The organism is Micromonospora sp. NPDC051300 (assembly GCF_044455315.1).
GTDB classification, from domain to species: domain Bacteria; phylum Actinomycetota; class Actinomycetes; order Mycobacteriales; family Micromonosporaceae; genus Micromonospora; species Micromonospora robiginosa.
Genome location: NZ_JBITEP010000001.1, coordinates 1 through 56,445 on the forward strand (window position 1 = coordinate 1; position 56,445 = coordinate 56,445).

Genomic DNA, 56,445 nt, shown 5'->3' on the forward strand with positions numbered 1-56,445 from the left:
TCCGATGCCTCAAACGCTACGTCGCCCGCGAGCTCTACCAGATCATCACCTCAAACGATCTTAAACTCGCCGCTTGACATCCATAGGAGCATCCCACGCCGACCGCGCCGAGGCGGCGTCGATCATGAAGTTGGCGGCCGGATCGGAGATCCACATCGCCGCCAACTTCATGATCGACCTGGTTTCCCGTGGGGGAGATCTTGGTATGGGAGAGCCCTCCTGGGGGCCGTTTCGTACCAAGATCTCGAACTGCGGTCAGTCGGTCGACAGGTCGGGGCGGTGCTCCTTGACCCACTTCTCGACGTCTGTCTTCCGCCAGATCTGGCCCATCTTGAGCACCTGGTACGGGGCCGGAAAGTCGCGTCGGGAGGCCACCACCGACGCGCGGGCGCGCGAGACGCCGCCGAGCATGTCTCGGATCTCGGCGATACCCACGAACTCGACCACGTCTTGACGGTAGGTATCACCGATTGTCTGACGACCGATAACACCGATCGGGGTTGACGATCGATAACAACGTCAGCACTATCGGGGGATGACCGTTCAGCGTGCTTTCTCCGTACCCGATCCCGGCCGGCGGGCAGTGCGGCCGCATGTGCCGATGCGGCCGCTCTGGCTCTGCCGGGTGTGCGCGGCGCCCTGGCCGTGCTCGCCGGCCCGCCTGTTGCTGCTGATGGACTACCGGCGTGACCGCGTCGCGCTGTCGATCCACCTGGCCGGCTGCCTCTTCGACGCCACTGCCGACCTGCTGAAACTCAATCCGGACGGAGTGCCGAGCCCGAAGGACCTCTTCGACCGCTTCCTCGGGTGGGCCGCCCGCGCGTGATCAAGGAGCCGGATTCAGCGCCCGCGGTCGGCGTAGGACTCGAGGCGGGCCAGTTGGGTCGGGTCCAGGGAGGGGCGGACCCGGGTGCGGGCCGACTCGACGTGAGCGGCGGTGACCGTCGCGGCGGCCAGTGACTCGCGCATCGCGGCCAGGGCCGCCTCCCGGACCAGCGCCGTGCAGTCGGCGGCGGAGAAACCCGCCAGCTCGGCGCCGAGCGCGTCGAGGTCGACGTCCGGCGCGAGCGGAACGTGCCGGGCCGCGGCGCGGAGGATCTCCGTACGGGCCGGCCCGTCCGGCGGCGGCACGTAGACCGGGCGCTCCAACCGGCCGGGGCGCAGCAGCGCCGGGTCGACCAGTTCCGGCCGGTTCGTCGCGCCGACCACCACCACGTTGCGCAGCGCCTCCACCCCGTCCAGTTCGGTGAGCAGCGCGGCGACCACCCGGTCGGTGGTGCCCCCGTCGGTGGCCTGGCCGCGTACCGGCGCCAGCGCGTCCACCTCGTCCAGGAAGACGAGCGTGGGCGCCGCCTCACGGGCCCGGCGGAACAGCTCCCGGACCGCGCGTTCGCTCTCACCCACCCACTTGGAGAGCAGCTCGGCGCCCTTCACCGACAGCACGTTCGCCCGGCCCGAGCCGGCCAGCGCGGTGACCAGATAGGTCTTGCCGCAGCCGGGCGGCCCGTAGAGCAGCACGCCGCGCGGCGGCGTCACGCCCAGCCGGGCGAACGTGTCCGGATAGGTCAGCGGCCACAGCACCGACTCGGTGAGCGTCTGCTTCACCTCGTGCAGGCCGCCGACGTCGTCGAGCGTCACCGAGGCCAGCTCCAACGTGGAGGCCGCCATCGTGGTCGCCCGCACCACCTCCAGCGCGGCCGTGAAGTCGGCCATCGCGACGGTCGGGGTCTCCGCCGTCTTCTGCCGCAGCGCCGCCCGCACCCCGGCCTCCCGCACCAGCGCGGCCAGGTCCGCGGCGACGAAACCGGGGGTACGCGCCGCCACCTCGTCCAGCCGCACGTCACCGGCGAGCGGCACCTGCCGGGTGAGCACGGTCAACTGCTCCCGGCGCAGCGCCGGGTCGGGCAGCGGCACGGTGATCCGCAGCGCCAGCAGGTCCGGGCCGCGGAACGCCGGGTCCACCGCCTCCGGTCGCCCGGTGGTGCAGACCACCGCCACCCCGGCGCGGAGCAGCTCGTCGATCGTCTGCCGGAACACGGTGGCCAGCGGGCCCGGCTCGTCGGCCGGGGCGAGCGCCTCCACGTCGGTGACCAGCAGCACGGCGGGGCCGCCGGCGCGTACCGCCGAGGCGGCCTCGCGTAGCCGCCGGGCCGCCGCGTCGTCGGCCAGCGCGGCCAGCTCCGGCGCCCAGAGCGGGCGGACCGGCGCGCCCACCCGGGCGGCGACCGCGCGCACCAGCGACGACTTGCCCGAGCCGGCGGGACCCTCGACCAGCACGCCGAGCGAGACCGTGGTGCCCAGCCGGCCCAGCACCTCCCGGTGGTGGAAGCCCAGATCCAGCAGCTCGGTCAGCTCCTCGGCCTGGGTGCGCAACCCGGGCAGCTCGTCCACGTCGGGCGCGTCCTCCGGAGCCCCGGCCCGGGACTCTCCGTCGGCCGGGGGAGTCGTGCCGGTCAGCCGGGCGTCGGCCGCGCCCGTCGGGCCGGAGCCGTGGGTCGCGGGGCCGTGCTCCCAGCCCACCACCGTGTCCATGGTGACAAGCGCGCCGGTCGCCGGCTCGGCCGTCACCACGGTGAGCAGGGTGCTCGTCCAGGCGTACCCGACGGAACTGGCGAGACTGCGCCGCGCGGCCTCGACCAGGCCGCGCACGGCGGCGTCCGGGAGCACGTCCTGCGGCAGCAACGAGACGTCGTCGCCGGCGGTGACCACCTTGCCGAGCAGCGCCAGCCGCAGCATCTCCGGGGGAACCGCGGCGGTCACCGCCACCGGCCCGCTCAGCGTGACCCTGGTCGCCGCGACGCACGGCAGCGGGCTCACCGTGACCTGACCGCCGGCGCGCAGGCCGAGGTTGCCGAGCAACAGGTCGTCGGCGTGCAGCAGGAGGCTGCTCGTGCCCGGGTCGGCGGCCGCCGCGATCCCGGCGGTGACCCGCCGGCCGCTCAGCCGCACCGGGTCGCCGGGGCGCAGCCCCAACGCGGTGAGCACCTCGGGGTGCAGGCGTACGACGCCGCGGCGGGCGTCAAGCGCGGCCGGCCGCAGGTGCGCGGTCAGGGTCAGGTCGGGTGCGGCCACCCGCCGACAGTAGCCGCCGGGTCCACGCCTCGCCCGCGTCAGCGCGGGCCCAGGTCCTCCAGGAGCGACGGGTCGCTCCGGATCATCTCGGCGAGCCGGGCCGCCGGATCGTCCTCCACCGGGTCGACGCCGGGCGCGACCACCGTCTTCACCGACATCGGCCAGGCCGGCGGCGGCGTCGGCGCGGGCACCGGCCCCACCGTCACCGCCGGACCCGCCCAGGCGACCCGCAGCGGGTACCCCTGGTCGCCCCGCTCCACGCGCAGCGTCACGGCGAGCCCGGGGTGCTCGGCGACCACCCGCCGCACCGCCTCGGCGACCTCCTCGACCGGGTCCCGGCGCGGCGGCGCCCCACCACCGGACAGCGGCACGCCGCCCCGCAGCCGGTACGCGCCGTGCCCGGCCCGCCGCTCCGCCGGCTCGACCCGGTCCGGGCCGTCGACAGGCGCCTCCCGGCCGACCTCCCCGGCCGGTTCGCCGGGCAGCGGCACCCGGCGGCGCTGCGCCTCCTCGCGCCGCGCCAGCCGGGCCAGTGTCTCGTCCAGATCACCTCGCATCGCGTCCACCCCTTCGCAGATCACGGACCGAACCGACGGGCGGTTCAGCGTTCCCGGGCCCGGGTCGCCCGGTCCAGCGCCCGATCGAGGACGACCAGCAGGGCGTCCCGTACGGAGAGCCGGTCCCGGGCGTCGAACTGCACCAGCGGCACGTGCTCGGCGATCGCCAGCGCCCACCGGATCGACGGCAGGTCCAGGGCCAGCCGCCCGTCGAAGGCGTTGACGCCCACGGCGAACGGCAGCCCGGCCCGCTCGAAGAAGTCGATCGCCGGATAGCAGTCGTCGAGCCGGGCGCTGTCCACCACCACCAGCGCGCCGAGCGCGCCCCGGGCCAGGTCGTCCCACATGAAGCCGAAGCGGGCCTGGCCGGGCGTGCCGAAGAGGTAGAGCTTCAGGCTGCGGTCGATGGTGACGCAGCCGAAATCCATCGCCACCGTGGTGGTGGTCTTCCCGGCCACCCCGCCGGGGTCGTCGACGCCGATCCCGGCGGTGGTCATCTCCGCCTCGGTGGTCAGCGGCGCGATCTCGGAGATCGCGCCGACCGTGGTGGTCTTGCCGACGCCGAAGCCGCCGGCGATCAGGATCTTCACCGGGATCGGCGGGCGGGGCGCGGGCACCCGGCTGACGATCGGGGCGGGTTCCCCCGGCCCGCTCGGCGGCCGGTACGGCAGCGGTGGCCCGGCCGGCGGGGGCGGCGTGGCCCGGCCGATCAGCGGGGCCGGGTTGCCGTAGCGGGCGGGGGCGCTGTTGGCGGCCGGACCGGCCTGGCCGGCCGCCCGCCATTCAGGAGATCGCACGAAGTCCATCAATCACTCGCAGGATGAGGTCGGGATCGAGGGCGTCGTCGACGTCCGCGACGTGCACGTCGAGGTGGCCCGCGGCGCGCAGGTCGCCGACCAGCACCCGGGTCACCCCGAACTGCATCCGGGTCCGGGCGGAGATCTCGGCGACCGACACCGGCTCGGCGCAGATCGCGACGATCGTGGCCAGTTCCGGAGCCAGCCGCGCGGTCACCGCCCACGAGCCGCTGCCGGGACGGGCGGTCACCTGGGTCTCCAGGCCGATCGACGGGTCGCCCTCCACCCGTCCGGCGGTGAGCACGAACGGGCGTGGACCGGACGGCTCCCCGTCACCGTCGTCCGTCGCCGGGGCCGGGGCGGACGCGCGCAGGAAGGGGCGGATCCGGACGCCGGGTTCCGGCTCCGGGTCCCCACCGGCGGCCCCCGGGATCATTGCTGGACGGCGTTCTTCAGCTCGGCGATCAGGCGGGGGCTCAGCGCGCCGCCGGCGCGGCCGGCGAAGAGCGTCATCTCGTACGCCACGGTGCCCAGGTTGGCCGAGCGGTCGGCGACCACGCCGAGGACCGAGCCGCTGCTGATCGCGCTGATCAGCAGGTAGCCCTCGGCCATGTCGACGATCACCCGGTTGAGCCCGCCCAGCGCGTACCAGCTCGCCGCGCCACCGGCGAGGCTGGTCATGCCGGAGACCACGGCGGCGAGCCGTTCCGCGTTGGACCGGTCCTTGATCGCGGACATGGCCATCAGCAGCCCGTCGGAGGAGACCGCGATGGCCTCCATCACCCCGGCGGTGCTCGAGGTGAACGAGTCGAGCAGCCAGTTGAAGGTGCGCGCCTCGGGGCTGAGGTCGCCGGTGGGGCTCTGTTCGACGTTGTCGTGCAGGAACGGGCTGGTCACCGTGATGGATCCTCTTCGTAGCGGCGGTCGGGACTGACTTCGCGCAGCGCACGGGCGACGCCCGCCTCGAACTCGGTGATGAGGTTGCGAACCTCGACGGGGTCACCGGGGTCGGAGCTGGTGGGAGGCGCGGGCGGCACCGGGGAGACGGACAGGTTCGCGCCGGGCACCCGCCGGCTGAGCCGGGGCCGCTCCGGCGTCGGTTCGGCCGGGGTGGCGTCGTCCTCGGCCCGGCGTACCCCGTCCTGGAACGCCTCCACCAGCGCGCGGACCGTTGCCGGGTCGTCGGGGACGCCGATCAGCGGCCCGATCACCGGTCCGGCCGGCGCGGACGGGGGGCCGGCCGGCAGGTTCGCGCCGGGCACCCGCTTACGGATTGGCCGGGTCCCGGCCGGTCCGGGGGGTGCGCCGACCGGGCCGGGGGAGGCCGGCCGGGCGGCCGGCGGAAAGCCGGCGGGCGGCGTCGGCCGCGGCGGACCGGCCGGTGACGTCGGGCCGGTGGGTGTCGGGCGGGCCGGCGCGGCGGGCGTTGACGGGTGGGCCGGGCCGACGGGTGACACGGCCCGGCCCGGGCCGCCGGGTGGCGACGTGCGGCCCGGGGCGGCGGGCGGCGCCGGGTGGGCCGGGCCGGCGGGCGGCGCCGAGTGGGCGGGCGCCGAGTGGGCGGGCGTCGGGCGGGTGGGCGTCGGCCGGGTGGGCAGCGGGGCGACGGCGGGGCCGGGCGAGGGGGGGGCCCCCGGGGCGGGCGGCGGGGCGGGGGGGGCCGGGCGGGGGGGGGGGGGGGGGGGGGGGGGGGGGGGGGGGGGGGGGGGGGGGGGGGGGGGGGGGGGGGGGGGGGGCCGGGGGGGGGCGGGGGGGCCGGGCGGCGGGCCCGGCGGCCGGGGGAGCGGCCGGTGCCGGGCCGACGACCGGTGTCGGCGGGGTGGTGCCCGAGGGGCGTGCCGACGGGCCGGCGGGCGGCGTGGTGGACGAGCCGGCCGCGGGCGGCCAGGCGGGCGGCGGGCCGCCGGTCGGGAAGCGGAACTCCTCGGCCGGGGGCGCGTCGGCGACCGCCGCCGCGGCGGCCGGGACGTCCCCGGTGTCACCCGGGTCCGCCTCGTCGGCCTGGTTGCCGAAGGCGTTCCACGAGTCACCGCTGGAGATGCTGCGGGTGGCCCGGCTCAGCAACTCGGCGTCGAAGCCGGTGGGTTCGGCGGAGACCGGCGGAGCGGCCGGCGCGTGCTCCGTCGGCTCCGGTCGCCGCTCGACCGCCGGCACGGCGGCCCGCGCCAGGGGCGGCCCCACCGGTTCCGGCCGCCGGATCACCAGCGAGCCGGTCGGGATCTCCACGGCGGCGGTGACGCCGCCGCCGAGCGTCGCCGACAGCCGGACGTTCCAGCCGTGCCGGCGGGCCAGCCGGCCCACCACGAACAGGCCCAGCACCTCGGTCGGGGCGAGGTCGAGCCGCTCCCGCCGGGTCAGTCGGGAGTTCTCCTCGGCGAGCCGTTCCGCGGTCAGGCCGATGCCGTGGTCCACCACGCTCAGCCGGGCGCCGCCGTCGACCAGCTCGCCGGTCACCACCACCCGGGTGTGCGGCGGCGAGAACGAGGTGGCGTTCTCCATCAGCTCGGCCAACGCCAGCACCAGGTCGCCGGCGATCGCCGGCGCGGCCGAGACCCCGGGCGGGACCTGCACGTCGACCCGGGTGTAGTCCTCGATCTCGCCGAGCGCGAGCCGGACCACGTCGGCCAGCGGGACCGGTGCCACGTGCCCGTCCGAGCCGGTGGCGCCGGAGAGCACCACCAGGCTGCCGGCGTTGCGGCGCAGCCGGCTGGAGATGTGGTCCAGCCGGTAGAGGTGCTCCAGCCGGCCCGGGTCGGCCTCCTGCCGCTCCAGCCGGTCGATGAGCGCGATCTGGCGGCCGACCAGGTTCTGCGTACGCCGGCCGACGTGACCGAACATCTGCGCCACGTTGCGCCGGCCGGCCACCTGCCGTTCGACCAGCCGCCCGGCGGTGTGCTGCACCCGGTCGAAGGCGCGGGCCAGGTCGCCGATCTCGTCCCGGGCGCCGACGTCCACCGGGTCGAGGCGCACCGGCGGCACCGACTCGGTCTCGTCGTCGGCCACCCGGGTCAGCTCCGCCTCGGTGACCCGGGCGATGCGCTCGGCGGAACGGGTGAGCCGGCTCAGCGGCCGGGACACGGTCCGGGCCACCGTCATGCTGAGCAGCACGACCAGGAACAGGATCACGGCCGCCGAGCCGGCGACCAGCCAGGCCGCGACGAGCGCGCTCCGCTCCTCGGAGCGGGTCTCCTCGATCACGTCCGCGACGACCTTCTTCTCCACGAACTGGCCCAGCGTGATCATCGAGCGGACCGAGGGGAAGAGCGCGTCCAGTGGCATCGAGGCGGTCGCGCCGACCGGGTCCCGGACGCTGTCCTGAAGAAAGGTCGGGCTGGTCCGGGCCGCCACCGCCGCGTCGTCCAGCAGGGCCAGCTTGAGCTGCTCCGGCGTGATCAGCCGGCGGAACCGCCTGTTGTCCACGTTGAGCGCCGAGATGCAGGCGATGTACGAGCCGGCCACCCGCTGGTCGCCGGTCGCCCGGACCAGCACGATCTGGGTGGCGCACGAGCTCAACGCCTCGTCGGTCCGCAGCAGCGCGTCCAGCGCCAGCACCTGCCGACCGGCCGAGGTCTTCGTGTCCACCTGGAACGGCAGCCGCAGCGAGTCGATCAGGGCGGTGTCGACAGTGGCGAACGTGGTGAGGATCTGTTGTGGCGTGGCCTGCCCGGCGAGCGTCGCGGTGCGGACGTCGGCCAGCCGGAGTACCCCGTCGAGGGCCTCGCGCACCGGTGCGGGCAGCGGCTCCGCCCGCAGGTCGGCGATCCGGTCGTCGACGGTGGCGGACTTCTGGATCAGCTCGGTGCGGGTCACCCGACCGAGCAGCAGCCCGACGGAGAGCAGGCGTTCCTGCTGGAGGTCCTGGACCAGGCTGCCGAGCCGGCTGGCGACGCGGACGGTCTCGGCGGTGTCGGCGGCCCGCTGCGCGGCGGCCACCCGGTCGATGACCACCGGCACGGCCAAGCCGACCATGCTGAGCAGCGGAATGATGACCAGCAGGGCGAGTTTGCCCCGGATGCGCAGCCTAGCGAGCAGCATCGAACGGCCTCCACCGCTCGGCCTCGGCGCCCGCACCGACTCCGACGGGTTGACGGTCGGCGACGCGGGCGGTGGCCGGCGGGTCCGGGGGCAGCGCGGAGTCAGCGGTCGCCGGGTGAGTCCGGGCGGCCTGGCGCCGGAACAGCGTCACGGCCAACCCGACGAGCAGCGCGACCGCCACCCCGGCCGCGACCCGGGCCAGCAGCCGGTCCCGGTCGAACGAGTCCAGTCGGTCCTTCAGCAGCGTGTCGAGCTGGTCGAGGATGACGGTGCGGAGCTGCTTGGCGGCGGCCTGGGCGGCGAGCCCGGCGGGGGCGAGCTGGTTGGGGTTCGGCGCGGCCTGGCCGCCACCGGCGGCGGTGAACGCTTCGAGGGAGCGCTGGTAGGCGTCCAGCGGGGTGAGCACGTTTGCGCCCAGGTCGGTGCTCTCCGAGCTGTCCACCGCGGCGCGCAGGTCGGCGACCAGGTCGTTGGCCGGCCCGAACGCGGCGGCCCGCAGCTCGGCCAGTTCGAGGCCGGTCTTCGCGCGCTGCGCGGCGGGCCGGTTGGGGGCGAGCCGGACCAGGTCGGCGAGGCGGGCGGCCAGCACCGTGGCGGTGGGCAGGTCCCCGCCGATGCCGTCCTGAAGGAAGAACGAGTCGGGCTTCGGGTCGCGGATCAGGCCGGAACTCTCCCGTACCTTCCGGTAGAGCGCGAGCAGCAGGTCGTTGGCCTCGCCGTACGCCACGTAGGCGGCCTCCGGGTCGGCGAGCCCCCGGTCCGGCAGTCCTTCCAGCTTCGCCCGCAGCCCGGCCCAGCGGTCGTGGCTGCGCAGCTCGTCGCCGACCGCGTCGTCCACCTGTGCCACCTGTTCGATGGCGGCGTCGAGCGCGGTGCGGGAGACCGGCGCCCCGGCCACGGCGGTGGACTGGGCCATCACCAGCGCGTCGGTGACCGGCCCGAGGGCACGCAGGTAGCGGACACCGAGTCGTTCCCGGGTGGCCAGGTCGTGGTCGTCCGAGGTGTTCCCCTCGGCCAGCGCGAAGAGCAGGCCGAGCGGGGCGACCAGCGCCAGCGCCAGCAGCAGGGGCAGGACGCGGCCCGGTACGGAGGGCCGCCGACGGACCCGCGGCGCGGGAACGGTCATGGTCTGTCTCCTCCGGCGACGGCGGGGCGGTCGGTGCGCGGGGGGTCGCCGTCCGCAGTCCCGTGCACCGGACCGGAAAATTAGTCGAACGGGGCGCGGGTGGAGCCGTGGTCGTGGAGTCGGCTTCACGTCAGTTCGTCCGGGGTCACCGATAGTCGAGAAAGCGGACACTCAGCGTCCGATTGCACCGTCGAGACGCGGCATCGACGGTAATTTGCGGCTGTAGATGTGAATTCACGTGATCCGAATACATGTCGCTGGGATGCTCTGGACCTTCTGCGGACGACGGGCGGCGCACACCGAACGGCGCAACCGGACGGACGTACGGCGGATCTCAGGGAACGCTCAGCCGCCGCGCCGTACCGTGTGCCGCATGAGATCACCCGTCGCGCGGGTCCGGCGCGCCCTCGCCGGCCGCCCGCGCCGGATCGTCGCCGCCGCGGTGGTGGTCGTCCTGGTCGCCGCCGCGCTGCTCTGGGCGGTCCGACCGCAGGCCCCGGACTTCCGGACCGAGTCGGCGCTGGTGAGCGTCCGCTCCGGGCCGGGCGGCGACGAGCCGGTCGACCTGGACACCACGCTCTACCTGCCGGCCGGCGCGTCCGAGACGGACCGGGTGCCGGCGGTCCTGCTGGCACACGGCTTCGGCGGCACCAAGGAGTCGGTACGCGCCGACGCGGAGGACCTGGTCGCCCGCGGCTACGCGGTGCTCACCTGGACCGCGCGCGGCTTCGGCCGCAGCGGCGGCCAGATCCACCTGGACAGCCCCGACTACGAGGTGCGGGACGCGCAGCGCCTGCTGGACCGGCTCGCCGCCCGCCCGGACATCCGCCTCGACTCGGCCGGCGACCCGCGCGTCGGTGTGGTCGGCGGCTCGTACGGCGGCGGCCTGGCCCTGCTGCTGGCCGCGCAGGACCCCCGGGTCGACGCGATCGTCCCGATGATCACCTGGAACGACCTGTCCCGCGCGTTCCTGCCGGAGAGCACCGGCAAGCCGCCAACCGAGGGCGTGTTCAAGAAGGGATGGGCCGGGATCTTCTTCGGCGGCGGCGGCAACGCCGGCTCCGGCCCGGCCGGCCTGTCCGGCGCCACCGCCGCCGCGCCCGAGGGCGCACCCGCCTCGGCCGGCCCGGCCAGCCCGCAGCCGGGCGCCGGCCCGGGCAGCGGCTCCGGCCGGGCGCCCGGTGGCGCCGCCGACCCGTCCTGCGGCCGGTTCGCCGCCGACGTCTGTGCCGCGTACCTGCGCATCGCCACCACCGGTCGGGCCGCCGCCGCCGCTGTCGAGCTGCTCCGCCGCTCGTCACCGGCCGGCGTGCTCGACCGGATCAAGGCGCCCACCCTGCTGGTGCAGGGCGAGGCGGACACGCTCTTCCCGCTCACCGAGGCGGACGCCAACGCGCGCGGCATCGCCGCCGCCGGCACCCCCGTGCGGGTCGCCTGGTTCACCGGCGGCCACGACGGCGGGGCCGGGCCGACGTCCGACTCCGACCGGGTGAAGTTCCTGACCGCGCAGTGGCTCGACCACTACGTCAAGGGCGAGGGGGCGGCGCCGGGCGACACCTTCACGTTCTCCCGGATCGCCGGGTTCGACGCGCTCGACCGCGGCCTGGTGGCCACCGGCTACCGCACCGACGACTACCCGGGCGTGACCGGACAGCAGCGCCGCGACGTGGCGCTGACCGGCCCGGCCCAGCCGGTCGCGGTGCCACCGAACGGCAACCCGGCGGCGATCTCGGCGATCCCGTTCGCCGGCGCGCTCGGTTCGCTGCTGGACGGCGTGGCCGGTGACATCCCCGGCCAGCACGCCCGCTTCGAGTCGGCGCCGCTGGACGACCCGGTCGACGTGGTGGGGGCGCCGACCGTGCGGATCCGGGCCGCCTCGGCGACCGGCGAGGCGGTGCTCTTCGTCAAGCTCTACGACGTCGATCCGCAGGGCGCGGCCACGCTGCCCGACGGCCTGGTCGCGCCGGTGCGACTGACCGGCCTGCCGGCCAGCCTCGACGCCGCGGCACCGGTGACCGTCACGCTGCCGGCGATCGTCCGGCGGGTGGAGGCCGGGCACCGGTTGCGGCTCGTGGTGGCGACCTCGGACCAGGCGTACGCCACGCCCGCCGAGCCGGCGGTGCACACCGTGGCGCTCGGCGACGGGCCGCTGGTGCTGCCCACCGTGGACGCCGCGCCGATCCCCACCTCGGCCGCGATCTGGCGCTGGGTCCTGGCCGGCCTGCTGGCCGCGATCGTGGTCGGGCTCGTCGTGGTGGTGCTGCTCACCCGCCGCCGGCACCGCCGCCAGGACCGCTCCGTGCACCCGGAGTACGCGGGCGTCCCGCTCGCCGTGCGCAACCTGCGCAAGGAGTACGCGGACGGCTTCGTCGCCGTCTCCGACGTCGACTTCGAGGTGCACCCCGGGCAGGTGGTGGGCCTGCTCGGGCCGAACGGCGCCGGCAAGACCACCACGCTGCGGGTGCTGATGGGGTTGACCCAGCCCACCGCCGGGGAGATCTACGTGTTCGGTCACCGGCTGGTGCCCGGCTCGCCGGTGCTCTCCCGGATCGGCGCGCTTGTCGAGGGGCCCGGTTTCCTGCCGCACCTCTCCGGGCTGGACAACCTGAAGGCGTACTGGCGGGCCACCGGCCGGCCGTGGGAGGACGCCCACTTCGACGAGGCGCTGGAGATCGCCGGCCTGGGCGACTCGGTGCACCGGCGGACCAAGAAGTACAGCCACGGCATGCGGCAGCGGCTGGCCATCGCCCAGGCCATGCTCGGCCTGCCCCAACTGCTGGTGCTCGACGAGCCGACGGACGGGCTCGACCCGCCGCAGATCGCCGAGATGCGCCGGGTGCTCCAGCGCTACGCCACCGACGGCCGGGCGGTGCTGGTCTCCAGCCACCTGCTTGCCGAGGTGGAGCAGACCTGCACCCACGCGGTGGTGGTGAACAAGGGGCGGATCGTGGCGTCCGGCCCGGTCGAGGAGATCGTCGGCGAGTCGCCGAGCGTGCTGTTCGAGGTGAGCGACCCGGACGCGGCGCGGTCGGTGCTGGACCGGCTCGACGGCGTGCGGGTGCTGCCCGCCGAGGACGGGGCGCTGGTGGTCGACACCAACGGCACCGCCCGCAGCGAGGTGGTGGCCGAACTGGTCCGGGCCGGCATCGGAGTGGACCGGGTGGTGCCCCGGCGCCGCCTGGAGGACGCGTTCCTCGCCCTGGTCGGCGAGAACTCTCGGGGAAGCGGTGACCGGTGATGGCGGACTCTTCGGTGGCGTCGTCGAGCGCGTCGGGAGGGGCGGCGGCCGGCTACCGGCCGTCGGCCACCCTGCCGTTCGGCGCGGAGTTCCGGCGGCAGGCGTCGCGCCGGCGTACCCAGTTGGCGCTGGGGTTCATGGTGCTGCTGCCGTTGATCATCCTGGTGGCGTTCCAGTTCGACTCGAGGGACGACGACGGCGGCGGGCGGGGCGAGTTCGCCAGCCTGGCCGACCTGGCCACCTCGGGCGGCCTCAACTTCACCCTGTTCTCGATCCTGGTGTCGGCGTCGTTCCTGCTGGTCGTGGTGGTGGCGCTGTTCTGCGGTGACACGGTGGCGAGCGAGGCGAGCTGGGGGAGCCTGCGCTACCTGCTGGCCGTGCCGGCGCCCCGGGCCCGGCTGCTGGCGGTGAAGCTGGTGGTCGCGCTCGCGTACTCCGGTCTGGCGTTGCTGCTGCTGGCCGGCACCGCGCTGGTCGCCGGCACGCTGCGCTACGGCTGGAAGCCGCTGAGCAGCCAGGTCTCCGCCGAGCTGGCCCCGGTCGACGGGCTGCTCCGGCTGCTCGGGGTGCTGGGCTATCTGGCGGTGGTGCTGCTGGTGGTGGCCGGGTTGGCGTTCCTGCTGTCGGTGACCACTGACGCCGCGCTCGGCGCGGTCGGCGGTGCGGTGCTGCTCTGGATCCTGTCCAGCATCCTCGACCAGATCACCGCGCTGGGCGGGCTGCGCAACCTGCTGCCGACGCACTACAGCAGCGCCTGGCTGGGCCTGCTGTCGTCGCCGATACAGACCGACGACGTGGTCAAGGGCGCGATCTCGGCGGTCGTCTACGCCACGCTGTTCTGGTCGCTCGCCTTCTGGCGCTTCACGCGCAAGGACATCACCAGCTGAGCGTGAAAGGCGGGGCCCCCGCTCACGCCTCGCGCCCATATCATGGGAGCGTTCCCACGCAGTTGTCCCGCCAGCAAGGAATTGATTAAATTCAATCTCTTTGGCGGCCAGCTCGTCTGCGGCGCTCTGGTGCTCGTCGGCCTGTTCACCCGGCCGGCCGCGCTGCTCGCCTCCGGCTCGATGGCGTACGCGTACTTCGTGGTGCACCAGCCGCACGGCCTGCTGCCGATCGGCAACGGCGGTGAGCTGGCCGCCATCTTCTGCTGGTCGTTCCTGCTGGTCGCGGTGCTCGGGCCCGGCCCCTGGGCGCTCGACGCCCTGCTGGCCCGCCGCCGCCCCGCCGCCCCCGCCGGGGCCCCGTCGGCTCCCCGCGCGTCCGTCCCTGCCTGAGCCCGAGATCCCGGTACGGGACCGCCCTCCGAGGGCGGTCCCGGGGCCGGGATCTTCGGCTAATCCCCGGGCCTGGGCCCGTCACCGAACACCCACCTCTGCCGCGGGGACCAGAATCCCCAGTCACCTGGATCGGTTCCCGTGCCCTTCAGGTCGACGTGAGAGGACTCCTCCACCGCGTACATCAGCGCTTCCGCCGTGCCGCTCCCATGGATAAGATTGATGATCCGACAGAGTTCGTACGCGGCGAACGCCCATACCACCGTCTCCACCGGCGACACCTCGATCGGGATCTGCAGCCGGTGTCCGATGGCAGTCCCGTTCTGGGCGGCCCAGATGCTGCCCGCGACGACGGGCAAGCAGTCCAGGGGGAAATCCTGGATGTCCGGGTTGCCGTAGAGCCTCCTCACCAGAATGTTCGCGACGAGCTTGGTCTCGACCACTTCTCCGTTGTCATCCGTCACGCGCAACCTGCCTCCGTCAAGGATGGCGTGGGGCAACATGATGTCGACAAGCGTGATGAACGCTCCGGTCAGCTCGTGCCGCTCCGCGCGCAGTGAGCTGACGTCGGGCCGGCGTTGCTCGTCCTCCTCCAGAAGCATCTCGATCAGCGTGATGGCCCCGGCCAGGTCGCCGGGGATGGCCGGCCCGCCCTCGCCGACGACCATGAGGAGCTTCTGCGCGACATCGGGACTGACGATGGCCGCCACGCGTTCTCCGCGTCTGGTCACGTGGATCATTCGGTTTCCCGACGCGACGGAGCTCAGCAACTCGGGCAACATCTCCCGTGCTTGACGAACACCTGTGGTGCTCTCCGACACGGGCCTCAGGAAGCGGATCATCGCGCGAAGCTAGCACGATGATTCGTGGCCTTCACCATCCCATGTGTACACCTCGTTGCTTTTCCGTTCCGCACCATGCCGGCACCATCACGCAGCATCGTCGGAAAGGATTGTGATGTCGAAAGCAAAACGGTCGTCGGCTGACCGAACGCGAAAGTTTCGCAGTGGACCGGGCGTGCGGCTGGATCGATTGTCCGTCTGGATCGGAATGGTGGGACTGATCGTCGCCATATTGGCCTGGCTCTTTCCCGTCGCGTAGCCCGAACTGCCTACAGCGGGTTGTCCGGCGGCACGGCTGAGGACGGCGGGGCTTCCGGCGCGGTCGGTGCCGTGGTGGGGTCGGGGTCGCGGCGCTTCCAGGCGCTCACCCCGAGCCGGCCGGTGTTGCCGAGGTCGATCGGCCCGTCCAGCGTGACCGGCTGCGACGAGCGGCCGGTCACCGGTGCCACGTCGAGCTGCCGGCCCTCGGTCGCCACCACTGTCGGGTCGGTGACCGTGTTGCGCCAGAGCAGCGCCGCACCGGCCCGTTCGCCGGGGCGCAGCACCATCCGGGTGGGCGGGGCGTCGAAGCCGGAGGTGATCCCGGTGGCGCCCGGGACGGTGCGGACCGCGATCGGGTCCCCGTCGGCGTCCCGCAGACGCACCGCCGGGTAGCCGCGCAGCTCGTACGGCTGGTTGCCGCAGTTGACCAGGTCCAGGCCCATGGCCCGCAACCCCATCGCGGCGCTCACCCCGGTCTCGGTGATCCGGACGCCGTCCGGGGGGCAGGTCGCCGGGCTGGTCGGCGTCGCGTCGTGCCGGCTCGGCTGCGGATTGGGGTCCGGGGCCGGCGCCCGGGTGCACGCCGCCAGCAGCGTCAGTGCCGCGAGGAGGCCGGTCCCGGCTGCCGCGTTGCGCATCCGGTGATCATGCCACCGTCCCGGGGGCGGCGAGGTCCGCGCCGACCGCCGTGATCGGCCGTTGCGCCGGCCCACTGCGTGGGATCCCGGGGTGGCGACGACGTGGGCGGCGCATAGACTCGGCGGCACAACTGCATACCTCATCCAGAGGGGCTGAGGGATACGGCCCGACGACGCCCCGGCAACCACCCGCACGCTCGACGCCGAGCGCCCTGCGGGCAGGTGCCAATTCCGTCCCCGCCGCACCCGGCGATGCGGGGAAAGATGAGAGGAACTTCTCGACATGACGTCGACGCTTCCCGCCGTCTCCGGCATCGACACCACCCGCAGCCCGGCCCGCGCCCTGGTCTGTCGCGCCTGTTCGGCGCGCTATCCGCTGGCCGCCCAGCACGCCTGCTACGAGTGTTTCGGCCCGCTGGAGGTTGACTACGACACCGCCGCGCTGGCCACCGTCACCCGGGAGCAGATCGAGGCCGGCCCGAACAGCATCTGGCGTTACGCCGCCCTGCTCCCGGCCGGTCAGGACCCGGCCACCCGGGTCACCCTCAACCCGGGGCTGACTCCGCTTGTCACCGCCGGCAATCTCGCCGCCGAGCTGGGCCTCACCGGCCCGCTCTGGGTCAAGGACGACAGCGCCAACCCCACCCACTCGTTCAAGGACCGGGTGGTGTCGGTGGCGCTGACCGCCGCCCGGGCGCTCGGGTTCACCCGCTACGCCTGCGCCTCCACCGGCAACCTGGCCAACTCGGTCGCCGCGCACGCCGCGCGCGCCGGCGTGCCGTCGGTGGTCTTCATCCCGAGCGACCTGGAGCAGGGCAAGGTCGTCACCACCGCGGTCTACGGCGGCGACCTGGTCGCCATCGACGGCTCGTACGACGACGTGAACCGGCTCTGCGGCGAGCTGGTGGAGACCGACGAGTTCGAGGACACCGCGTTCGTCAACGTCAACGTCCGGCCCTTCTACGCCGAGGGCTCCAAGACGCTCGGCTACGAGGTGGCCGAGCAGTTGGGCTGGCGGATCCCGGCCCAGGTGGTCATCCCGATGGCCAGCGGCGAACTGCTCACCAAGATCGACAAGGCGTTCACCGAGCTGGTCGAGATCGGGCTGGTGGAGGCGCCGGCCGACGGCTGGAAGGTGTTCGGCGCCCAGTCCGCCGGGTGCAACCCGATCGCCACCGCGCTGCACGACGAGCGCGACACCATCGTCCCGGTCAAGCCGACCGGCATCGCCAAGTCGCTGAACATCGGCGACCCGGCCGCCGGCGTCTACGCGCTGGAGGCGGTCCGCCGCACCGGCGGCTGGATGGAGTACGCCGACGACGACGAGATCCGCGCCGGCATCCGGCTGCTGGCGCGTACCACGGGCGTGTTCGCCGAGACGGCGGGCGGCGTGACGGTGGCCGTGCTGCGCAAGTTGGTGGAGTCGGGCCGCCTGGACCCGGCGGCGGAGACGGTGGTCTTCAACACCGGCGAGGGCCTGAAGACGCTCGACGCGGTGGCTGCTGCCGCCGGCCCCACCCATCGCATCAAGCCCAACCTCCGCGCCGCCCGCGACGCCGGCCTCCTCTCCTGACCGGGGGTCGGGGTGACCAACGGGTGAGCGAGGGACTGCGGTGAGTGGCAGAAAAGCGCCGCCAAGGACTTGACGGCAGGAACCGGACGGCGCAAGATGCTCGGTGCGGGAGGGCATCCGCCGGAGACTTTTCTAAGTTTTGCGACCCAACGCCGGAGGCGTTGTGCGGACGTCCCTCCCGACCAACCTCGCGCAGGGCCAGCGGAAATCCGCTGGCCCTGTCGCCGTTCCCGGCCCAGGATCACCGTCATGGGCCTGACCGTCGCGCCGCTCGATCCCGCCGACCTGCCGACGCTCGACGCGGCGTACCGGATCGACTGCGCGGCCCGCGCCGTCGACGAACCGGACCTGCCCCCGACCTGCCGGCGGCGGTTCGAGGCGCTGCTGCGGCACCCGATGCCCGGCGTCGAGGGGCGGTGGGTCGTCGCCCGCCTCGACGGGGAGCCGGTCGGTTGGCTCCGGCTGCACCTGCACACGCTGGAGAATACTGAGAACGCGAGCGTCGAGCTGGTGGTGGACCCGGTCCACCGGCGGCGCGGGATCGGGCGGGCGCTGCACGAGCACGGCCTGCGGCTGCTCCGGGACCACGGCGGCAAGCGGCTTGTCGGTTCCACCGTCGCCGCGCTGCCCGGCGAGGAGGACCGGGAGTTCCCGGGCGCCGCGTTCGCCGCCGCGATGGGCGCGACGGCGGCCAACGCCGACGTGCGCCGCCGGCTCGACGTGGCCGCGCTGGACCGGACCCGGCTGGCCGCGCTGCACGCCGACGCCCGCGCGGCGGCCACCGGCTACCGGATCGTGCGCTGGCGCGACCGGGTGCCCGACGAGCACCTCGCGGACGTCGCCCACCTGGAGGGCCGGCTGCTGCTCGACGCGCCCATGGGGGAGCTGGCGTGGGAGCAGCAGAAGATGGACGCGCGGCGGAAGCGGAGCGTGGAACGGGCGCTCGACGCCCGGGGCGTGCGCCGCTACAACACCGGCGCGATGCACGAGGCGTCCGGCCGGCTGGTCGGCTGGAGCCAGCTCAGCCTTGCCGCGAGCAGCACCGACCACGCCTGGCAGCAGATCACCATCGTCGACCCGGGCCACCGTGGCCACCGGCTCGGCCTGCTCTGCAAGGCCGCCAACCTGGGGTACGCGCTGGCGCACGAACCGGCGCTGCGAACCGTCGACACCTGGAACGCCGCCGCCAACGCCCCGATGATCGCGATCAACGAACAGCTCGGCTTCCGCCCGACCGCCGGCTCGGTCGACTGGCAGTTGACGATCTGAGTTGTGACACGCCCCTACTGATCTGGTGCCTTCCTGTTGCATGATGGCGGGCATGACGGAGACCCCGCACCCCCTGTACGACAGGCACGCCGAGACCCTCGACCGGGCGCTGACCGCGATCACGGAGCGCGGGTACTGGTCGGCCTATCCCGAGTCGCCCAGCCCCCGGGTGTACGGCGAGACCGCCGCCGCCGACGGCAGGGCCGCCTTCGAGGCGTACCTGGGCGGCGACTTCCCGCTCGACCAGGCCGGTGACGGCACCACCGTCGCCACCGAGGCCAGCCCGTTCGGCGTGGCGCTCGACGTGCGCTACCCGCACGCCGGCGCCGACCAGCTCGTGGACGCCGCCACCGCCGCGCTGCCGGCCTGGCGTGACGCCGGCCCGAAGGCCCGCGCCGGGGTGTGCCTGGAGATCCTCGACCGCCTCCACCGGAACATCTTCGAGCTGGCCAACGCGGTGCAGTTCACCAGCGGCCAGGCGTTCGTGATGGCGTTCCAGGCCGGTGGCGCGCACGCGCTGGACCGGGCGCTGGAGGCGGTCGCCTACGCGTACGCCGAGATGAGCCGCCACCCGGGGACGGCCGGCTGGGAGAAGGCCGCCGGCAAGGGTGACCCGCTGCGGATGACCAAGACGTTCCACGTGGTGCCGCGCGGGGTGGCGCTGGTCATCGGCTGCAACACGTTCCCGACCTGGAACTCGTACCCCGGGTTGTTCGCCTCGCTCGTCACCGGAAACCCGGTGGTGGTGAAGCCGCACCCGCGCGCGGTGCTGCCGCTGGCGATCACCGTGAAGTACGCCCGCCAGGTGCTCGCCGAGGCCGGCTTCGACCCGAACCTGGTGCAGCTCGCCCCGGAGGCGGCCGGCGAGAAGCTCGCCTCGACGCTGGCCCTGCACCCGGCCGTGAAGATCGTCGACTTCACCGGCTCCACCGAGTACGGCGACTGGCTGGAGTCCAACGCCCGGCAGGCCGCCGTCTACACCGAGAAGGCCGGCCTGAACACGGTGGTGATCGACTCCACCGACGACTTCGCCGGGCTCTGCCGCAACCTGGGCTTCACGCTGACGCTCTACAGCGGCCAGATGTGCACCACCTCGCAGAACCTGCTGATCCCGCGCGACGGCATCGAGACCGACCAGGGGCACAAGAGTTTCGACGAGGTGGCCGCCGGGATCGCCGGCGCGGTCGCCAAGCTGACCGCCGACCCGGCCCGGGGCGTGGAGCTGACCGGCGCGATCGTCAACGACGGCGTGCTGGAGCGCCTCGACGAGGTGACCAAGGTCGGCGAGCCGGTGCTGGAGTCCCGCACCGTCGAGCACCCGTCCTTCCCGGGCGCCGTGGTGCGGACCCCGACACTCGTCAAGCTGGACGCCGGTGACACCGCGACCTACGCGCGGGAGTGGTTCGGGCCGATCTCGTTCGCCATCGCCACCGACTCGACCGAGCACAGCCTGCGGGTGCTGCGCGAGACGGTGGGGGAGAAGGGCGCGCTGACCGCCGCCGTCTACTCCACCGACGAGGCGGTGCTGGACGCCGCCGAGGCGGCGGCGGTCGACGCCGGGGTGCACCTGTCGTGCAACCTGACCGGTGGCGTGTTCGTCAACCAGTCGGCGGCGTTCTCCGACTTCCACGGCTCGGGCGCGAACGCGGCGGCGAACTCCGCGCTTACCGACGGCGCGTACGTCGCGAACCGCTTCCGCATCGTCCAGTCACGCCGCCACGCGTGAAAGGCGGGGCCCCTTCTTAACGCATCCGGTAGAGGAGGGGCCCCCTTTTAACAACCCGGGTCAGGCCGGGCGGCGCATCTGGAGTTCGCGCAGCGCGGGGATCCGCGGGTGCCGCACGCGTACGCCGGTGTCGGTGAAGCCCAGCTTCTGGTAGGCCCGGAAGGCCCGGTCGTTGCCGACCACCACCTCCATCATCAGCTCCGGCCGCCCGGCGGCGCGGGACCAGGCCGCCACCTCGTCCACGAGCGCGGCGAGCAGCCCGCTGCCCCGCCGGTCCGGCGTCACGTAGACCGCGTACACGAGCGTCAGACCCGGCTCGTCCGGCGCGACGGTGCCGCCGGCGTGCCCGACCAGACGGCCGCCCGGGTCGGCGACGAACTGGGCGGTGTGGTCGCCCCGGGAGACGGCCGCCACCCGTGCCGCGAAGTCCGCGTGCGACCGGACGGCGGCCTCCGCGACGGTCTCCAGGAAGGCCAGCGGGGCATCGGCGAGCATCTCCAGCCGGAGCGCCCGCATCCGGGCGGCGTCTTCGGGACGGATCCGGCGGACCGTGGTCGGGGTGGGCGCGCTGGTCATGCCGCATGCATACCGGACCGGTGCGGAACCGCGCCGAAGCGGGGCCGTGGACGGCCGAATTATGCCCGATTTGTGGTCGTGCGCGGTCGTCACGCCTCGTGTAGCGTGCGATTTCGGTCACCGTATTCAACGGCCGTCGCCGATGGCCCGCACCGGTGCGCCGCCGGTGCCGGTCCGCCGGTCCCCGGGTCTTGGAACGCCGCGCAGAGTGAGGGAAGTGCACCGTGGCACAGGGCACCGTGAAGTGGTTCAACGCCGAAAAGGGCTACGGCTTCATCGCCGTCGACGGCGGGCAGGACGTCTTCGTCCACTTCTCCGCGATCGAGATGGACGGCTACAAGGCGCTGGACGACGGCCAGCGGGTCGAGTTCGAGATCGCCCAGGGCCAGAAGGGTCCGCAGGCCGAGCACGTCCGCGTCATCGCCTGATCGCCGGCGGTCGCCGCGCGCGGCCGGACCACCCCGACCGGTGCAGCGCCGCGGCCCCGGACCGTGGAAGATCATGAGCCGTTCCAGCCGTCGTCGCTGAGGAGGGCCCATGTCCGAGCCGCCCCCGTCGGGTTCCACCGAACCGGTGCCCCCGGCCGATCCGAACCGGCCCGCGTCGCCGGCCGCCGGGCCGACGCCGGAGCGGTCGGGCCCGCCCGGGCCGCCGACGTCCGCGGCCGGGCAGCCGGCCGTCGACCCGTGGGCCGCCGCCGGCCCGACCGACTCCGAGCCGGGCATCCCGCCCGAGCCGGGGTACGCGGCTCCGCCCGGCTCCCCGCAGCCCGGCTGGCCCCCACCGCCGGGTGGCCCGGCGCAGCACGGCATGCCGCCCGGCTGGCCGGCGCAGCCGGGTGACACCGACCGACAGGCGTCACCGGGCTGGCCCGCCCCACAGGGCACGCCGCCCGGCTGGCCAGCGCAGCCGGGTGGCCCGGACCAGCCGGCGCAGCACGGCACGCCGCCCGGCTGGCCGGCGCAGCAGGGCATGCCGTCCGGCTGGGCCGCGCCGGACGCCGGCGGGAACTGGGCCGCGGGCGGCCCCGCGTACCCCGGGTATCCGATGCCCGGCGCGACCTATCCCGCGCTGCCGGTGCCCGGCGGTCCGCCCGGCTGGTATCCGGGTCTCGTCCCGAACGATCCGCTCGTCACCCTGCCGCACGAGGGCGTCGGGGGTTGGTTCGCGCGGTGCGTGGGCGCGGTGCGGCGGGGGTGGCGGCAGCTCCTGCCGATCATGCTGCTCACCCAGGCCGTCCCGGCGGCGGTGATCTCGGTCCTCTCGCTCTTCCTCGTCCCCGCCGAGCCGATGGGCACCGGCCCGGACGGCGCGCCGGTGCTGCCGGACGGCTACCTGGAGCAGATGCTCGCGTTCTACGGCGTGGTCCTGCTCGCCGCCCTGGTCTTCAGCCCGCTCCAGGCGCTCGGCTGGGGCGCGGGCACCTGGGTGGTGGCCCGGCAGGCGGCCGGCGAGCCGGCGGGGATCGGTGGCGCGCTCCGGTACGGGCTGCGCCGCGCGCTCGGTCTCTGGGGCTGGACGATCGTCGTCTCGCTGCTGATCACCGTCGGCGCCTGCCTGTGCCTGCTGCCCGGCCTCTACGCGGGGTTCGCGGTCGCGCTGTTCGGGCCGGTGTACCTGTTCGAGCGGCAGGATCCGGTCGGGCGGGCCTGGCGGATGTTCCACAAGCGTTTCGGGACGGTGCTGGGTCGGGTGGCGCTCGTCGTGTGCGCGCTGCTCGCGGCGAGCGTGCTGGACTTCGTGGTGAGCATGGTGAGCGGTGCGGCGTTCGGCACCGATCCGACGGCGGAGCCGGGCACCGCGGCCGGTGCGGTGACGCTGGCGCTGATCGGGGCGGCGGTGGCCGCGCCGGCCTATGTCGCGCAGCTCGTCGGGCTGGTCGTCGCGTACGCCGAGCAGCGGGCCCACGAAGGTCCGGTGAACGCGGCCCGGCTGGCCGCGGAACTCGGCTGAGCGGCGCTGTCGTGCTTGCACTCGGCTAGGGAGAGTGCTAAACAAGTCATTGGCACTCGCGTACGGTGAGTGCCAATGGTCGGGGCGGTAGGGCCACGGCCGCACCGGCGTCGCAAGAGGCGTCGGAGCGGAACGGGGCCGGTCGTCGCGGGCTGTCCGGCCCGACCGAGGAGGACGTCGTCGTCGCCAGGTGACGACGTCCCCAAGGTGCGTACACCAGACGGCCCATCCGGGCATCCCGGGTGGCCCGTGAGTGTCCAGGAGGACAACGCCGTATGGCCAAGATGATCGCGTTCGACGAAGAGGCGCGCCGCGGCCTCGAGCGGGGCATGAACCAGCTCGCCGACGCCGTGAAGGTGACGCTCGGCCCGAGGGGCCGCAACGTCGTGCTCGAGAAGAAGTGGGGTGCCCCCACCATCACCAACGATGGTGTGAGCATCGCCAAGGAGATCGAGCTCGAGGACCCGTACGAGAAGATCGGCGCCGAGCTGGTCAAGGAGGTCGCGAAGAAGACCGACGACGTCGCCGGTGACGGCACGACGACGGCGACCGTCCTGGCCCAGGCCCTGGTTCGCGAGGGTCTGCGCAACGTGGCCGCCGGCGCCAACCCGATGGCCCTGAAGCGGGGCATCGAGGCCGCCGTCGCCAACGTCTCGGAGGAGCTGCTCAAGCTCGCCAAGGACGTGGAGACCAAGGAGCAGATCGCCTCCACCGCCTCCATCTCCGCCGGTGACACCACCGTCGGTGAGATCATCGCCGAGGCGATGGACAAGGTGGGCAAGGAAGGCGTCATCACCGTCGAGGAGAGCAACACCTTCGGCCTCGAGCTCGAGCTCACCGAGGGCATGCGCTTCGACAAGGGCTACATCTCCGCCTACTTCATGACCGACCCGGAGCGTATGGAGGCCGTCTTCGACGACCCCTACATCCTGATCGTCAACAGCAAGATCTCGTCGGTGAAGGACCTGCTCCCGATCCTGGAGAAGGTCATGCAGTCGGGCAAGCCGCTGCTGATCATCGCCGAGGACCTGGAGGGCGAGGCCCTGGCCACCCTGGTGGTCAACAAGGTCCGTGGCACCTTCAAGTCGGTCGCCGTCAAGGCGCCGGGCTTCGGTGACCGCCGCAAGGCCATGCTGACCGACATCGCCATCCTCGCCGGTGGCCAGGTCATCAGCGAGGAGGTCGGCCTCAAGCTGGACGCCGTCAACCTCGACATGCTGGGCCGCGCCCGCAAGGTCGTGGTGACCAAGGACGAGACCACCATCGTCGACGGCGCCGGTGACGCCGAGCAGATCCAGGGCCGGGTCAACCAGATCCGGGCCGAGATCGACAAGAGCGACTCCGACTACGACCGGGAGAAGCTGCAGGAGCGTCTGGCCAAGCTGGCCGGCGGTGTTGCGGTGATCAAGGTCGGCGCGGCCACCGAGGTCGAGCTGAAGGAGCGCAAGCACCGCATCGAGGACGCCGTCCGCAACGCGAAGGCCGCCGTCGAGGAGGGCATCGTCCCGGGTGGTGGCGTCGCGCTGGTGCAGGCCGGCAAGACCGCCTTCGACAAGCTGGACCTGGCCGGCGACGAGGCGACCGGCGCGCAGATCGTCAAGATCGCGCTGGACGCCCCGCTGCGGCAGATCGCCGTCAACGCCGGCCTCGAGGGTGGCGTCGTCGTCGAGCGGGTTCGCAACCTCGACCCGGGTCACGGCCTCAACGCCGCGACCGGCGAGTACGTGGACCTGCTGGCCGCCGGCATCATCGACCCGGCCAAGGTGACGCGTTCCGCGCTGCAGAACGCCGCCTCGATCGCCGCGCTGTTCCTCACCACCGAGGCCGTCGTGGCGGACAAGCCGGAGAAGACCCCGGCCGCCCCGGCCGGCCCGGGTGGCGGGGACATGGACTTCTGAGTCCAGCTCCACCAGTACGCCGCGAAGGGGGCGGGCCGCGTGTGCGGTCCGCCCCCTTCCGTGTGTCGGCTCAGGTGGGCAGCGGGCGTTGGTTGCGCCGCTTGTGCGCCCGGCCGTACGGCGGGACGATCCGCCTCGGCTCGTCCACCGGTTGCCGGGCCTCCTCCTCGGGTGGCTGGCCGGCGACGTCCTGCTCGGCGTCGCCGAGGTCCAGCCGGTCGGCGGGCAGCTCCCGGGCCGGGGCCGGGTCGTGGGTCCGTTCGTCTTCCGTGGGCATGCGCCGCCTCCTCTGTGCCTCGACCGTAGGTGCCTGTCGATCCCCGTGGAGGGCGAACGGCGTTATGCCCGTTTGATGGCTTTGCGGTAGAGGAAGAAGACGCGCTCGATCCGCGCGCCGGCCGCGCCGGAGTAGAACGGCACCGGCCCCACCCAGCCGATCTGCGCCGCGCCGATGCCGGCCGCCGCCTGGTCCCGCAGGCAGCGGCGCAACAGCACCCCGCCGATCCCGGAGCCCTCGGCCGCCGGCGCGGTGCCCATCGGCCCGAACCAGCTCGGCCGCGCCGACCCGTACGCGGCGAAGCCGAGGATCTCGCCGTCCCGCTCGGCCAGGTGCGTGCCCGCGTCCGGGCGGCCCACCGAGCCGGCCAGCTCACCGTCCCAGGTGCCGCCGAACACCGAGCGGGCGAACGCGCTCAGCGCCGGCAGGTCCGCCGGCTCGGCCCGGCGTACCGTCACGCCCCGCGCGGCCAGCCGCTGCTCGGCGGCCTCGGTCGGGCGCAGCGCCGGCGACCCCTCGGTCAGCGCGGCGGTCATGTTCCAGGCCGTCCGGTCCTGGCGGAAGCCGAGCCGCAGCGCGGCGCAGACCGCCGGGGTGTAGCGGACGTCGATGCCCGGCCAGGCGTAGTGCGGCGGGTTGCCGGCCAGCAGCAGCTCGGACGCGCCGAGCGCGGCCAGCCGCGTCTCCGCCCCGGTCAGCAGCGCCGTGCCGACGCCCTGGCGACGCTCCGCCGGCGCCACCGCGACCAGGTCGACGTGGCCGCGCTCCGGATGGGCCACCGACAGCGACCCGAGCAGGACCCCGAGCAGCGTGCCGTCGCGGACCGCGCCGAGCCGCAGCACCGGGCGGTCGGCCGCCGCCCGGTCGGCGAGCGTGGCCACCACGGCCGGTGCCTCGGCCGCGTCCTCCGGCAGGTCCAGCGCCCGCCGGCACAGGTCGACGACGTCGGGCAGCCGATCCGACCCCAACTCGATGATCTCCACGTCCATGGACGCCGACGCTAGGCCATCCGGGCAGGTTTGTTAACCGGCCCGGGCCGCCCGCACCGCCGCGTACGCGTCGAGCAGGCCGGCGCCGACCAGGTCCCGGGTGCCGCCGCAGGTCGCGCCGGCCGGGGCGGTGACCGGGGTGGCGGTCTCGGTGAGGATCCGCCGGGTCCGGTCCAGGTCGCCGACAAGCGCCGGGTTCGCCGACCACATCAGCGCCACCACACCCGCCACCTGCGGGGTGGCCATCGACGTGCCGTCAAGCGTGGCGTACCCGCCGCCGGGGAACGCGGACGGCACCGCCGCGCCCGGTGCCACCAGGTCGGGCTTCGCGGCCGACCCGGCCGGGCCCCGGCTGGAGAAGTCGGTGAGCCGGCGGGACCTGTCCACCGCACCGACCGTGAGCACGTCCGGGTACGGCGCCGGCGGGTCGGCGATCGAGCCGCAGGACGGGCCGGTGTTGCCCGCGGCGGCCACCACCAGGATGCCGGCGGCGGCCAGCGCGGCGGTCGCCGGACGCAGCGCGCCCGGGTCGCAGCCCTCCAACGGCGGGCAGCCCCACGAGTTGGTCAGCACGTCCGGCGCGCGTCGCGGCCGACCGTCGGTAAGCGGGTTCCCGCCCGGCGGGAACGGGGCCAGCATGAACTGGAGGCAGTCCAGGTAGCGGGCCGGGCTGCCGAGGTTGCGGTCCAGATTGACGCAGCCGACCCAGCTCGCGCCGGGGGCCACCCCGATCCCGTCCCGGCCCACCGCGCTGCCCAGCGTGTGCGTGCCGTGGCCGCCCCGGTCGGCCGGCGCGCGGCGGTGCTCCCACGGGTCGTACCAGGAGTCGTCGCCGCCCCGGAAACCGTCGGCCAACGCCGGGTGCCGCCCGTCCACCCCGGAGTCGGAACTGCCCACCACCACGCCGGCGCCGGTCACGCCCAGCTCCGACCAGACCCGGTCCGCGCCGATCAGCGACACGTTCCAGGTCGGGCCGGTCGGCGCCGGGGTGTCGCCCCGGGCCGGCGGCGCCGCCGCGGGCAGCGGACGCGGACGCTGGTCGACAAGCACCCGGGCCACCTCGGGGCGGCCGGACAACCACGCTCGCACCGCCGGGCCGCCGTCCGTGGAGATCGCGTTGACCAGGTAGTAGGGCGTGGGGTGCAGGCGCAGCCGGGTCAGCGTGCGGCGCAGGTCGCCCTGCGTCCGGTCGGCGGTGGCGACCAGCCGCCGGTAGACCTCGGCGGCCCGCGCGTCCCGTCCCGCCCGGCCCGGTGCGCCGGTCGGCAGGCCGCTCAGATCGGCCTGCTCGCGCAGCACCACCAGCAGCCGCTCGCCGTACAGGCCCGGCTGGCCGGGGACCAGGTAGACCACCGCCACGGCGGCGAGCAGCGCCCCGGCGGTCAGCCCGGCGACGCCCCGGCGGGGCGCGCGGGCGCGGGGGCGGGCGAGCAGCACGCCGTACCCGACGGCGAGCAGGACCGCGACGGCGAACGCCGCGCCGGCGCCGACCGCGACCCAGAACGGCACGTCGCGGCTGGTGGCCAGCAGCAGCGTGATCTCCTCCGGGTCGGTCAGCGCCAGCGGCCCGGCCAGGGCCAGGGCGACCAGCCACCGCACCGGCGCCGGCCCGGCCGGGCGGCCGGCGTGCCGGGCCGCCACCTCCAGCGCGCCCAGCACGAAGCCGAGCGGCGGCAGCAGCACCAGGCCCGGCAACTGGGCGCCCGACTGTCCGGCGCCGGCCGCCAGCAGCGCCAGCGTGACGCCGGCGACCAGCCCGCCGACCAGCACCAGACGGGCCGGCCGGACCGTCGTGCCGGGCGCGAGGCCGGCCCAGAACGCGGGTCCGAGCAGCGCGCCGGCCAGCGCGCCGAACGCGGCGGCGGCCAGCCCGGCGAGCACCGTCTCCAGCAGCCCGCCCAGCGCACCCACCCAGAGCCAGGGCAGCAGGACCGCCAGCCCGGCGGCGACCGCCAGCAGCGTCACCGCGCCCGGCCGCCGCCCGCCGCCGGCCGTCCCCGGCGTCGCGGCCGGGTCGTCGGGCGCGGCCGGAACCGCGGGCGCCCCCGGCGCCGCTTCCGGCGGCCGTGGGACGGCGTGGCCGGCCGCCGGTGCGATCGCCGGACCGGCCGGGCGATGGGGCAACCGGGCCACGGCGAGCGCGAGCAGCGCGACGGTAAGCGCCAGCGCGGCCAGGTAGGCCTCGTGGTGCACCGGCGGCAGCGCCCGCAGCAGCGTCGCCGCGCCGAGCGCTACCGCGCCGCCGGTCCACGCCCGCCCGGCCGCCCGCACCGCCGGGGACCGCGGCAGCAGCGCCAACGCCAGCGCCGGCCCACCCACCAGCAGCGCGGTGACCACGGCGACGAGCGGCCAGACCGCCACCACCCGGTCCGCCCCGGTCACCAGCACCACCTGGTCGACCAGCCAGCCGGTGACCTGGCCGGGCACGGTGAGCAGCATCGCCCAGACGCCTGTCGCCGCCGCCGCGACGACCGGCCACGGCCCGGTCTCGCGCGGCGGCTGGGGTACGGGAGCAGCGGGCGGGCCGGTCAGCATGGTCATCACGGTACGGCCGGGGCGTGTCGCGGTGGCGCGGGGACGGCTACCGTGGACCCGTGCGCGACCCCAACGTGTCCCGATCCGCGGCCGGCCAGCTCTCCGCCGAGCGTCGCGCCGACGACCTGCGTCGCCTGCGCGCCGAGCGGTTCGACGTCCTGATCATCGGGGGCGGGGTGACCGGCGCGGGCGCCGCTCTCGACGCCGCGTCCCGGGGGCTCAAGGTGGCCCTGGTGGAGGCGCGCGACTACGCCGCCGGCACGTCCAGCCGGTCCAGCAAGCTGATCCACGGCGGCCTGCGCTACCTGGAGCAGTTGGAGTTCCACCTGGTCCACGAGGCGCTCACCGAACGCGGGCTGCTCGCCACCCGGCTCGCCCCGCACCTGGTCCGCCCGGTGCCGATCCTGGTGCCGCTGCCGGCCGAGGGCGGCGTGCGCGACCTGCCCCGCCGCTTCCTCCGCCGCTCCTACTACGGCCTCGGCGTGGCCGCCTACGACGCGTTCGCCGGGGTGTTCGGCGGCGGGCGCGGCATGCCGTTGCACCGGCACCTGACCCGCGAGGGCGCGCGCCGGATCTTCCCGAGCCTCCGGCCGGACACGCTGGCCGGCGCGATCCGCTACTACGACGGCCAGGTCGACGACGCCCGCCTGGTGGTGACGCTGGCCCGCACCGCGGCCAGCCTCGGCGCGACAGTGGTCAACAGCGCCCGCGCGGTCGGCCTGATCCGCCAGGCCCGCGAGGTGACAGGCGTCCGGGTGCGCGACCTGGAGGCGCCGGCCGGCTCGCCGGACGCCGAGTTCGAGGTCCGCGCCCGCACCGTGATCGCCGCCACCGGCGTGTGGAGCGACGACATGTCGCGCATGCTCAACGACGTCGGGCTGCGCCCCGGCCTGCGGGTCCGGGCCTCGAAGGGCGTGCACCTGGTGGTGCCCCGGTCGGCGATCGTCGGCGAGACCGGTCTGATCCTGCGCACCGCGACGAGTGTCCTCTTCGTCATCCCGTGGGGCGGGCACTGGATCATCGGCACCACCGACACCGACTGGCAGCTCGACAGGTCCCACCCGGCCGCCACCGCGCGCGACATCGACTACCTGCTGGAACAGGTCAACACCGTGCTGGACCGGCCGTTGACCACCGCCGACATCGAGGGCGTCTACGCCGGGCTGCGCCCGCTGCTCTCCGGCGAGGCGGACTCCACCTCCAAGCTCTCCCGCGAGCACGCCGTGGTCGAGCCGATGCTCGGCCTGCTGCTGGTGGCCGGCGGCAAATACACCACCTACCGGGTGATGGCCGCCGACGTGGTCGACCACGCGGCGCACCGGCTCGGCCGGGCCCGCCCGTCGCGCACCGCCGACCTGCCGCTGCTCGGCGCCGACGGATACGCCGCCATGTGGCGCGACCGGGCCGACCTGGCCCGCCGGCACGGGGTGCCGGTCGGGGTGGTCGAGCACCTGCTGGAGCGCTACGGCAACCTCACCCTCGACCTGCTCGCCCTGATCGACGCCGACCCGCTGCTCGGCTCGCCGCTGGCCGGCGCGCCGGAATACCTCGCCGCCGAGGTGACGTACGCGGCCCGGGCCGAGGGCGCGTTGCACGTGGAGGACGTGCTCACCCGGCGTACCCGGATCTCGATCGAGACCAGCCACCGCGGCCTGGAGTCGGCGGAGCACGCCGCCGAGCTGATGGGCGCGGTGCTCGGCTGGGACGCGGCGACCCGGACCCGGGAGGTGGCCCACTACCGGGCGCGGGTGGAGGCCGAGCGGGAGTCGCAGCTCATGCCGGACGACATCGCCGCCGATGCGGCGCGGCTCGGCGCGCCCGACGTGCGCGGCTTCGCGGCCGACCGGAACAGCGGACTGCCGACCTCGCCCCGCTGAGGAAATCGCAGCCCCTACCGTCCGCTCGGTGGGTAGTGCGCGCAACCTACGGAAGTGTAGGTTTCCCGCGTGGTTCGTCCATCCTCGACGCGCGTTCCCGCACTGTCCGCCGCCGTCCTGCTGGCGACCGCCCTGACCGGCTGCTCGGTCCTCGGCCGGGCCGAGAGCGCCACGACACCCGGTCAGCAGGGCACGGCCGCCCCGACACCGACCGGGAAGCCGGTCACCCTGCTCCAGCGGCTCGGCGCGGACGGCAAGGTCCGCACGCTGGAGGTCGACCCGGCCGGGCGGTGGCAGTGCCGCGACTGCGCCGGTGACGGCGTCGACGCGACGGGCGCGCTCAACCCGGAGCAGACCCAGCGGTTGCAGCGGATGCTCGCCGACCCGGCGCTGGTGCGGGAGACCGACGAGGCCCGGCGCTACCGGCAGCTCTGCATCGGCGCGCTGACCTCGTCGCTGCTCGTCCCGCCGGAGCTGACCATCACCATCCAGGACTGCCCGGGTGAGCCGGCGCCGCCGGTGGCGTACGACGTGCTGCTGCTGCTCACCCAGGCCACCCCGGCCGAGGACAAGGGCTGAGTCAGATCACCTTGCCGGGGTTGAGCAGCCCCGCCGGGTCCAGCGCGGCCTTGATCGCCTGGTGCACCCGGACGCCCACCGGGCCGATCTCCCGCGCCAGCCAGTCCCGCTTGAGCAACCCGACGCCGTGCTCCCCGGTGCAGGTGCCACCCAGCTCCAGACCGAGCCGCATGATCTCGTCGAAGGCCCGCCGGCCCCGGTCCAGACTCGCCGGGTCGGCCCGGTCGAGGACGATGTTGGGGTGCATGTTGCCGTCCCCGGCGTGCCCGACCACGCCGATCGGCACGTCGCACGCCCCGGCGATCCGGGCCACCCCGTCCAGCAGCTCGGCGAGCCGGCCGCGCGGCACCGCCACGTCGTCGATGACCAGGCCGCCGTTGCCGCCGGGGAAGGTCTCGGCGGCGTACCGCTCCATCGCCGGGTGGGCCAGCCGTCGGGCCTGGAGCAGGGCGGTCGCCTCGGTCGCGTCGGTGGCGGTCCAGACCTCGTCGGCCCCGGCCGCGCCGCACACCTCGGCGATCCGGGCCAGGTCGTCGGCGGCCCGGTCGCCGGTGTCCACGGCGGCCAGCAGCAGCGCCTCCGCGTCGGTGCGCAACCCCATCGGCCGGTACGCCTCGATCGCCCGCAGGTGCGTGCGGTCCAGCAGCTCCAGCAGGCTCGGGGTGAGACCCCGCTCGGCGATCCCGGCCACCGCGCCGCCGGCCGCCGCCGTGGTGGGGAAGACCGCGACCAGGGTCAGCGACGCCTCGGGCGCGGGACGCAGCGCCACGGTCACCTCGGTGATCACGCCGAGCGTGCCCTCGGAGCCGACGAACAGCCGGGTGAGGTCGTACCCGGCGACGCCCTTGGCGGTGCGCCGGCCGGTGCGCAGCACCTCGCCGGAGGCGAGCACCACCTCCAGGCCGAGCACGTATTCGCTCGTCACGCCGTACTTGACGCAGCACATGCCGCCGGCGTTGGTGGCCACGTTGCCGCCGATCGTGGACGACTCCCAGGAGCCGGGGTCCGGCGGATACCAGAGCCCGCGCGCCCGCACCGCCTGAGCCAGCGCCGCGTTGACCACGCCGGGCTGCGCCACGGCGATCCGGCCGACCGGGTCGACCTCCACGATCCGGTCCATCGCCACCGTGCTCAGCACCATCGCGCCGGCCACCGCGTTCGCCGCGCCGGCCAACCCGGTCCGCGCCCCCTGCGGCACCACCGGCACGCCGTGCCGCCCGGCCGCGCGCACGGCGGCCACCACCTGGGCGGTGTCGCGGGGGCGGACCACCACCAGCGGGGTGCCCGAGGCGCACAGGTCCGCCTCGTCGCGCTCGTGACCGGCCAGCAGGTCCGGGTCGGTCAGCACGGCGGAATCGCCGAGCGCGGACCGCAGGTCGTCGAGGAGGGGATGGGCGGCCATGCCGGGAAGGCTACGCGTACCGTCGGTCGTCATGCTCTACCTGGACCCGCCCGCGGTGCCCTGGCGCGGCCGGCTCTGGTCGCACCTGATCAGCGACGTCTCGTACGCGGAACTGCACGCCTTCGCCGAGATGCTCGGCGTGCCCCGGCGCGGCTTCGACCGGGACCACTACGACCTGCCCGCCGAGCGGTTCCCGGTGGCGGTCTGGCTGGGCGCCACGGTGGTCCCGTCCCGGGAGATCGTCCGCCGGCTGCACGTCGCCGGCCTGCGTCGCCCGAAGCACCGGGCCGCCCGGGTCTCAGGCGAGGCCGGTCAGCTCCCGGGTCAGGTTGGCGCGGGCGCGGTCCTCCCAGCGGGCGTGCGGCTCGGCTAGCCGGTAGAGCGCCGGCAGGTCGAGCAGGTGCCGCAGCACGGCGGCCCGACCGGCGCGGAAGTCCGGCTCGGGGACGTGGGCGTACTCGTGGCGGATCGCGGCGGCGTACCTGTCGTAGTCGGCCGGTCGGGCCGCCAGCACGGCCAGGTCGGCGTCGCAGAGCAGCGCGCCGTCCGGGTCGTCCGGCCCGACGGCGTGACCGGCGGTGAGCAGCACCAGGCGGCGTACCTCGTCGACCGCCGTGGTCGGCAGCCCGGCGGCGGTGAGCAGGTCGCCGGTCAGGTCGGCGCTGGCCCGTTCGTTGGCGTCGCCGCCGGCGCGCGGGTCGTATACCGCGTCGTGGCCCCACGCGGCGAGCCGGACCAGGTCGGGGCGGCGGGCCCGATCGGCGTACGCGTCGACCACGTCGAGCACCGTGCACAGGTGGTCCACCGTGTGGTGGCGTCGGTGCGGCTCCCGCCAGCCGGCCAGCAGCCGGTCCCCGGCCCGCCGGACGCCGCCCGGGTCGGTCGCGCCGGCCGCCCGCGCCGCCCGCTCCCACCGTGCCGTCAGCTCGTCCACCCGGTGCAGTCTGCCCGATCCGGGCGCCGGGGCGAGGATTCACCCCGGGCGGGACGGGTAGTACCCGCCATGGCCCGGGACCGACGACCGCCGCTCCTGCGGCGGATGACCTCGCGCGAGGGGCTGGCCGACCTGGACGGGCCGCGGATCGCCGCCGCCGTGGACGAGCTGCGCGACAAGAGCAAGGCCACCCTGCACGACCGGCTGCACCGGGTGCGTACCGCGTTCGGCCTGGCGTTGCAGGCCGGGCTCGCGGCCGGCCTGGCCTATCTGGTCTCGCACCGGCTGCTGCACAATCCGCAGCCGGTCTTCGCGCCGATCTCCGCGGTGGGCACGCTTGCCGCCTCGGTCGGGCAGCGGTTCCGGCGCACCGTCGAACTGATCATCGGGGTGGCGGTCGGGGTCCTGGTCGGCGACGTGCTGATCTACTTCCTCGGCACCGGCGCCTGGCAGCTCGCGCTGGTGGTGACCTCGGCGATCCTGCTGACCATCTTCGCCGGGGCGAGCGTGGCCATCGTGATCCAGGCGGCGGCGACCGCGGTGCTGATCGTGACGCTCAGCCCGTCCACCCAGAACCTGGAGTTCCCGCGCTTCGTCGACGCGTTCCTCGGCGGCAGCATCGCGTTGATCGTCACCGCCCTGCTGTTGCCGCTCAACCCGCTGCGGGTGATCAACCGGGCCGCCCGGCCGGCGCTGGACCTGCTCGCCGAACAGCTCGACGCCTGCGCCGAGGCGCTGCGCAACCGGGACCGGGGCGCGGCCCAGCGGGCGCTGTTCCGGCTCCGGGAGAACAAGGAGGAACTGGCCGCGCTCGGCGAGGCGATCGAGGGCGCGAAGGAGACCATCACCATCTCGCCGGCGCGCTGGCACCGGCGCAGCGAGCTGACCCACTACGCGGAGGCGGCCGAGCCGATCGACCGGGCGATGCGCAACAGCGGCACGCTGATCCGCCGCTCGGTTACCATGATCGAGGACGAGGAGGAGATTCCCGAGCCGATGCCGGACGCGGTCGCCCACCTCGCCGAGGCGGTACGCCTGCTCCGGCACGAGTTCGCCGCCGGGGAGGAGCCGCAGCAGGCCCGGGAGCGGACCCTGCGCGCGGTCAGCGAGGCCGGCCGGGCGTACGCCGAGGGGGTGGGCTTCTCCGGCAGCGTGGTGATCGCGCAGGTGCGGACCGCGGCCAGTGACCTGATGGTCGCCTCCGGCATCGAGCAGGAGGAGGCGAACCGCCTGGTCCGCCAGGCGTTCCACGGCAACGACCAGCAGACCGACGAGACGCCCCAACCGCCCACCGCCCCGCCGGTCGGCTGACCGTCGGCGGTCAGCCCGGGAGGGTGGCCAGGGCCCGCAGGAGGGTGTCGACCTCGTGCTCGGTGGTGCCCAGGCCGAGGCTGGCGCGCAGCGCGGTGGGCGGCAGGTCGGTGCGGCCGGACCGGGCGGCGGCCTCGGTGAGCAGACGGCGGGTCAGCGGGTGGGCGCAGAACAGGCCGTCCCGGACGCCGATCCGGTGCCGGGCCGCCAGGTGCGCGGCCACCTCGGCGGAGTCCCGCCCGGCCACCACGAAGCTGACGATGCCCACCCGGGGCGCGTCCGGGCCGAACGTGCGCAACTCCACCACGTCCGGCAGCGCGGCCAGGCCGGCGCGCAGCCGGGCCAGCAACGCCTGCTCCCGGGCGTGCAGCGCGGCCCGGTCCGCCGCGTCGAGCGCCGCGCCGACCGCCGCGAGCGCCACCGCGCCGAGCAGGTTCGGGGTGCCGCCCTCGTGCCGGGCCGGGCCGGTCGCCCACCTGACGTCGTGGGTGGCCGCGCCGACGTGGCTGGTGGCGCCGCCGCCGGGCAGGTACGGCGGGGCCGCGTCCAGCCAGTCCGCGCGCCCGACCAGCACGCCCGCGCCGAACGGCGCGTACAGCTTGTGGCCGGAGAGCGCCACGTAGTCCAGGTCCGACGCGGCCACGTCGACACGCGCGTGCGGGGCGAGCTGCGCGGCGTCCACCAGGATCCGCGCGCCGTACCGGTGGGCCACCCGGGCCAGCTCGGTCACCGGCCAGCACTCGCCTGTCACGTTGCTGGCCCCGGTGACGGCGACAAGCACCGGCAGGCCGGGCCGGGCGTCGCGGGCCAGCTCGCCCAGCGCCGCGTCGAGGGACCGGACCGCGCCGGCCGGGCTGTCCGGCACCGGCAGCCGCACCGAGCCGCGCGGCCAGGGCAGCAGGTTGGCGTGGTGCTCCCCGCCGAAGGTGACCACCGTGGTGCCGGCCGGCAGCGCCCGGGCCAGCAGGTTCACCGCGTCGGTGGTGTTCCGGGTGAAGACCACGTGGTCGGTGGGGCGGGCGCCGAGGAAGTCCGCCACGGTCTGCCGGGCCCGCTCGTAGGCAAGCGTGCAGCGCCGCGACAGCGCGCCCGCGCCGCGGTGCACGCTCGCGTACCAGGGCAGCAGCTCGGCCACCGCGTCGGCCGCGGCCCGCGCGCACGGCGCGCTGGCGGCGTGGTCCAGGTTGATCTCTCCGGGCACGCCGAGCACGCCGAGCGGGTCCGGCCGGGCCGGCACCTGCAGCGTGGGCAGGGCGGGTACGAGGGTGACGGTCATGGCGGAGCCTCCCGGGCCACCGGGGACCCCCGGATCTCGCCGAAGGGGTCCGCGCTTGCCCAGCACGCGAGGCGGCGCTGGGCCCGGTCATCACCCGGGGCACCCCACCGCGAACTGACGAGGGTTGCCGGCCAGCAAGCCGGGGCTTGACGCTGGCGCTCGTGACCTGTTCCGGAGCATAGCCGTCGTGATGCGGCCGGAACAGTGGGGCGTGGGTGACTACGCTGACCGCATGGCCGTCACCCCGCCCGGCGGAGCACTGCCGCCGCCGTCCGCGCCCGCCGTCCCGCCGCCCGGGGCGCCGTCACCGCGGATGCCGCTGCGTCGGCTCGGCTGGCGGCGTTTCCTGGCGCTGGCCGGGGTGGTGCTGCTGATCGCGGCCGGCGCCTTGTTCATGGTGTTCACGCTGGGCGAGAGCCTGGGCGCCGAGGCGCTGCTGGTCGGCGTGATCGCGGCGATCCTGCCGGTGCCGGTGCTGGTGTCCTGCTTCCTCTGGCTCGACCGCTACGAGCCCGAGCCGCTGAAATACCTGATCTTCTGCTTCGCGTGGGGCGCGTTCGTCTCCACCGCCATCTCGCTGCTGGTCAACGAGACGGGCGCGCGGCTGTTCAAGGACTGGGGGCTGCCCGCCGCGCTGACCGCGGTGCTCGTCGCGCCGTTCATCGAGGAGCTGACCAAGGCCGCCGGCCCCATCCTGCTGCTGATCTTCCGGCGTCGGGAGTTCTCCGGGGTCACCGACGGGCTGGTCTACTGCGGGCTCTCCGCGGTCGGCTTCGCCATGGTGGAGAACATCCTCTACCTGGGCGGCTACGGCTACCGCACCGGCGTCGAGGAGTACGGCCCGGCCACCGGCGCGCAGCAGGTGATCGCGATCTTCATCGTGCGGATCCTGCTGTTCGGCTTCGCCCACCCGCTGTTCACGTCGATGACCGGCGTCGGGCTGGGCGTCGCCGCGCGTACCGCCGACCGGCGGGTGCGGATCCTCGCCCCGCTCGCCGGCCTGCTGCTGGCCATGATGCTGCACGGCACCTGGAACCTGATCCCGTCGCTGGCGCAGGTCACCGGGCAGCCGGTGATCGTGCTCTACGGCTACATCGGCGTGATGGTGCCGATCTTCTTCGGCATGGTGGGGCTGGCCGTCGGCCTGCGCGCCTGGGAGGGCCGGCTCACCGAGCGCACGCTGCCCGACTACGTCCGGGCGGGCTGGCTCACCCCACCCGAGGTGGCGGCGCTGGGCAGCCTGGGTCGGCGGCACGCGGCCCGCGCCTGGGCCCGCCGGGTGGCCGGCGACGGCGGGGTGAAGGCGATGCGCGGCTACCAGTTCGCCGCCACCCGGCTGGCGCTGCTGCGCGACGGCATGCGCCGGGGGCTGGACCGCAAGCCCGCCGAGCGGGACCGGACGGCACGGGAGGAACGGGAGCTGCTGGACTCGATCGCCGCGTACCGGTCGTTCTTCGTCGGGCGGGACCCGCAGGCGCCGGTTGGGGTCTGGGACGGTCAGCGCTACCACCTGCGGTTCCCGGACGGGTCCCGGCGCACGGTCGAGGCGCCGGACGAGCCGGTGGTGCCGATCCCGGTGGTGCTGGCCCCGCCGCCCCCGCCGGTCGGTCACGCCCCGCACCCGTGGCACCCGCACGGCTGAGCGGTCAGGACATCAGGCCGGTGAGGAAGTCGCCGAGCCCCTGGGCGATGGCCATCAGCGCCGCGCCGATGCCCCGGAAAAGCTGCGCCGCGCCGTCCGGCCGGAACGCCATGAAGTAGATCAGGAACGCGAGGAACCCCCAGGCGAGAATCCTCTTGATCACGATCGGCATGGTCCCTCCCCAGGGCGCGCTGAGGTGCCTGGGCTTCCCGCCGGGCAGCGCCGCAAACGGCGCCGGCGCGGGGGCGGCCGTCAGAGGTAGAGCCCGGTCGAACCGGTCTCGGCGCTCTCCACCCGCTCCGCCGCCACCGCGTGCACGTCGCGCTCGCGCAGCAGCACGTACGCCCGGCCGTGCAGTTCGACCTCGGAGCGGTCGTCCGGGTCGAAGAGCACCCGGTCCCCGGCCACGATCGAGCGGACGTGCGGCCCGACGCCCACCGCGGTGGCCCAGGCCAGCCGCTTGCCGACCGCCGCGGTCGCCGGGATGACGATGCCGGCGGTGGAGCGGCGTTCCCCCTCCGCGCCCTCGGTACGCACCAGCACGCGATCGTGCAGCAGGCGGATGGGCAGCCCGGTGTCGAGACTCTGGTCGGCGGTCACGCGAAGACGCTACCGCGTGCCGCCCGGCCGGTTCCGTCGTGGTTGCCGGGTGCGGCGACGGGGCAATATGTGGCGGGACCGCCCTACCGTGGGGCGGTCGGACGTATCCTGTCTCCCCTGTGACGTGGGTGGACCAGCTTTGCGGGAGGTGCGCTTGAGCCGCTTCGAGCGGATGCGCGGACGGCTCCGCCGCGCGTACGAGTCGGGTCGTGAGGCGGCTGCCGCCGAGCGGTCCGGCGGGGACCCGTCTCCCGGCGAGGCGGGCGGCGTGGCCTCCCCCGGTTCGCCCGGTCCGGCGGCGTCGCCGTCGGCGACCGTGGTGGGCGCCGAGCCGCCGGCCGCGATGCACAACTCGACGGTGAGCCGCGACGACACCGAGGTGCCGCACGCGCTGCGCATCGCCGCCGCGTGGTGCTGGCGGCTGATCGTGATCGGGATCGTCACCTGGGCGCTGCTCAAGATCGTCGGCACGATCAGCATCGTGATCATCCCGCTGACCGTCGCGCTGCTGCTCTCGGCGCTCCTCGCCCCGGCGGTCGGCTGGCTGCTGAAGGCCCGCTTCCCCCGCTCGCTGGCGACCGGCGTGGTGCTGGTCGGCGGCCTCGCCGCGGTGATCGGCACGCTCACGCTCGTGGTCAACGAGTTCATCCAGGGCGTCCCGGAGCTGAGCGAGAAGTCCTCCCAGGGCGTGCGGCAGATCCAGGACTGGCTCAAGACCGGCCCGCTGCACCTGTCCGACAGCCAGCTCAACCGCTACATCGACGAGGCGCAGAACTGGATCAACGGCAACACCGAGCGGTTCACCAGCGGCGCGCTCAGCACCGCCGCCACGCTCGCCGAGGTGCTCACCGGCACCGTCCTGGTGCTGTTCGCGACGTTCTTCTTCCTCCGCGACGGCAACAACATCTGGCGGTTCCTGGTCCGGCTGCTGCCGGTCGCCGCGCGCTGGAAGGTCGACGACGCCGGCCGCGCCTCCTGGTCGACGCTCGGCGCCTACGTCCGCGCCACCGTGCTCGTCGCCTTCATCGACGCGGTGGGCATCGGCATCTTCCTGGTCATCTTCGACATCCCGTTCGCGTTCCCGCTGGCCGCGCTGGTCTTCCTCGGCGCGTTCATCCCGATCGTCGGCGCGTTCCTGTCCGGCGTGGTGGCGGTGCTGGTGGCGCTGGTCGACAGCGGCCCGGTGACCGCCCTGATCATCCTCGGCGCGGTGATCGGCGTGCAGCAGGTCGAGGGGCACGTGCTCCAGCCGCTGATCATGGGCCGGGCGGTGGCCATCCACCCGCTCGCCGTGATCATCGGCATCGCCGCCGGCGTGGTGCTCGCCGGCATCGCCGGTGCGCTGGTCGCGGTGCCGCTGATCGCCGTGCTCAACACCGCGGTCCGGCGGCTCGCCGCGCGTACCGTGCCGGACACCCCGCCGGACGCGGTGGTGGTCGCCTCCCAGGCGCCCTGACCCGCATCCGCTCCGCCCGACGCCCGCGTCACCCCGCCCGGGGAGGCGCGGGCGTCAGCTCTTGGCCAGCCGTTCCAGCGCGCCCCGGGCCACCTCGGGCCGGGTGGTGTACCAGAACGGGGGCAGCGAGCGCCGCAGGAACGGGCCGTAGCCGCGGGCCGTCTCCAGCCGCGAGTCGAGCACCGCCACCACCCCCCGGTCACCGGTGGCCCGGATCAGCCGGCCGACGCCCTGCGCCAGCCGGACCGCCGCGATGGGCACGCTCACCGCCGCGAAACCGGACCCGCCGCCGGCGTCCACCGCCGCCGCACGCGCGGCGGCCAACGGCTCGTCGGGCCGGGGGAAGGGCAGCCGGTCGATCACCACGAGCTGGCAGGCGTCGCCCGGCACGTCCACGCCCTGCCAGAGCGACATCACCCCGAACAGGCAGCTCTCCCGCTCCTGCCGGAAGCGGCGGACCAGCAGCGGCAACGCCTCCTCGCCCTGGAGCAGCACCGGCAGGTCGGTGCGCGCGCGGAGCAGCTCCGCCGCCTGCTGCGCGGCCCGCCGCGACGAGAAGAGCCCGAGGGTACGCCCACCGAGCGCGCCGACCAGCGCCAGCAGCTCCTCGCCGGCCGCCGTGGGCAGCCCGGAGACGCTGGGGCGGGGCAGGTGCGCGGCGACGTAGAGGATGCCCTGCCGGGCGTAGTCGAACGGCGAGCCGACGTCGAGCGACCGCCACCCCGGCCCCTCGGTGGCCGGGACCGTGCCGATCGCCGCCCGGCTGCCCTCGGTGCTCGCCACACCCGCCGCGTCGGTGCCACGACCGGCGGCGGCCGCGGTGGCCATCGCGGCGGCGGCCGGCGACGGCGGGGCGGGCGGCGGCGCGTCCAGCCCGAGCGCCCGGGCCACCGTGTCGAAGCGCCCGCCCAGCGCCAGCGTGGCCGAGGTGGCGACCACGGTGCGCTCGTCGTAGAGGTGGGTGGCGAGCGTGCCGGCCACCGACAGCGGCGCCACCACCAGCGCCCGGCGGCTGCCGTTCTCCGGCTTCTCCACCCAGGCGACGTCGTGGTCGCCCTCCTCCAGCAGCCGCTGGGCGGTGGTGGACAGCTCGTCCAGCACGGCCTTGGCCTGCTGCTTGCGGACCGGATCGGGGTCGTCCGCCTTCACGTCACCGATCGTCTCCAGCGCGGCCCGGGTCGCCGAGTCGAGCAGCGTGCACGCCTCGCGCAGCGCGGGCGGCAGGCCGGCGGTGAGCCGGCCGGCCGGCGCCTCGGCCAACCCCACGGCCAGCGCGTCGCCGGCCTCGGTGAGCCGGTCGGCCAGGTCGGGGCGGAGCAGCGGCCGGGCCCGCCGGGTGGACCTGTCGATCAGCTCGGGCACCAGCTCGGCCTGGGCCGCCGAGGAGACCCGGTCGGCCAGCTCGTGCGCCTCGTCCACGACCAGTAGCCGGTGCGGCGGCACGATGTGCCGCCCGGCGAGCATGTCCACGGCGAGCAGGCTGTGGTTGGTGACCACCAGGTCGGCCTCGCGGGCGCGGGCGCGGGAGGCCTCCGCGAAGCACTCCTGGCCGAACGGGCAGCGGGACGCGCCGACGCACTCCCGCGCCGGCATGGAGACGGTGCGCCAGACCTGGTCGTCGACGCCCGGGTCCAGCTCGTCGCGGTCGCCGGTGGCGGTCTCCTCCGCCCAGTCGCGCAGTCGTTGCACCTGCTTGCCCAGCCGGCCCGCCTCGCCGAGCCACTTCGTGCCCCCGCCGGAGGAGGGCGCGTCGAAGAGGGCGTCGCCCGGCTCGTCCTCGACGGAGTTGTCCAGCCGGGCCAGGCACAGGTAGTGGTGGCGGCCCTTGAGCACGGCGAACGTGGGGCGGCGGCCGAGCACCGGCTCGACCGCGTCGGCCAGCCGGGGCAGGTCGTGGTCGACGAGCTGGGACTGCAACGCCAGGGTGGCGGTGGAGATCACCACCGGACCGTCCACGGTCAACGCCGGGGCCAGGTAGGCCAGGGACTTGCCGGTGCCGGTGCCGGCCTGCACCAGCAGGTGCTCGCCGGAGCCGATGCTCCGCTCGATCGCCTCGGCCATCTGCTGCTGGCCGGGGCGGGCCGTGCCGCCGGGGACGGCGCCCACCGCGGCCGCCAGCAGCTCCCCGCCGCTCGGGCGGCCGCTCCGGCGCTTCTTCGGGACGGCGGTGGCGGTGCGGGACGGGCTCACCGTGCGACCGTACCCGTCGGCACCGACGCCGGTCCGGCCGCTCCGGCGGCGTGGCGACCGCCGGGTCGCGTCCGGTTACCTGCCGATCGCGTGGCGTGGCCGGAATCGGTTAGGGTGCCAGGCATGCCGAGCGATGTGGTCCGCGTGATCTACCGCAAGTACGACGGCAGCGCGCACCGCGACTACCCGGCCCGCCGGCTCGCCGAGGACGACCTCGGCGTCTGGCTCGGCGTGCCGGCCGGCACCGAGTCGGTCTACCACGGCCGGCCCTCGGTCGAGCAGATCCCGTTCGTCCTGCTGGTGCCCCGGCACGGCTGGTGGACAGGCATGTTCAACCCGCCGCCGCGCACCAGCGAGGTCTACTGCGACATCGCCACCCCGGCCCGCTGGGAGGACGGCGAGACGGTGCACCTGGTCGACCTCGACCTGGACGTGGTGCGCCGGCGCGAGACCGGCCTCGTCGAGCTGCGCGACGAGGACGAGTTCGCCGAGCATCGGGCCCGGTGGGACTACCCGGACGACCTGGTCACCGAGGCCGAGGCGGCCGCCCGCTGGCTGCTCGGCGCGCTCGGTGACGGCAGCGAGCCGTTCGCCACGTCGTACCGGAAGTGGTTGGCCCTGGTGGTCTGAGCCGCGCTCACCAGCGCGGCGGCCAGGCGGCGTCCGGGCCCAGCGGCGGCAGCTCGCCCACCTTCTCCGGGTTGAGCTGGTTGAACACGCCGGTGACCCGTCCCTCGTGCACGGCGAACGAGGTGACCATCCGCATCGTCCGCCCGTCCGGCCAGGCCAGTTCCGCGTGCCAGCCCAGCGTCCCGTCCACGAGCACCGGCCGCACCCGCAGGCCGCCCCGCCGGCGGGCCTGGTCGAACAGGCCGAGGAGCAGGCGGGCGGCGGACTCGGCGCCGACCACCGGCCGCCGGGCCGCCGGGAAGTGGCCGCCGGCGTCGCCGATCGACACCGCGTCCGGCGCGAGCACCCGGACGAGCTGCGCCAGCTCCCCGGACTCCACCGCGGCCACGAACGCGGTGAGCACCTCCCGCTGCTCGGCGAGGTCGGCGCTGTGCCGGGGCGCGTCCGGCCCGTGCACCGCCCGGCGGGCCCGCGAGGCGAGCTGCCGGGCCGCCTCCGGTGTCGTGCCGAGCACCGCGGCGACGTCGGCGAACGGCACCGCGAACACGTCGTGCAGCACGAACGCCACCCGCTGCTCCGGCGTCAGCCGTTCCAGCACCACCAGCAGGGCGGTGCCGAGCTGGTCGGCCCGGACCGCCCGCTCGGCCGGGTCGGGGGCGAACCCGTCCGCCGCCGGCAGGCCGGTCACCACCGGTTCCGGCAACCACTGGCCGGGGTACGCCTCGCGGCGCACCCGGGCCGAGCGGAGCACGTCCAGGCAGAGTCGGGAACAGGTGGTGGTCAACCAGCCGCGCAGGTCCCGGACGCGGGCACGGTCGGCCGGGTCGGCAAGCGCGCCGGAGCATCGCAGCCAGGTCTCCTGCACGGCGTCCTCGGCCTCGCTCCGGCTGCCCAGCATCCGCTGCGCCACCGCCAGGAGGTGCCCCCGCTCCGCCTCGAACTCCCCCGCCAGTTCGTCCACCCACCCATTCTCCCGCCCGCCACCCGTCCGCTGCCCCCGCCCTTGTTCCACCTGTTCTCCCGCCGCCCGGCCGCCCGCCGACCCGCCGCTCTCCACCGCCGGCCTCGCCGTCTCGCCTCCTACAGCACGAGATCGATCTTCTGCTTGGTGGGATCGAGATAGATCTTGGTAGAAGGTGGCCCCCATGAGGGCCGTTTCGTACCAAGATCTCCCGCGGGGCGGCGGGCGAGGGTGGCTGCGGGTGGAAGCGGGGCCGAGGGTCAGCGGTGGGAGGGGCAAAGTGGGCGTAACGGATGCGCCGTACCCATGATCGGGGTTGTGGGGTGAGGATCGGGGGATGAGTGGCGTGGTGGGGCCCGAGGGTGGGTCGATGCGGGAGTTGTTGCGGGTGGGACCGGGGCCGGTGGACCTCACGGCGATCGACCCGCGCTCGACGCCGGGGCTGCCGAGGGCGGCCGGGCGCGGGTCGGCGCGCAAGGAGTGGGCCCGGGGGCAGGTCGGGTTGATCGGCGCCGAGCTGGGCCGGCAGCAGGAGATGCTGTACGCCGCCGCGCAGGTGGCCGCCGGCCCGGGCGGTGCGACGAGCGCGCCCACCCACGCCGGGGCGGGCCTGGCGGCGGGTCGGCCACGCCGGGTGCTGCTGGTGCTCCAGGCGATGGACTGCGGCGGCAAGGACGGCACCGTCAAGCGGGTGGCCGGCGCGATGAACCCGCTCGGGCTGCACATCCGCTCCTTCGGCCCGCCGACGAAGCAGGAGTTGCGGCACGACTTCCTGTGGCGGGTACGGCGGGCGCTGCCGCCCCCCGGCTACGTGGGCGTGTTCAACCGCTCGCACTACGAGGACGTGCTGATCGCCCGGGTGGAGGGCCTGGTCGACGAGGCCACCTGGCGGTCCCGCTACGAGATCATCAACGACTTCGAACGGGAGCTGGCCGAGCAGGCGGTGAGCGTGGTGAAGGTCATGCTGCACATCTCCCACGCCGAGCAGGGCGAGCGGCTGATGGAGCGGCTCACCGACCCGACGAAGTACTGGAAGTACAACCCCAGCGATCTGGACACCCGGGCCCGATGGGACGAATACCAGGCCGCGTACGCCGAGGCGCTCCAGCGATGCGGCACGGACGCCGCCCCCTGGTTCGTGGTGCCGGCGGACCGCAAGTGGTTCCGCGACTGGGCGGTGGCCCACCTGCTGCGGGAGACGTTCGACGGTTTGGATCTGGGGTATCCGGCTGCCGATTTCGACGTAGAACGGGAGCGTGCCCGGTTACGTGACCAGGGCTCAGAGTAGTCAGGTTAACGGAAGGTGAACGAGCGGTGAATCGGCTCTGACCAGGGGTGGGCCGGTCGATGCCCGGTTCGGCCGGGTCCCTAGCATGCCCAGAGCAGGTGCCCCCCGGGGCGACGGCCACCCTTCCACCGACACGACGAGGTCCGTGCTGTGAAGTTTTCCTTCCGTCCCACCGAGGGCGCCTTCTACGAGCTCTTCACCAGGGCCGCGCAGAACCTGGTGAAGGGGACCGACCTGCTCAACGAGCTGGGTCTGCCCGGCGCGGACGTGCAGTCGATCAGCGAGCGGCTGACCGAGGTCGAGCACGACAGCGACCAGATCACCCACGATCTCTACAAGAAGATCAACTCCACCTTCATCACGCCGTTCGACCGGGAGGACATCTACCGGCTGGGCTCGCTGCTCGACGACGTGATGGACCACCTGGAGGCGGTCGGCAACCTGCTCTACCTGTACGGCCTCACCAAGCTCCCGTCGCTCCCGCGCGAGCTGCACGAGCTGGTGAACGTGCTCGACCAGCAGGCCAAGCTCACCGCCGAGGCGATGCCCCGGCTGAAGTCGATGAAGGATCTCGAGGACTACTGGATCGAGTGCAACCGGCTGGAGAACGACGGCGACCAGGCCTACCGGATGCTGCTCGTCCGCCTCTTCTCCGGTGAGTACGACGCGCTCACGGTGCTGAAGATGAAGGAGGTGGCCGACGAGCTGGAGGCCGCCTGCGACGCCTTCGAGCACGTGGCCAACACCGTCGAGACCATCGCGGTCAAGGAGTCCTGATCCTGTGAGCCCCGAACTCATCGCCGTGCTGGCGGTGATCGCGGTCGCCATGGCGTTCGACTACACGAACGGCTTCCATGACGCGGCCAACGCGATCGCCACCAGCATCTCGACCCGGGCGTTGACACCCCGGATCGCTCTCGGCCTGGCCGCTGTCGGCAACTTCGTCGGCGCGCACTTCGGCGCGGGGGTGGCCAAGACCGTCGGCGACGGACTGGTCACGCTCCCGACCGGGGTGGAGAGCCTCGGCGTGGTCTTCGCCGGGGTGCTCGGCGCGATCGCCTGGAACCTGATCACCTGGTACTTCGGCCTGCCGTCCTCCTCCTCGCACGCCCTGTTCGGCGGCCTGGTCGGCGCCACGCTGTTCGCCGCCGACGGCATCGTCCAGTGGGGCAACATCGTGGAGAAGGTCCTCCTCCCGATGGTGCTCTCCCCGGTGGTCGGCCTGGTGCTCGGCTTCCTGGTGATGCTGGCGATCATGTGGCTGTTCCGGAAGGGGCAGCCGGGCAAGCTGAGCCGCGGCTTCCGTTGGGCGCAGACCGTGTCCGCCGCCGCCATGTCGGTCGGTCACGGCATGCAGGACGCCGCCAAGACCATGGGCATCATCGTGCTGGCGCTCTACACCGGCGGTTTCCAGGACAGCAAGACGCACATCCCGGGTTGGGTCTTCTGGACCTCCGCGACGATGCTGGCGCTCGGCACGTACGCGGGCGGCTGGCGGATCATCCGCACCCTGGGCCGGAAGATCATCGACCTGGGCCCGGCGGAGGGCTTCGCGGCCGAGACCGTGGCCAGTGCGGTGCTCTACTTCAACGCACTGGTGCTCAAGGCGCCGATCTCCACCACCCACACGATCACCTCGGCGATCATGGGTGTGGGCGCGACCAAGCGGCTCTCCGCGGTCCGCTGGAACGTGGCCGGCAACATCGTGATCGCCTGGATCATCACGTTCCCGGCCGCGGCCGCGATCGCCTGCCTCGCGTACCTCCTGGTCCGCCCGCTGTTCTAAGGAAGGGCCCCCGCTTAACGTTTTCGGTATAGGCGGGGGCCCTTCTTAACGCTCCGGTGTTGAGGAAGGGCCCCCGCCTACGCGTAGGAGACGCCGATCCGGGCCTTGATGTCGTCGATCAGCGCCATGATCTCCAGCGTGGCGGCGTGCGGCACCAGCGGGCTCTCGGTCAGCCCGGCCGCCAGGCAGCGCCCCACCTCGATCGCCTCGTACTGGTAGCCGCCGCCGGTCATGTCCGCCGCGATCGTCTCCGGCTCGGCGTCCAGGCGGTGCAGCACCGCCGACCCGGGCCGGAAGAACGGCTCGGGCAGGTCGATCCGGCCGGTGGTGCCGGTGATCGACGCGGTGATCGCGGTGGCCCCGACCATGCCGCAGCTCAGCGTCGCCACCGCGCCGGAGTCCCAGCCCAGGACGATGCCGCTGTTCTCGTCCACCGCCTCCGGGCTCAGCCGCGCCCACGCCTGCACGTGCTGCGGCGCGCCGAGCACCAGGTGGGCCAGGCTCAGCGGATACACGCCGAGGTCGAGCAGCGCGCCGCCGCCCAGCGCGGGATTCCGCATCCGGTGCTCGGGCGGGAACGGACCGGCCACCCCGAAGTCGGCCCGGACGTGGGTGACCTCGCCGATCGCACCGTCGGAGATCAGCTCCAGCATCCGCAGGATCAGCGGGTTCGTCCGCATCCACATGGCCTCCATGAAGAAGAGCCCGCGGGCGCGCGCCGTCTCCACCAGTTCGGTGGTGGTCGGTAGATCCAGCGTGCAGGGCTTCTCCACGAGCACTGCCTTGCCGCCGGCCAGGCAGGCGAGCGCCGCCTCGTGGTGTGCGGCGTGCGGCGTCGCCACGTAGATCGCGTCCAGGTCCGGGTCCGCGGCCAGTTCGGCCCAGGAGGCGTACGCCCGCGGCACGTCGTGCTGCCGCGCGAACGCCTCGGCGCTCTCCCGGGTCCGCGACCCGACCGCCACCAGCTCCGCCCCCGGCGCCAGCCGCAGGTCGGTGGCGAAGGCGGCGGCGATGTGTCCGGTGGCCAGGATTCCCCAACGCGTCATGCCGGCACGCTATCCCGCCCGGCGTCCACCCCCGCAGGATGATCCACCGATCGGGACGCGCGTCGGGCCCGCCCGGCGCCCGGCGTTGCGCCACCGCGTCCCGGCCGGCGGCCCGGCGTGCGCCGCCACGCCTCGGGCGGAGGTGCCGTGCCCGCCGAGACGGTTCGCGCGTCTCCGGTTCTCCGTGGCTCCCCGCCGCCCCATTCGGCGACAACGGAGCGTGAAGGTTGCGCAGAGTCATCGCCTCGGACAGTCTCCAGCGCAGATCCCGACCTCATCACTCGCTTAACGGACATAAAGGTCGGCCATCGGCCGGCGGCCCGCGACCGCGCGGCTGCCTTTGCTCTGCAGCCCTCCACGCAGCGGTCACCGTCGGTTGCTGCTGCGCCGATGGCTGCAGAGCAAAGGCGGCGGGGGACAGGTCTGGCGGGGCGGATCACCGCCACGCAGGGTGACAGGACGGGTTTGTCTCCGGGCGTTCCGCCGGCCGGTCCGTGCCCAGCGGGGCGGGGCCGGGCGGGGCGGGGCCGGGGGCAGGGCAGGATGAGCTGGCAGGACATGGCGGAGTCGACGCGGACGCTACCGGCGGTCCGCAGGGACGGTCGAACCGGGTGCGGTCGGGCGGCGGGATCCGGTCCGGCCGGATCGCCGTACCGGAACTAGGCTCGGGCGATGACGATCGACGGCTTCGCCGCCCCTCCCGCCCTGGTGGAGCACGCCCGCCGGTTCCACGCCGAGGGCGGTGTGCCCGCCGCGCCCCGGGTGGCCGCCACCGTGCTGCTGCTCCGTCCGGCCGGTGACGACTTCGAGGTCTACCTGATCCGGCGGGTGGCGGCGATGACGTTCGGCGGCATGTACGCCTTTCCCGGCGGCGGGGTGGACCGGTCCGACTCGGAGGCGCACCTCGGCTGGGCCGGGCCGGAGCCGGCGGCCTGGGGCGAGCGGCTCCGGCTCGACCCGGCGGACGCGCAGGCGGTGGTCTGCGCCGCCGCCCGCGAGGTGTTCGAGGAGGCGGGCGTGCTGCTGGCCGGCGCGGACGGCGACACCGTGGTGGGCGACGTGAGCGGCGACGACTGGGAGGCCGCCCGGCAGGACCTGGTGGGCCGGCGTACCGGCTTCGCCGACCTGCTGGCCGGGCGTGGGCTCACGCTCCGGTCGGACCTGCTGCTGCCGTGGACCCGGTGGATCACGCCGGAGTTCGAGCCGCGACGCTTCGACACGTACTTCTTCGTCGCCCTGCTGCCCGAGGGACAGCGGACCCGCGACGTCTCCGGCGAGGCCGACCACACGCTGTGGCTGCGCCCGGCGGACGCGCTGGCCCGGGCCGAGGGGGGTGAGCTGACCATGCTGCCGCCGACCATGGTCACGCTGGCCGAGATCGCCGCCGCCGGCGACCTCGCGGGCGTGACCCGCGCGGCGGCGGAGCGAGATCCGGGTACGCCGATCCTGCCGCGCATCGAGGACCTGGACGGGCCCGAGCCGCGCTTCCTGATGCGGTGAGCGGGACCCCGGCCGGTGAGCCGGGATCCCGCCGCACACCTCAGCCGAAGCGGCCGGTGATGTAGTCCTCGGTCTTCTTCTGGGTGGGGTTGCTGAAGATCTTCTGGGTGTTGTCGTACTCGATCAGCCGGCCCGGGTCGCCGGTCTTCTCGATCGAGAAGAACGCGGTCCGGTCGGACACCCGCGCGGCCTGCTGCATGTTGTGCGTGACGATGATGATGGTGAACTTGTCCTTGAGCTGGAACATCAGGTCCTCGATGGCCAGCGTGGAGATCGGGTCCAGCGCCGAGCACGGCTCGTCCATCAGCACCACCTGCGGCTCGACCGCGATGGTGCGGGCGATGCACAGCCGCTGCTGCTGACCGCCGGAGAGGCCGGCGCCCGGCTTGCCGAGGCGGTCCTTCACCTCGTCCCACAGGTTCGCCGAGCGGAGCGCCTTCTCGGCCGCCTCCTCCAGGATCGACTTGCGCCGCACGCCGTTGAGCCGCAGCCCGGCCACCACGTTGTCGAAGATGCTCATGGTGGGGAACGGATTCGGCCGCTGGAAGACCATGCCGATCATCCGGCGGACCGCGGTGACGTCCACGTCGCGGTCGTAGATGTCCTGCCCGTCGATGGTCAGGTTGCCCTCGACCCGGGCGCCGGGCAGCACCTCGTGCATCCGGTTGATCGACCGCAGGAACGTCGACTTGCCGCAGCCCGACGGCCCGATCAGGGCGGTCACGGTCTTCGGCTCGACGGTCAGGTTGATGTTCTCGATCGCCTTGAAACCGCCGTAGTAGGCGGTCACGTTGGCGGCCTCGACACGCTTGGCCATGGTGGCGGTACCTCCGGGGTTCATCGGCCGAGCCGGTTTCGACGGGCCAGCAGCTTCGCCGCGACGGTCAGCACGAGGACCAGGGCGACCAGGGTCAGCGCCGCGGTCCACGCCCGCGCCGGCGAGTACTTCGAGGCCTCGCCGGCCTGCTGGTAGACGAAGAGGGCCAGCGACGACTGGTTGTTCTCGAACGGGTTGAAGTTGATCGCCGCGCCGCCGCCGGCGACGAGCAGCACCGGCGCGGTCTCACCGGCGGCCCGCGCGACCGCGAGCATGATGCCGGTGACGATGCCGGGCAGCGCGGTCGGCAGCACGACCCGCAGGATGGTCTTCCACTTCGGTACGCCGAGCGCGTACGCGCCCTCGCGCAGCGGCGCCGGCACCAGCCGGAGCATCTCCTCGGTGGAGCGGACCACGGTGGGCAGCATGAGCACGCTCAACGCCAGGGCGGCGGCGAAGCCGGAGAAGCTCGGCCGGCCGTCGTTGAACCAGGGCGAGACGATCAGCACCCAGAAGGCCAGCACGAACAGGCCGGTGACGATCGACGGGATGCCGGTCATCACGTCCACGAAGAAGCGGATGGCGAACGCGAACCGGCCCCGGCCGTACTCGACCACGTAGATCGCGCAGAGCACGCCGAGCGGCACGGTGATCAGCGCGGCGATGCCGACCTGCTCCAGCGTGCCGATGATCGCGTGGTAGGCGCCGCCGTTGGCGTCCCGCGCCCCGATGTTGTTCATCGAGGTGCCGAAGAAGTCGGCGTCCAGCCGCTCGGAGCCCTTGCTCACCAGCGTCCAGACCACCGACGCCAGCGGCAGCACGGCCAGCACGAAGGCGGAGTGGATCAGCGCGCTCCAGATCCGGTTGCGGGCCGACCGCCGGCCCTCCACCGCGTTCGCGGCGGCGAAGAGACCGACCAGGTAGAGCAGCACGCCGAGCACCACGACCAGGACCGGGCCGCCGATGCCGGCGCCGTAGACCAGGCCCGCGGCGAGCAGCAGCGCCGCGACGGCGACGGCGGGCGCGGCGTACGCGGGAAGCCGCCGGGCCCGCAGCGTGGCCGGCTGGGCCGGCGGGCGCGGGCGACGGGTGGTGAGAGTGGAGGTCATGCCGCGGACTCCGTGAACTCGCGCCGCCGGTAGATGATCGCCCGGGCGGTGATGTTGACGATCAGCGTGATCGCGAAGAGGACCAGGCCGGAGGCGATCAGCGCGCCCCGGCCGGTGTCGTTCGCCTCGGCGAACCGGTTGGCGATGTTGGCGGCGATCGAGTTGCCGCCGCTCTGCAGGATGTTGAACGAGATGGCGTACGTCGAGCCGAGGGTCAGCGCGAGCGCGATGGTTTCACCGAGCGCCCGGCCCAGGCCCAGCATCACCGCGGCGATGACACCCGGCCGGCCGTACGGCAGGACCGCGGTGCGGATCATCTCCCAGCGGGTGGCGCCGAGCGCGAGCGCGGCCTCCTCGTTGGCGGTCGGGGTCTGCCGGAACACCTCGCGGGAGAGCGAGGTGACGATCGGCAGCACCATGATCGCCAGCACCACGGAGCCGAGCAGGATCGAGCTGCCGTACGGGCCGTCGCCGAAGATCGGGATCCAGCCGAAGTACGTGTGCAGCCAGGCGGAGAGGTCGGCGACCGGGCCGGCGAAGTAGTCGCGGCCCCAGAGGCCGAAGACCACGCTCGGCACGGCGGCCAGCAAGTCGATCAGGAAGCCCAGGCTGTTGCCGAGCCGGCGCGGGGCGTAGTGCGACAGGTAGAGGGCGATGCCCAGCGCGACCGGCACCGCCATGAACAGCGCCAGCAGCGAACTCAGCACCGTGCCGAAGGCGAGCGCGCCGATGCCGAACTTGGGCGGGTTGTCGTTCGGGAACCAGCCCTCGAAGGTCCAGAACGATTCGGTGTTGGCCCGCAGCGCCGGTACGGCCTTGGCGATCAGGAAGATCGCGATGGCCGCGATGATGATCAGCACGGTGCTGCCGGCGGCCAGGGTCAGGCCGTGGAACACGCGTTCCGCGCCGAAGGCGCGGGCGCGCGGGAGGCCGCCGCCCCCGCCGAGGTCGCCGCCGGGGCGGCCAGGGTTTCCGGAGCGCTCGGCCACACGCGCCGAGGCACCGGCGGGCCGCTCGTGGCTCGTGGCCACGGGGGTCCCGCCGGTGCCGGCGTGCGCCGAGCGGTGAGGGGTATCACCCATCTGCTCGCTCGCTTCGAGTTGAGGAGGTGTCGTTCAGGGCGTCAGGCGAGGCTCTTGACGGCGGCCTCGACCTTGGTGCGGACGGCGTCCGGCAGCGGGGCGTAGCCCAGCTCGGCCAGCTCCTGCTGGCCCTCCGCGCTGGCGGCGTGGCCGAGCAGGCCCTTGACCAGCGGCAGCTTGTCGGCGGCGAGGCCCTTGCTGCAGACGATCTCGTAGGTCGCCAGGACGATCGGGTAGGCCCCGGCCTCCTTGGTGTTGTAGTCGATCGACATCTTGAGGTCGTTGCCCTGGCCCTCGAACTTGGCCCCGGCGATGGTCTTGCCGGCCGAGTCGCCGGTCAGCTCGACGAACTCGCCGGCGCCGTTCTTGATCTTGGCCATCTTCAGGCCCGAGTTCTCGGCGTACGACAGCTCGACGTAGCTGATGGTGCCCTCGGTGCTCTTGACCTTGCTGGCCACACCGTCGGACTTGGCCGCGCCGACGCCGCCCGGGGCCTTCCACGCCTTGGCGTTGCCGAAGGTCCAGTCCGCCTCGGCGGTCTTGGAGAGGTACTTGGTGAAGTTGTCGGTGGTGCCCGACTCGTCGGAGCGGTGCACCGCCTGGATCGCGGCCGACGGCAGCTTGGCGTCCGGGTTGTCGGCCTTGATCGCCGCGTCGTCCCACTTGGTCACCTTGCCGGCGAAGATCTTCGCCAGGGTGGCCGGGCTGAACTGGAGGTTGTCCGCGCCGCCGACGTTGTAGACGACCGCGACCGGGCCGATCACCATCGGCAGGTTGAGGGCCTGGCCACCGGCGCACTTGGCGTCGGCCTGCGGCTGCTCCTCCGGCTTGAGCGCGGAGTCGGAGCCGGCGAAGTCGGCGGTGCCGGCGATGAACGCCTGGATGCCGGCGCCGGAGCCGCTCGGCTCGTAGTTGATCGTGGTGCCCGCGCACTTCTGCTGGTAGGCCTTGATCCACTCGGCCATGGCGTTCTTCTGCGCGGAGGAGCCCTGCGCGTTCAGCGTGCCCTTGCCGCAGTCGACGGCGGCGGCGGAGCCGGAGGCGGAACCGCCGGCCGGCTCGTTGTTGTCCGAGCCGCAGGCGCTGAGACCGAGAACCGCGGTAAGAGCGAGACAGGCGATGGCGCCGTGCCGCTGGAGCTTCACTTCAGGGGTTTCCCTTCACGTCTTTGGTCAGGTCGCCCGGGGTTGCCGGGGGCCGGCGCTGACCGGCTTGACGTGAAAGTTAGGAGGGCCAGGTGGACGGTTCGCCGGTCGGAAGTGAACGGGGGATGAACACGCCCGGCCGGCGGGATGGCCGTAGGCTGAGGGGGGCCTGTCCATTTCGTGAACTCGCGGCCCGCTATCGCCTTTAGGGCGATTTATCCGGGCAGTCGTTACCGTGCCGAGCTGTCCGCGTGATGCTCCCGTGACCGCCCGCCGAGGTCTCCGCCGCCGCTCAGTCGCGGTGGTAGTTGACGTGCGCGGACCAGCGGGCGAAGCCGAGCCGCTCGTAGAGCGCGACCGCCCCGGTGTTGCTCTCGTCGACGTAGAGCATCACCCGGTCGAGCCCGCGTCGGTCGCGCAGGTAAGCCAGGCCGGCGGCGGTGAGCACCCGGCCGAGCCCGCCGCGGTGGACGGACGGGTCGACGCCGAGCACGTAGACCTCGCCGATCCGGGCCGACCCCTGCCGCTCGTGCACCTTGGTCCAGTGGAAGCCGAGCAGCCGGCCGGTGGCGGAGTCGGTCGCGAGCAGGAAGCCGGCCGGGTCGAACCACGGCTCGGCGAACCGGACGCGCAGGTCGTCGAGGGTCCACCGGCCCTGCTCGGGGTGCTGGGCGAACGCCGCGTTGTTGACCGCCAGCCAGGCCTCGTCGTCCGCGCCGGGACGGAACGCCCGCAGCTCGACGCCCTCCGGCAGGGTCGGGGCGGGCACCGCCTCGGTGAGCGGGCGGCGGAGCTGCCAGAGCACCCGGGCGCGGGCGAAGCCCAGGTCGACCGCGAGCGCGGCGGCGGACGGGTGGTCGCCGTGCGCCCAGGCGCGCAGCGGCCCCGTGGCGGCGGCCAGCACCCCCCGGGCCAGCGCCCGGCCGGTGCCCCGACGCCGGTACGCCGGGTGCACCACCAGTTCCACGCCGACGCCCTCGGCCGGCGCGGTGGTGTCCAGGTGCGCGTACCCGGTCAGGGTGCCGTCCGCGCCGCGGGCGGTGAGGTGCACGGCCGCTGCCCCGGGGTCGCGCAGCCGCAGCAGCACGTGCTCGTCCAGCGGGTCGGCGCCGTCGGCGTCGCCGGCCGTCCGGGCCAGGGCCAGCACCTCCGCCACCTCGGGTGCGGCCAGCCGGTCGGCGGCCCTCACCCGGTCACCGGGAACCGATGCGTCGGATCCGTCGCCACTGGTCTGCTCGGTGCTGCCCATGCCCGTCACGGTAGTGGCCGGCGGGCCGTCGTTCTCGGCACGGCGGCGGGGTGGGCGGTGGCGCTCGTCACGCGGCGCCGGTGGGCAGCGGCTCCAACTCGAACCGGCCCAGCAGTTCGGGCAGCAGCCGCTGCAACGCGGCGACCGTGCCCGAGCGGTCCCCGCCCGCGTCGTGCATCAGCACGATCGCCCCCGGGGCGGTCTGCGTACGGACCGTCGTCTCGATCGCGGTGGGGCCCGGTGTCTTCCAGTCCGACGGGTCGACGCTCCAGTGCAGCGGGGTGAGACCCATCGCCGCGCAGGCGGACATCACCTGAGGTGTCCAGACACCGCCCGGCTGCCGGTAGTAGGCGATCCGGGCGTGCGGGGCGGCGGCCAGGATCGCGTCGTTGGTGCGGGTCAGGTCCGCCCGGATCGTCTCCGGGGTGCGCCTGCCGAGGTTGACGTCGTGCTTCCAGGAGTGGTTGCACAGGGTGTGGCCCTCGGCGGCGATGGACCGCACCAGGTCCGGGTAGCTCTCCGCGTTCTCGCCGACGACGCAGAACGTGGCCTTCACGCCGTACTGGCCGAGCAGGGCGAGCACCTGCGGCGTCCAGCGGGGGTCGGGGCCGTCGTCGAAGGTCAGCGCCACCCGGGCGGAGCCGGTGCTGACGTGCGCGCCGTACGGGCCGTCGCCGTCGGCGGTGTCCGGCACGGTGTCCGGCGTCGGGTCCGCGCCGGGCGTGCCGGGGCCGTCGCTCGGCGGCTGGTCGGCGTAGCGCGGGCCGTAGGCCGAGGTGGTCGCGCCCGCGGTCGACGGGTGGCGTTCGGGCACCAGGCTGTGGCCCAGCGCGTACGCGGAGGCCAGCAGCCCGGCGAGCACCGCGGTCACCACCGTCACCGCCTTCAGCGTCGAGCCGGACATCAGTGGTACCGGCCGTTCGCCGCCCCCGTGGTCAGCACGTACACCGTTGGCCCCCCTCAGCCCTGACGAATCCGGCAGTCAGGATATGGGCGGCGAGAAGGCCAAATGGGGCATATAGGAAAAGTGCCCCCGGTGGGGGTGGCGGTCAGACCGGCAGCGGCGCGGGCTCCGACTCCGGCAGCGAGCGCGACGGCGGCACCACGAACTTGTAGCCGACCTGGCGGACCGTGCCGATCATCGACTCGTACTCCGAGCCGAGCTTGGCGCGCAGCCGCCGGACGTGCACGTCCACCGTGCGGGTGCCGCCGAAGTAGTCGTAGCCCCAGACCTCACGCAGCAACTGGTCCCGGGTGAAGACCCGGCCCGGGTGCTGGGCGAGGAACTTCAACAGCTCGAACTCCTTGTAGGTCAGGTCGAGCGGCCGGCCCTTGAGCTTGGCGGCGTAGGTGTCCGGGTCGATGTTCAGCTCGCCGGCCCGGACCGAGCCGCCGGCTCCGGCCATGGCGTTGCTCAACCGGCCGACCGCCAGGCGCAGCCGGGCCTCCACCTCGGCCGGACCGGCCGCGGCGAGGATGACGTCGTCCACGCCCCAGTCGGCGTTCAACGCGATCAGACCGGCCTCGGTCACCACCGCGACAAGCGGCACGCCGAGCCCGGTCGCGTGCAGCATCCGGCAGGTGGCCCGCGCCTCGCTCAACTCGGAGCGGGCGTCCACCAGGACGGCGTCCGGGGTCGGACCGGACACCAGGGTGCGCACGTCGCGGGGCGCGGTGCGCACCGAGTGCGGCAGCAGGTCGAGTGCCGGCAACACCGCCGACGGCTCACCCGCCCGTGCGGTCACGAGCAGCAGGAGCTCCACGATCACCTCCGTCCCGGCGGCCCTTCGGCCGCGCGCGACCAGCGGCACACCCGGTCGGGGTGGCGCTGTGAACTTGCGTGGGTCCCGGCGTCGCTGACGGGCGGGGTAACGGGTTGAGCGTAACGGATGGTCCGACCGTCACCTTCGCGCCTTTTCCCGTTTG

The 56,445-nt window shown here is 74.2% G+C and carries 49 protein-coding genes, 3 pseudogenes and 2 riboswitches; of the genes and pseudogenes, 21 read left to right on the top strand and 31 right to left on the bottom strand.

The genetic code is table 11. The features are described from left to right. Positions 1-255: 255 nt before the first annotated feature. Positions 256-447, bottom strand: coding sequence for a hypothetical protein (locus ACIA5A_RS00005; RefSeq protein WP_396754845.1), 192 nt, complete (start codon positions 445-447; stop codon positions 256-258). 88 nt (positions 448-535) lie between these two features. On the opposite strand from ACIA5A_RS00005, the gene ACIA5A_RS00010 reads away from it, so the two are divergent. Then, positions 536-826 (top strand): hypothetical protein, encoded by a 291-nt coding sequence (locus ACIA5A_RS00010; protein ID WP_396754846.1) that lies wholly within the window; start codon positions 536-538, stop codon positions 824-826. Positions 827-840: 14 nt separating this feature from the next. Here ACIA5A_RS00010 and ACIA5A_RS00015 read toward each other — a convergent pair whose 3' ends face one another. From ACIA5A_RS00015 to ACIA5A_RS00050, 8 genes are read right to left on the bottom strand one after another with little or no spacing between them, the layout of a single operon-like run. Next, complete coding sequence (locus ACIA5A_RS00015) at positions 841-3,072, bottom strand: AAA family ATPase (protein ID WP_396754848.1); 2,232 nt, start codon at positions 3,070-3,072, stop codon at positions 841-843. Positions 3,073-3,110: 38 nt separating this feature from the next. After that, the gene (locus ACIA5A_RS00020; protein WP_396754850.1) at positions 3,111-3,629 is read right to left on the bottom strand and encodes a hypothetical protein; all 519 of its coding nucleotides are present in this window, start codon (positions 3,627-3,629) and stop codon (positions 3,111-3,113) included. Positions 3,630-3,673: 44 nt separating this feature from the next. Then, positions 3,674-4,435: an ATP/GTP-binding protein gene (locus ACIA5A_RS00025; protein WP_181570624.1), complete on the bottom strand. Its 762-nt coding sequence runs from the start codon at positions 4,433-4,435 to the stop codon at positions 3,674-3,676. Next, on the bottom strand, positions 4,413-4,862 hold the full coding sequence (locus tag ACIA5A_RS00030) for a DUF742 domain-containing protein (protein ID WP_396754852.1): 450 nt from the start codon (positions 4,860-4,862) through the stop codon (positions 4,413-4,415). The genes ACIA5A_RS00025 and ACIA5A_RS00030 overlap by 23 nt, the downstream gene beginning before the upstream one ends. Beyond that, complete coding sequence (locus ACIA5A_RS00035) at positions 4,859-5,323, bottom strand: roadblock/LC7 domain-containing protein (RefSeq protein ID WP_396754854.1); 465 nt, start codon at positions 5,321-5,323, stop codon at positions 4,859-4,861. The genes ACIA5A_RS00030 and ACIA5A_RS00035 overlap by 4 nt, the downstream gene beginning before the upstream one ends. Next, the gene (locus ACIA5A_RS00040) at positions 5,320-5,688 is read right to left on the bottom strand and encodes a hypothetical protein (RefSeq protein ID WP_396754856.1); all 369 of its coding nucleotides are present in this window, start codon (positions 5,686-5,688) and stop codon (positions 5,320-5,322) included. The genes ACIA5A_RS00035 and ACIA5A_RS00040 overlap by 4 nt, the downstream gene beginning before the upstream one ends. A 4-nt stretch (positions 5,689-5,692) precedes the next feature. After that, positions 5,693-8,461 carry a nitrate- and nitrite sensing domain-containing protein gene (locus ACIA5A_RS00045; protein WP_396754858.1) on the bottom strand — a complete coding sequence of 923 codons (2,769 nt, stop codon included), beginning with the start codon at positions 8,459-8,461 and terminating at the stop codon, positions 5,693-5,695. Further along, complete coding sequence (locus ACIA5A_RS00050) at positions 8,448-9,587, bottom strand: hypothetical protein (RefSeq protein WP_396754860.1); 1,140 nt, start codon at positions 9,585-9,587, stop codon at positions 8,448-8,450. The genes ACIA5A_RS00045 and ACIA5A_RS00050 overlap by 14 nt, the downstream gene beginning before the upstream one ends. A 373-nt stretch (positions 9,588-9,960) precedes the next feature. Between ACIA5A_RS00050 and ACIA5A_RS00055 the strand changes: the two genes are divergently transcribed. The 3 genes and pseudogenes from ACIA5A_RS00055 to ACIA5A_RS00065 form a co-directional block, all read left to right on the top strand. Continuing rightward, entirely contained in the window at positions 9,961-12,825 is a 2,865-nt protein-coding gene (locus ACIA5A_RS00055; protein WP_396754862.1) for an alpha/beta fold hydrolase, read from the top strand. Beyond that, on the top strand, positions 12,825-13,712 hold the full coding sequence (locus ACIA5A_RS00060; protein ID WP_396754864.1) for an ABC transporter permease: 888 nt from the start codon (positions 12,825-12,827) through the stop codon (positions 13,710-13,712). The genes ACIA5A_RS00055 and ACIA5A_RS00060 overlap by 1 nt, the downstream gene beginning before the upstream one ends. A gap of 108 nt (positions 13,713-13,820) precedes the next feature. After that, positions 13,821-14,102: pseudogene (locus ACIA5A_RS00065) on the top strand (DoxX family protein); the annotation flags it as partial. A 59-nt stretch (positions 14,103-14,161) separates the two neighbouring features. Here the strand turns inward: ACIA5A_RS00065 and ACIA5A_RS00070 are convergent. Both ACIA5A_RS00070 and ACIA5A_RS00075 read right to left on the bottom strand, forming a co-directional pair. Next, positions 14,162-14,944: a hypothetical protein gene (locus tag ACIA5A_RS00070; RefSeq protein WP_396754866.1), complete on the bottom strand. Its 783-nt coding sequence runs from the start codon at positions 14,942-14,944 to the stop codon at positions 14,162-14,164. A gap of 269 nt (positions 14,945-15,213) precedes the next feature. After that, positions 15,214-15,843, bottom strand: a complete 630-nt coding sequence (locus ACIA5A_RS00075) for a DUF4232 domain-containing protein (RefSeq protein ID WP_396754867.1) — start codon at positions 15,841-15,843, stop codon at positions 15,214-15,216. Positions 15,844-15,980: 137 nt separating this feature from the next. Further along, positions 15,981-16,114, top strand: a riboswitch (SAM riboswitch). A gap of 12 nt (positions 16,115-16,126) precedes the next feature. On the opposite strand from ACIA5A_RS00075, the gene thrC reads away from it, so the two are divergent. From thrC to paaN, 3 genes are all read left to right on the top strand, one after another. After that, entirely contained in the window at positions 16,127-17,416 is a 1,290-nt protein-coding gene (gene thrC, locus ACIA5A_RS00080) for a threonine synthase (RefSeq protein ID WP_396754869.1), read from the top strand. Between the two features lie 249 nt (positions 17,417-17,665). Next, positions 17,666-18,685 carry a GNAT family N-acetyltransferase gene (locus ACIA5A_RS00085; protein WP_396754871.1) on the top strand — a complete coding sequence of 340 codons (1,020 nt, stop codon included), beginning with the start codon at positions 17,666-17,668 and terminating at the stop codon, positions 18,683-18,685. A 52-nt stretch (positions 18,686-18,737) separates the two neighbouring features. Then, on the top strand, positions 18,738-20,411 hold the full coding sequence (gene paaN, locus ACIA5A_RS00090; protein WP_396754873.1) for a phenylacetic acid degradation protein PaaN: 1,674 nt from the start codon (positions 18,738-18,740) through the stop codon (positions 20,409-20,411). Positions 20,412-20,471: 60 nt separating this feature from the next. Here paaN and ACIA5A_RS00095 read toward each other — a convergent pair whose 3' ends face one another. Further along, positions 20,472-20,987, bottom strand: coding sequence for a GNAT family N-acetyltransferase (locus ACIA5A_RS00095; RefSeq protein WP_396754875.1), 516 nt, complete (start codon positions 20,985-20,987; stop codon positions 20,472-20,474). A 224-nt stretch (positions 20,988-21,211) separates the two neighbouring features. Here ACIA5A_RS00095 and ACIA5A_RS00100 point away from each other — a divergent pair, with 224 nt between their 5' ends. From ACIA5A_RS00100 to groL, 3 genes are all read left to right on the top strand, one after another. Further along, complete coding sequence (locus ACIA5A_RS00100; protein WP_039909088.1) at positions 21,212-21,415, top strand: cold-shock protein; 204 nt, start codon at positions 21,212-21,214, stop codon at positions 21,413-21,415. Positions 21,416-21,524: 109 nt separating this feature from the next. Continuing rightward, a complete protein-coding gene (locus ACIA5A_RS00105) occupies positions 21,525-22,940 on the top strand; it encodes a hypothetical protein (RefSeq protein WP_396754876.1) in 1,416 nt (471 codons plus the stop codon). A 275-nt stretch (positions 22,941-23,215) separates the two neighbouring features. After that, on the top strand, positions 23,216-24,838 hold the full coding sequence (gene groL / locus ACIA5A_RS00110) for a chaperonin GroEL (protein WP_396754878.1): 1,623 nt from the start codon (positions 23,216-23,218) through the stop codon (positions 24,836-24,838). Positions 24,839-24,908: 70 nt separating this feature from the next. Here groL and ACIA5A_RS00115 read toward each other — a convergent pair whose 3' ends face one another. From ACIA5A_RS00115 to ACIA5A_RS00125, 3 genes are all read right to left on the bottom strand, one after another. Next, a complete protein-coding gene (locus tag ACIA5A_RS00115; protein ID WP_396754880.1) occupies positions 24,909-25,115 on the bottom strand; it encodes a hypothetical protein in 207 nt (68 codons plus the stop codon). Positions 25,116-25,177: 62 nt separating this feature from the next. Next, positions 25,178-26,104 carry a GNAT family N-acetyltransferase gene (locus ACIA5A_RS00120; RefSeq protein WP_396754882.1) on the bottom strand — a complete coding sequence of 309 codons (927 nt, stop codon included), beginning with the start codon at positions 26,102-26,104 and terminating at the stop codon, positions 25,178-25,180. 33 nt (positions 26,105-26,137) lie between these two features. Further along, positions 26,138-28,543: a S8 family serine peptidase gene (locus ACIA5A_RS00125; protein ID WP_396755808.1), complete on the bottom strand. Its 2,406-nt coding sequence runs from the start codon at positions 28,541-28,543 to the stop codon at positions 26,138-26,140. Between the two features lie 170 nt (positions 28,544-28,713). Here ACIA5A_RS00125 and ACIA5A_RS00130 point away from each other — a divergent pair, with 170 nt between their 5' ends. After that, positions 28,714-30,516, top strand: coding sequence for a glycerol-3-phosphate dehydrogenase/oxidase (locus tag ACIA5A_RS00130; protein ID WP_396755810.1), 1,803 nt, complete (start codon positions 28,714-28,716; stop codon positions 30,514-30,516). A gap of 69 nt (positions 30,517-30,585) precedes the next feature. Next, on the top strand, positions 30,586-31,095 hold the full coding sequence (locus ACIA5A_RS00135; protein WP_396754884.1) for a hypothetical protein: 510 nt from the start codon (positions 30,586-30,588) through the stop codon (positions 31,093-31,095). 1 nt (position 31,096) lies between these two features. Here ACIA5A_RS00135 and ACIA5A_RS00140 read toward each other — a convergent pair whose 3' ends face one another. Further along, positions 31,097-32,497 carry an FAD-binding oxidoreductase gene (locus ACIA5A_RS00140; protein ID WP_396754886.1) on the bottom strand — a complete coding sequence of 467 codons (1,401 nt, stop codon included), beginning with the start codon at positions 32,495-32,497 and terminating at the stop codon, positions 31,097-31,099. 31 nt (positions 32,498-32,528) lie between these two features. On the opposite strand from ACIA5A_RS00140, the gene ACIA5A_RS00145 reads away from it, so the two are divergent. Further along, entirely contained in the window at positions 32,529-32,870 is a 342-nt protein-coding gene (locus ACIA5A_RS00145; RefSeq protein ID WP_396754888.1) for a DUF4031 domain-containing protein, read from the top strand. On the opposite strand, the gene ACIA5A_RS00150 is transcribed toward ACIA5A_RS00145, so the two are convergent. Next, positions 32,796-33,431, bottom strand: coding sequence for a metal-dependent phosphohydrolase (locus ACIA5A_RS00150; protein ID WP_396754890.1), 636 nt, complete (start codon positions 33,429-33,431; stop codon positions 32,796-32,798). The genes ACIA5A_RS00145 and ACIA5A_RS00150 overlap by 75 nt on opposite strands. A 69-nt stretch (positions 33,432-33,500) precedes the next feature. On the opposite strand from ACIA5A_RS00150, the gene ACIA5A_RS00155 reads away from it, so the two are divergent. Further along, positions 33,501-34,742: an aromatic acid exporter family protein gene (locus tag ACIA5A_RS00155; protein ID WP_396754892.1), complete on the top strand. Its 1,242-nt coding sequence runs from the start codon at positions 33,501-33,503 to the stop codon at positions 34,740-34,742. 10 nt (positions 34,743-34,752) lie between these two features. On the opposite strand, the gene ACIA5A_RS00160 is transcribed toward ACIA5A_RS00155, so the two are convergent. Further along, entirely contained in the window at positions 34,753-36,018 is a 1,266-nt protein-coding gene (locus ACIA5A_RS00160; protein WP_396754894.1) for an aminotransferase class V-fold PLP-dependent enzyme, read from the bottom strand. A 46-nt stretch (positions 36,019-36,064) separates the two neighbouring features. After that, positions 36,065-36,185, bottom strand: a riboswitch (SAM riboswitch). Positions 36,186-36,208: 23 nt separating this feature from the next. On the opposite strand from ACIA5A_RS00160, the gene ACIA5A_RS00165 reads away from it, so the two are divergent. Beyond that, positions 36,209-37,660: a PrsW family intramembrane metalloprotease gene (locus ACIA5A_RS00165; protein WP_396755812.1), complete on the top strand. Its 1,452-nt coding sequence runs from the start codon at positions 36,209-36,211 to the stop codon at positions 37,658-37,660. A gap of 4 nt (positions 37,661-37,664) precedes the next feature. On the opposite strand, the gene ACIA5A_RS00170 is transcribed toward ACIA5A_RS00165, so the two are convergent. Then, positions 37,665-37,832, bottom strand: a complete 168-nt coding sequence (locus tag ACIA5A_RS00170; RefSeq protein ID WP_181570602.1) for a hypothetical protein — start codon at positions 37,830-37,832, stop codon at positions 37,665-37,667. Positions 37,833-37,912: 80 nt separating this feature from the next. Next, complete coding sequence (locus ACIA5A_RS00175; RefSeq protein WP_396754896.1) at positions 37,913-38,260, bottom strand: GroES family chaperonin; 348 nt, start codon at positions 38,258-38,260, stop codon at positions 37,913-37,915. 154 nt (positions 38,261-38,414) lie between these two features. Here ACIA5A_RS00175 and ACIA5A_RS00180 point away from each other — a divergent pair, with 154 nt between their 5' ends. Next, positions 38,415-39,716, top strand: coding sequence for an AI-2E family transporter (locus tag ACIA5A_RS00180; RefSeq protein ID WP_396754897.1), 1,302 nt, complete (start codon positions 38,415-38,417; stop codon positions 39,714-39,716). A gap of 54 nt (positions 39,717-39,770) precedes the next feature. Here the strand turns inward: ACIA5A_RS00180 and ACIA5A_RS00185 are convergent. Together ACIA5A_RS00185 and ACIA5A_RS00190 are read right to left on the bottom strand one after the other, a co-directional pair. Continuing rightward, positions 39,771-40,457: pseudogene (locus ACIA5A_RS00185) on the bottom strand (ATP-dependent DNA helicase); the annotation flags it as partial. A 111-nt stretch (positions 40,458-40,568) separates the two neighbouring features. Then, positions 40,569-41,906, bottom strand: a pseudogene (locus tag ACIA5A_RS00190) (ATP-dependent DNA helicase); the annotation flags it as partial. 123 nt (positions 41,907-42,029) lie between these two features. Here ACIA5A_RS00190 and ACIA5A_RS00195 point away from each other — a divergent pair. After that, positions 42,030-42,536: a DUF402 domain-containing protein gene (locus tag ACIA5A_RS00195; protein WP_396754899.1), complete on the top strand. Its 507-nt coding sequence runs from the start codon at positions 42,030-42,032 to the stop codon at positions 42,534-42,536. 7 nt (positions 42,537-42,543) lie between these two features. Here the strand turns inward: ACIA5A_RS00195 and sigJ are convergent, their stop codons facing one another. Then, complete coding sequence (gene sigJ, locus ACIA5A_RS00200) at positions 42,544-43,497, bottom strand: RNA polymerase sigma factor SigJ (protein ID WP_396754901.1); 954 nt, start codon at positions 43,495-43,497, stop codon at positions 42,544-42,546. A gap of 337 nt (positions 43,498-43,834) precedes the next feature. Between sigJ and ACIA5A_RS00205 the strand changes: the two genes are divergently transcribed. From ACIA5A_RS00205 to ACIA5A_RS00215, 3 genes are all read left to right on the top strand, one after another. Continuing rightward, positions 43,835-44,785: a PPK2 family polyphosphate kinase gene (locus tag ACIA5A_RS00205; RefSeq protein ID WP_396754903.1), complete on the top strand. Its 951-nt coding sequence runs from the start codon at positions 43,835-43,837 to the stop codon at positions 44,783-44,785. A 150-nt stretch (positions 44,786-44,935) separates the two neighbouring features. After that, on the top strand, positions 44,936-45,562 hold the full coding sequence (locus ACIA5A_RS00210; RefSeq protein WP_089157475.1) for a DUF47 domain-containing protein: 627 nt from the start codon (positions 44,936-44,938) through the stop codon (positions 45,560-45,562). A 4-nt stretch (positions 45,563-45,566) separates the two neighbouring features. Then, complete coding sequence (locus ACIA5A_RS00215; RefSeq protein WP_396754905.1) at positions 45,567-46,571, top strand: anion permease; 1,005 nt, start codon at positions 45,567-45,569, stop codon at positions 46,569-46,571. A gap of 77 nt (positions 46,572-46,648) precedes the next feature. Here the strand turns inward: ACIA5A_RS00215 and ACIA5A_RS00220 are convergent, their stop codons facing one another. Further along, complete coding sequence (locus tag ACIA5A_RS00220; RefSeq protein WP_396754907.1) at positions 46,649-47,617, bottom strand: Gfo/Idh/MocA family protein; 969 nt, start codon at positions 47,615-47,617, stop codon at positions 46,649-46,651. Positions 47,618-48,289: 672 nt separating this feature from the next. Between ACIA5A_RS00220 and ACIA5A_RS00225 the strand changes: the two genes are divergently transcribed. Continuing rightward, positions 48,290-49,117 carry an NUDIX hydrolase gene (locus ACIA5A_RS00225; protein ID WP_396754909.1) on the top strand — a complete coding sequence of 276 codons (828 nt, stop codon included), beginning with the start codon at positions 48,290-48,292 and terminating at the stop codon, positions 49,115-49,117. Positions 49,118-49,157: 40 nt separating this feature from the next. Here the strand turns inward: ACIA5A_RS00225 and pstB are convergent, their stop codons facing one another. The 7 genes from pstB to ACIA5A_RS00260 all read right to left on the bottom strand — a co-directional run bounded on the left by pstB (position 49,158) and on the right by ACIA5A_RS00260 (position 56,288). Beyond that, positions 49,158-49,934, bottom strand: a complete 777-nt coding sequence (gene pstB / locus ACIA5A_RS00230) for a phosphate ABC transporter ATP-binding protein PstB (RefSeq protein WP_396754911.1) — start codon at positions 49,932-49,934, stop codon at positions 49,158-49,160. Between the two features lie 20 nt (positions 49,935-49,954). Then, positions 49,955-51,043 (bottom strand): phosphate ABC transporter permease PstA, encoded by a 1,089-nt coding sequence (gene pstA, locus ACIA5A_RS00235; protein ID WP_396754913.1) that lies wholly within the window; start codon positions 51,041-51,043, stop codon positions 49,955-49,957. After that, a complete protein-coding gene (gene pstC, locus ACIA5A_RS00240) occupies positions 51,040-52,125 on the bottom strand; it encodes a phosphate ABC transporter permease subunit PstC (protein ID WP_396754915.1) in 1,086 nt (361 codons plus the stop codon). Before pstC ends, pstA begins: the two co-directional genes overlap by 4 nt. A gap of 41 nt (positions 52,126-52,166) precedes the next feature. Then, positions 52,167-53,270, bottom strand: coding sequence for a phosphate ABC transporter substrate-binding protein PstS (pstS, locus tag ACIA5A_RS00245; RefSeq protein ID WP_396754917.1), 1,104 nt, complete (start codon positions 53,268-53,270; stop codon positions 52,167-52,169). Between the two features lie 292 nt (positions 53,271-53,562). Next, positions 53,563-54,519, bottom strand: coding sequence for a mycothiol synthase (mshD, locus tag ACIA5A_RS00250; protein WP_396754919.1), 957 nt, complete (start codon positions 54,517-54,519; stop codon positions 53,563-53,565). Positions 54,520-54,586: 67 nt separating this feature from the next. After that, a complete protein-coding gene (locus ACIA5A_RS00255; protein WP_396754921.1) occupies positions 54,587-55,423 on the bottom strand; it encodes a polysaccharide deacetylase family protein in 837 nt (278 codons plus the stop codon). Positions 55,424-55,568: 145 nt separating this feature from the next. Further along, positions 55,569-56,288 carry a winged-helix domain-containing protein gene (locus tag ACIA5A_RS00260; RefSeq protein WP_396754923.1) on the bottom strand — a complete coding sequence of 240 codons (720 nt, stop codon included), beginning with the start codon at positions 56,286-56,288 and terminating at the stop codon, positions 55,569-55,571. Between the last annotated feature and the right edge of the window lie 157 nt (positions 56,289-56,445).

Coding starts and splice junctions, on each gene's coding strand:
- ACIA5A_RS00105 (WP_396754876.1), top strand. CDS start 21,525: ATGTCCGAGCCGCCCCCGTCGGGTTCCACCGAACCGGTGCCCCCGGCC.
- ACIA5A_RS00020 (WP_396754850.1), bottom strand. CDS start 3,629: ATGCGAGGTGATCTGGACGAGACACTGGCCCGGCTGGCGCGGCGCGAG.
- ACIA5A_RS00115 (WP_396754880.1), bottom strand. CDS start 25,115: ATGCCCACGGAAGACGAACGGACCCACGACCCGGCCCCGGCCCGGGAG.
- ACIA5A_RS00085 (WP_396754871.1), top strand. CDS start 17,666: ATGGGCCTGACCGTCGCGCCGCTCGATCCCGCCGACCTGCCGACGCTC.
- mshD (WP_396754919.1), bottom strand. CDS start 54,519: ATGGGCAGCACCGAGCAGACCAGTGGCGACGGATCCGACGCATCGGTT.
- ACIA5A_RS00220 (WP_396754907.1), bottom strand. CDS start 47,617: ATGACGCGTTGGGGAATCCTGGCCACCGGACACATCGCCGCCGCCTTC.
- ACIA5A_RS00255 (WP_396754921.1), bottom strand. CDS start 55,423: ATGTCCGGCTCGACGCTGAAGGCGGTGACGGTGGTGACCGCGGTGCTC.
- ACIA5A_RS00095 (WP_396754875.1), bottom strand. CDS start 20,987: ATGACCAGCGCGCCCACCCCGACCACGGTCCGCCGGATCCGTCCCGAA.
- pstC (WP_396754915.1), bottom strand. CDS start 52,125: ATGGGTGATACCCCTCACCGCTCGGCGCACGCCGGCACCGGCGGGACC.
- ACIA5A_RS00025 (WP_181570624.1), bottom strand. CDS start 4,435: ATGGACTTCGTGCGATCTCCTGAATGGCGGGCGGCCGGCCAGGCCGGT.
- ACIA5A_RS00030 (WP_396754852.1), bottom strand. CDS start 4,862: ATGATCCCGGGGGCCGCCGGTGGGGACCCGGAGCCGGAACCCGGCGTC.
- ACIA5A_RS00055 (WP_396754862.1), top strand. CDS start 9,961: ATGAGATCACCCGTCGCGCGGGTCCGGCGCGCCCTCGCCGGCCGCCCG.
- pstA (WP_396754913.1), bottom strand. CDS start 51,043: ATGACCTCCACTCTCACCACCCGTCGCCCGCGCCCGCCGGCCCAGCCG.
- ACIA5A_RS00155 (WP_396754892.1), top strand. CDS start 33,501: ATGGCCCGGGACCGACGACCGCCGCTCCTGCGGCGGATGACCTCGCGC.
- ACIA5A_RS00060 (WP_396754864.1), top strand. CDS start 12,825: ATGGCGGACTCTTCGGTGGCGTCGTCGAGCGCGTCGGGAGGGGCGGCG.
- ACIA5A_RS00205 (WP_396754903.1), top strand. CDS start 43,835: ATGAGTGGCGTGGTGGGGCCCGAGGGTGGGTCGATGCGGGAGTTGTTG.
- ACIA5A_RS00170 (WP_181570602.1), bottom strand. CDS start 37,832: ATGCCGATCGTGATCAAGAGGATTCTCGCCTGGGGGTTCCTCGCGTTC.
- paaN (WP_396754873.1), top strand. CDS start 18,738: ATGACGGAGACCCCGCACCCCCTGTACGACAGGCACGCCGAGACCCTC.
- ACIA5A_RS00050 (WP_396754860.1), bottom strand. CDS start 9,587: ATGACCGTTCCCGCGCCGCGGGTCCGTCGGCGGCCCTCCGTACCGGGC.
- pstB (WP_396754911.1), bottom strand. CDS start 49,934: ATGGCCAAGCGTGTCGAGGCCGCCAACGTGACCGCCTACTACGGCGGT.
- ACIA5A_RS00075 (WP_396754867.1), bottom strand. CDS start 15,843: ATGCGCAACGCGGCAGCCGGGACCGGCCTCCTCGCGGCACTGACGCTG.
- ACIA5A_RS00120 (WP_396754882.1), bottom strand. CDS start 26,104: ATGGACGTGGAGATCATCGAGTTGGGGTCGGATCGGCTGCCCGACGTC.
- ACIA5A_RS00045 (WP_396754858.1), bottom strand. CDS start 8,461: ATGCTGCTCGCTAGGCTGCGCATCCGGGGCAAACTCGCCCTGCTGGTC.
- groL (WP_396754878.1), top strand. CDS start 23,216: ATGGCCAAGATGATCGCGTTCGACGAAGAGGCGCGCCGCGGCCTCGAG.
- ACIA5A_RS00070 (WP_396754866.1), bottom strand. CDS start 14,944: ATGATCCGCTTCCTGAGGCCCGTGTCGGAGAGCACCACAGGTGTTCGT.
- thrC (WP_396754869.1), top strand. CDS start 16,127: ATGACGTCGACGCTTCCCGCCGTCTCCGGCATCGACACCACCCGCAGC.
- ACIA5A_RS00125 (WP_396755808.1), bottom strand. CDS start 28,543: ATGCTGCTCACCGTGCCCGGCCAGGTCACCGGCTGGCTGGTCGACCAG.
- ACIA5A_RS00195 (WP_396754899.1), top strand. CDS start 42,030: ATGCCGAGCGATGTGGTCCGCGTGATCTACCGCAAGTACGACGGCAGC.
- ACIA5A_RS00160 (WP_396754894.1), bottom strand. CDS start 36,018: ATGACCGTCACCCTCGTACCCGCCCTGCCCACGCTGCAGGTGCCGGCC.
- ACIA5A_RS00225 (WP_396754909.1), top strand. CDS start 48,290: ATGACGATCGACGGCTTCGCCGCCCCTCCCGCCCTGGTGGAGCACGCC.
- ACIA5A_RS00140 (WP_396754886.1), bottom strand. CDS start 32,497: ATGGCCGCCCATCCCCTCCTCGACGACCTGCGGTCCGCGCTCGGCGAT.
- ACIA5A_RS00145 (WP_396754888.1), top strand. CDS start 32,529: ATGCTCTACCTGGACCCGCCCGCGGTGCCCTGGCGCGGCCGGCTCTGG.
- ACIA5A_RS00165 (WP_396755812.1), top strand. CDS start 36,209: ATGCGGCCGGAACAGTGGGGCGTGGGTGACTACGCTGACCGCATGGCC.
- ACIA5A_RS00010 (WP_396754846.1), top strand. CDS start 536: ATGACCGTTCAGCGTGCTTTCTCCGTACCCGATCCCGGCCGGCGGGCA.